Origin of the sequence: Comamonas sp. A7-5, from assembly GCF_039581385.1 — a bacterium.
GTDB classification, from domain to species: Bacteria; Pseudomonadota; Gammaproteobacteria; order Burkholderiales; family Burkholderiaceae_C; genus Comamonas; species Comamonas thiooxydans.
Map to the genome: position 1 here is coordinate 1 of NZ_JBCPWO010000020.1, position 55536 is coordinate 55536.

The 55536-nt window shown below is 62.3% G+C and carries 52 protein-coding genes (1 of these 52 only partly in view); 25 read left to right on the plus strand and 27 right to left on the minus strand.

Annotated features, from left to right (window positions below):
- The 8 genes from AAIL67_RS22440 to cydX all read left to right on the plus strand — a co-directional run.
- The coding region (locus tag AAIL67_RS22440) for an FAD-binding protein (protein WP_280008588.1) at window positions 1-247 on the plus strand (247 nt) is incomplete at its 5' end.
- A 140-nt stretch (window positions 248-387) separates the two neighbouring features.
- Window positions 388-1518: an ABC transporter substrate-binding protein gene (locus tag AAIL67_RS22445; protein WP_034356912.1), complete on the plus strand. Its 1131-nt coding sequence runs from the start codon at window positions 388-390 to the stop codon at window positions 1516-1518.
- Between the two features lie 283 nt (window positions 1519-1801).
- Entirely contained in the window at window positions 1802-2758 is a 957-nt protein-coding gene (locus tag AAIL67_RS22450) for a nitronate monooxygenase family protein (RefSeq protein ID WP_034356911.1), read from the plus strand.
- 240 nt (window positions 2759-2998) lie between these two features.
- Window positions 2999-4729 (plus strand): thiol reductant ABC exporter subunit CydD, encoded by a 1731-nt coding sequence (cydD, locus tag AAIL67_RS22455; RefSeq protein WP_343485160.1) that lies wholly within the window; start codon window positions 2999-3001, stop codon window positions 4727-4729.
- A complete protein-coding gene (locus tag AAIL67_RS22460; RefSeq protein WP_343485161.1) occupies window positions 4726-6450 on the plus strand; it encodes an ATP-binding cassette domain-containing protein in 1725 nt (574 codons plus the stop codon). Before cydD ends, AAIL67_RS22460 begins: the two co-directional genes overlap by 4 nt.
- Window positions 6451-6481: 31 nt before the next feature.
- Entirely contained in the window at window positions 6482-8071 is a 1590-nt protein-coding gene (locus tag AAIL67_RS22465; protein ID WP_034356909.1) for a cytochrome ubiquinol oxidase subunit I, read from the plus strand.
- 13 nt (window positions 8072-8084) lie between these two features.
- Entirely contained in the window at window positions 8085-9239 is a 1155-nt protein-coding gene (cydB, locus tag AAIL67_RS22470) for a cytochrome d ubiquinol oxidase subunit II (RefSeq protein ID WP_034380747.1), read from the plus strand.
- Window positions 9240-9344: 105 nt separating this feature from the next.
- Window positions 9345-9485, plus strand: coding sequence for a cytochrome bd-I oxidase subunit CydX (gene cydX / locus AAIL67_RS22475; protein ID WP_003053063.1), 141 nt, complete (start codon window positions 9345-9347; stop codon window positions 9483-9485).
- Window positions 9486-9560: 75 nt separating this feature from the next.
- On the opposite strand, the gene eda is transcribed toward cydX, so the two are convergent.
- The 6 genes from eda to AAIL67_RS22505 all read right to left on the minus strand — a co-directional run bounded on the left by eda (window position 9561) and on the right by AAIL67_RS22505 (window position 15622).
- Entirely contained in the window at window positions 9561-10208 is a 648-nt protein-coding gene (gene eda / locus AAIL67_RS22480) for a bifunctional 4-hydroxy-2-oxoglutarate aldolase/2-dehydro-3-deoxy-phosphogluconate aldolase (RefSeq protein WP_003065739.1), read from the minus strand.
- A complete protein-coding gene (gene edd, locus AAIL67_RS22485; protein ID WP_343485162.1) occupies window positions 10193-12040 on the minus strand; it encodes a phosphogluconate dehydratase in 1848 nt (615 codons plus the stop codon). Before edd ends, eda begins: the two co-directional genes overlap by 16 nt.
- A 99-nt stretch (window positions 12041-12139) precedes the next feature.
- A complete protein-coding gene (locus AAIL67_RS22490; RefSeq protein WP_003065736.1) occupies window positions 12140-13147 on the minus strand; it encodes a TRAP transporter substrate-binding protein in 1008 nt (335 codons plus the stop codon).
- Between the two features lie 121 nt (window positions 13148-13268).
- Window positions 13269-14549, minus strand: coding sequence for a TRAP transporter large permease subunit (locus tag AAIL67_RS22495; protein WP_034356902.1), 1281 nt, complete (start codon window positions 14547-14549; stop codon window positions 13269-13271).
- Between the two features lie 10 nt (window positions 14550-14559).
- Window positions 14560-15066 carry a TRAP transporter small permease gene (locus tag AAIL67_RS22500; RefSeq protein ID WP_034392301.1) on the minus strand — a complete coding sequence of 169 codons (507 nt, stop codon included), beginning with the start codon at window positions 15064-15066 and terminating at the stop codon, window positions 14560-14562.
- Window positions 15067-15085: 19 nt separating this feature from the next.
- Window positions 15086-15622 carry a gluconokinase gene (locus AAIL67_RS22505; protein ID WP_045840389.1) on the minus strand — a complete coding sequence of 179 codons (537 nt, stop codon included), beginning with the start codon at window positions 15620-15622 and terminating at the stop codon, window positions 15086-15088.
- 182 nt (window positions 15623-15804) lie between these two features.
- Here AAIL67_RS22505 and AAIL67_RS22510 point away from each other — a divergent pair, with 182 nt between their 5' ends.
- Window positions 15805-16878: a LacI family DNA-binding transcriptional regulator gene (locus AAIL67_RS22510; protein ID WP_034380738.1), complete on the plus strand. Its 1074-nt coding sequence runs from the start codon at window positions 15805-15807 to the stop codon at window positions 16876-16878.
- 10 nt (window positions 16879-16888) lie between these two features.
- On the opposite strand, the gene AAIL67_RS22515 is transcribed toward AAIL67_RS22510, so the two are convergent.
- On the minus strand, window positions 16889-17473 hold the full coding sequence (locus AAIL67_RS22515; protein WP_003053080.1) for a GbsR/MarR family transcriptional regulator: 585 nt from the start codon (window positions 17471-17473) through the stop codon (window positions 16889-16891).
- Window positions 17474-17724: 251 nt separating this feature from the next.
- On the opposite strand from AAIL67_RS22515, the gene AAIL67_RS22520 reads away from it, so the two are divergent.
- On the plus strand, window positions 17725-18897 hold the full coding sequence (locus AAIL67_RS22520) for an acyltransferase (RefSeq protein WP_343485164.1): 1173 nt from the start codon (window positions 17725-17727) through the stop codon (window positions 18895-18897).
- A gap of 62 nt (window positions 18898-18959) precedes the next feature.
- Here the strand turns inward: AAIL67_RS22520 and rnk are convergent, their stop codons facing one another.
- Complete coding sequence (gene rnk, locus AAIL67_RS22525; protein ID WP_003063629.1) at window positions 18960-19367, minus strand: nucleoside diphosphate kinase regulator; 408 nt, start codon at window positions 19365-19367, stop codon at window positions 18960-18962.
- A 354-nt stretch (window positions 19368-19721) separates the two neighbouring features.
- On the opposite strand from rnk, the gene AAIL67_RS22530 reads away from it, so the two are divergent.
- Window positions 19722-20879 (plus strand): PA0069 family radical SAM protein, encoded by a 1158-nt coding sequence (locus AAIL67_RS22530; RefSeq protein ID WP_051517687.1) that lies wholly within the window; start codon window positions 19722-19724, stop codon window positions 20877-20879.
- Between the two features lie 119 nt (window positions 20880-20998).
- Here the strand turns inward: AAIL67_RS22530 and AAIL67_RS22535 are convergent, their stop codons facing one another.
- Entirely contained in the window at window positions 20999-21979 is a 981-nt protein-coding gene (locus tag AAIL67_RS22535; protein ID WP_034380735.1) for a tripartite tricarboxylate transporter substrate binding protein, read from the minus strand.
- 152 nt (window positions 21980-22131) lie between these two features.
- A complete protein-coding gene (locus AAIL67_RS22540; RefSeq protein ID WP_034356896.1) occupies window positions 22132-23064 on the minus strand; it encodes a LysR substrate-binding domain-containing protein in 933 nt (310 codons plus the stop codon).
- A 169-nt stretch (window positions 23065-23233) separates the two neighbouring features.
- Between AAIL67_RS22540 and phnD the strand changes: the two genes are divergently transcribed.
- The 5 genes from phnD to phnX all read left to right on the plus strand — a co-directional run bounded on the left by phnD (window position 23234) and on the right by phnX (window position 27916).
- Window positions 23234-24109, plus strand: a complete 876-nt coding sequence (phnD, locus tag AAIL67_RS22545) for a phosphonate ABC transporter substrate-binding protein (RefSeq protein WP_034376630.1) — start codon at window positions 23234-23236, stop codon at window positions 24107-24109.
- On the plus strand, window positions 24106-24951 hold the full coding sequence (gene phnC / locus AAIL67_RS22550) for a phosphonate ABC transporter ATP-binding protein (RefSeq protein ID WP_343485165.1): 846 nt from the start codon (window positions 24106-24108) through the stop codon (window positions 24949-24951). The genes phnD and phnC overlap by 4 nt, the downstream gene beginning before the upstream one ends.
- Complete coding sequence (phnE, locus tag AAIL67_RS22555; protein WP_034380733.1) at window positions 24948-25784, plus strand: phosphonate ABC transporter, permease protein PhnE; 837 nt, start codon at window positions 24948-24950, stop codon at window positions 25782-25784. The genes phnC and phnE overlap by 4 nt, the downstream gene beginning before the upstream one ends.
- Window positions 25785-25903: 119 nt before the next feature.
- Window positions 25904-26992, plus strand: coding sequence for an iron-containing alcohol dehydrogenase PsrA (gene psrA / locus AAIL67_RS22560; protein WP_034380729.1), 1089 nt, complete (start codon window positions 25904-25906; stop codon window positions 26990-26992).
- 60 nt (window positions 26993-27052) lie between these two features.
- A complete protein-coding gene (phnX, locus tag AAIL67_RS22565) occupies window positions 27053-27916 on the plus strand; it encodes a phosphonoacetaldehyde hydrolase (protein ID WP_343485166.1) in 864 nt (287 codons plus the stop codon).
- 98 nt (window positions 27917-28014) lie between these two features.
- On the opposite strand, the gene AAIL67_RS22570 is transcribed toward phnX, so the two are convergent.
- On the minus strand, window positions 28015-28533 hold the full coding sequence (locus AAIL67_RS22570) for a MarR family winged helix-turn-helix transcriptional regulator (protein WP_034392282.1): 519 nt from the start codon (window positions 28531-28533) through the stop codon (window positions 28015-28017).
- A 136-nt stretch (window positions 28534-28669) separates the two neighbouring features.
- Here AAIL67_RS22570 and AAIL67_RS22575 point away from each other — a divergent pair, with 136 nt between their 5' ends.
- Together AAIL67_RS22575 and AAIL67_RS22580 are read left to right on the plus strand one after the other, a co-directional pair.
- Window positions 28670-30589 carry an FAD-binding monooxygenase gene (locus AAIL67_RS22575; RefSeq protein WP_034380723.1) on the plus strand — a complete coding sequence of 640 codons (1920 nt, stop codon included), beginning with the start codon at window positions 28670-28672 and terminating at the stop codon, window positions 30587-30589.
- Window positions 30590-30733: 144 nt separating this feature from the next.
- Window positions 30734-31033 carry a putative quinol monooxygenase gene (locus AAIL67_RS22580; protein WP_034356878.1) on the plus strand — a complete coding sequence of 100 codons (300 nt, stop codon included), beginning with the start codon at window positions 30734-30736 and terminating at the stop codon, window positions 31031-31033.
- Between the two features lie 49 nt (window positions 31034-31082).
- Here the strand turns inward: AAIL67_RS22580 and AAIL67_RS22585 are convergent, their stop codons facing one another.
- Window positions 31083-31439, minus strand: a complete 357-nt coding sequence (locus AAIL67_RS22585; RefSeq protein ID WP_034356876.1) for a cupin domain-containing protein — start codon at window positions 31437-31439, stop codon at window positions 31083-31085.
- 242 nt (window positions 31440-31681) lie between these two features.
- On the opposite strand from AAIL67_RS22585, the gene AAIL67_RS22590 reads away from it, so the two are divergent.
- The gene (locus tag AAIL67_RS22590; protein ID WP_034356873.1) at window positions 31682-31954 is read left to right on the plus strand and encodes a VF530 family protein; all 273 of its coding nucleotides are present in this window, start codon (window positions 31682-31684) and stop codon (window positions 31952-31954) included.
- A 108-nt stretch (window positions 31955-32062) separates the two neighbouring features.
- Here AAIL67_RS22590 and fghA read toward each other — a convergent pair whose 3' ends face one another.
- The 3 genes from fghA to AAIL67_RS22605 all read right to left on the minus strand — a co-directional run bounded on the left by fghA (window position 32063) and on the right by AAIL67_RS22605 (window position 35536).
- On the minus strand, window positions 32063-32914 hold the full coding sequence (gene fghA / locus AAIL67_RS22595; protein WP_256494312.1) for an S-formylglutathione hydrolase: 852 nt from the start codon (window positions 32912-32914) through the stop codon (window positions 32063-32065).
- Window positions 32915-33166: 252 nt separating this feature from the next.
- Window positions 33167-34288, minus strand: a complete 1122-nt coding sequence (locus AAIL67_RS22600) for an S-(hydroxymethyl)glutathione dehydrogenase/class III alcohol dehydrogenase (RefSeq protein ID WP_034380711.1) — start codon at window positions 34286-34288, stop codon at window positions 33167-33169.
- A gap of 429 nt (window positions 34289-34717) precedes the next feature.
- Entirely contained in the window at window positions 34718-35536 is an 819-nt protein-coding gene (locus AAIL67_RS22605) for a hypothetical protein (RefSeq protein WP_224648538.1), read from the minus strand.
- 148 nt (window positions 35537-35684) lie between these two features.
- On the opposite strand from AAIL67_RS22605, the gene AAIL67_RS22610 reads away from it, so the two are divergent.
- The gene (locus tag AAIL67_RS22610; protein ID WP_057092816.1) at window positions 35685-36707 is read left to right on the plus strand and encodes a helix-turn-helix domain-containing protein; all 1023 of its coding nucleotides are present in this window, start codon (window positions 35685-35687) and stop codon (window positions 36705-36707) included.
- Between the two features lie 48 nt (window positions 36708-36755).
- On the opposite strand, the gene AAIL67_RS22615 is transcribed toward AAIL67_RS22610, so the two are convergent.
- Window positions 36756-37223, minus strand: coding sequence for a helix-turn-helix transcriptional regulator (locus AAIL67_RS22615; RefSeq protein ID WP_343485167.1), 468 nt, complete (start codon window positions 37221-37223; stop codon window positions 36756-36758).
- 153 nt (window positions 37224-37376) lie between these two features.
- On the opposite strand from AAIL67_RS22615, the gene AAIL67_RS22620 reads away from it, so the two are divergent.
- Window positions 37377-37886 (plus strand): hypothetical protein, encoded by a 510-nt coding sequence (locus AAIL67_RS22620; protein ID WP_003063591.1) that lies wholly within the window; start codon window positions 37377-37379, stop codon window positions 37884-37886.
- 8 nt (window positions 37887-37894) lie between these two features.
- Here the strand turns inward: AAIL67_RS22620 and AAIL67_RS22625 are convergent, their stop codons facing one another.
- From AAIL67_RS22625 to AAIL67_RS22635, 3 genes are all read right to left on the minus strand, one after another.
- Entirely contained in the window at window positions 37895-42679 is a 4785-nt protein-coding gene (locus tag AAIL67_RS22625; protein ID WP_343485168.1) for a DUF3320 domain-containing protein, read from the minus strand.
- 107 nt (window positions 42680-42786) lie between these two features.
- Window positions 42787-43308, minus strand: a complete 522-nt coding sequence (locus AAIL67_RS22630; protein ID WP_034356860.1) for a hypothetical protein — start codon at window positions 43306-43308, stop codon at window positions 42787-42789.
- A 366-nt stretch (window positions 43309-43674) separates the two neighbouring features.
- Window positions 43675-44964 carry a DEAD/DEAH box helicase gene (locus AAIL67_RS22635; protein WP_343485169.1) on the minus strand — a complete coding sequence of 430 codons (1290 nt, stop codon included), beginning with the start codon at window positions 44962-44964 and terminating at the stop codon, window positions 43675-43677.
- 124 nt (window positions 44965-45088) lie between these two features.
- Between AAIL67_RS22635 and AAIL67_RS22640 the strand changes: the two genes are divergently transcribed.
- Window positions 45089-46084 carry a quinone oxidoreductase gene (locus AAIL67_RS22640; RefSeq protein WP_343485171.1) on the plus strand — a complete coding sequence of 332 codons (996 nt, stop codon included), beginning with the start codon at window positions 45089-45091 and terminating at the stop codon, window positions 46082-46084.
- Between the two features lie 26 nt (window positions 46085-46110).
- On the opposite strand, the gene AAIL67_RS22645 is transcribed toward AAIL67_RS22640, so the two are convergent.
- The 8 genes from AAIL67_RS22645 to AAIL67_RS22680 all read right to left on the minus strand — a co-directional run bounded on the left by AAIL67_RS22645 (window position 46111) and on the right by AAIL67_RS22680 (window position 52750).
- On the minus strand, window positions 46111-46515 hold the full coding sequence (locus AAIL67_RS22645; RefSeq protein ID WP_238585735.1) for a nuclear transport factor 2 family protein: 405 nt from the start codon (window positions 46513-46515) through the stop codon (window positions 46111-46113).
- A gap of 259 nt (window positions 46516-46774) precedes the next feature.
- Window positions 46775-48085 (minus strand): citrate synthase, encoded by a 1311-nt coding sequence (locus tag AAIL67_RS22650; protein ID WP_003063579.1) that lies wholly within the window; start codon window positions 48083-48085, stop codon window positions 46775-46777.
- 30 nt (window positions 48086-48115) lie between these two features.
- Entirely contained in the window at window positions 48116-48409 is a 294-nt protein-coding gene (locus AAIL67_RS22655; RefSeq protein WP_003053208.1) for a succinate dehydrogenase assembly factor 2, read from the minus strand.
- On the minus strand, window positions 48409-49113 hold the full coding sequence (locus AAIL67_RS22660; protein WP_003053210.1) for a succinate dehydrogenase iron-sulfur subunit: 705 nt from the start codon (window positions 49111-49113) through the stop codon (window positions 48409-48411). The genes AAIL67_RS22655 and AAIL67_RS22660 overlap by 1 nt, the downstream gene beginning before the upstream one ends.
- A 27-nt stretch (window positions 49114-49140) precedes the next feature.
- Window positions 49141-50946 (minus strand): succinate dehydrogenase flavoprotein subunit, encoded by a 1806-nt coding sequence (gene sdhA / locus AAIL67_RS22665; RefSeq protein WP_034356849.1) that lies wholly within the window; start codon window positions 50944-50946, stop codon window positions 49141-49143.
- Window positions 50947-50979: 33 nt separating this feature from the next.
- Window positions 50980-51345 carry a succinate dehydrogenase, hydrophobic membrane anchor protein gene (gene sdhD, locus AAIL67_RS22670; protein WP_003063575.1) on the minus strand — a complete coding sequence of 122 codons (366 nt, stop codon included), beginning with the start codon at window positions 51343-51345 and terminating at the stop codon, window positions 50980-50982.
- 41 nt (window positions 51346-51386) lie between these two features.
- Complete coding sequence (sdhC, locus tag AAIL67_RS22675) at window positions 51387-51812, minus strand: succinate dehydrogenase, cytochrome b556 subunit (protein ID WP_003063573.1); 426 nt, start codon at window positions 51810-51812, stop codon at window positions 51387-51389.
- A gap of 146 nt (window positions 51813-51958) precedes the next feature.
- Complete coding sequence (locus AAIL67_RS22680) at window positions 51959-52750, minus strand: GntR family transcriptional regulator (RefSeq protein ID WP_012839254.1); 792 nt, start codon at window positions 52748-52750, stop codon at window positions 51959-51961.
- Window positions 52751-52980: 230 nt separating this feature from the next.
- On the opposite strand from AAIL67_RS22680, the gene AAIL67_RS22685 reads away from it, so the two are divergent.
- The 3 genes in view from AAIL67_RS22685 to AAIL67_RS22695 are tightly spaced (at most 14 nt apart) and all read left to right on the plus strand, a layout consistent with a single transcriptional unit that may run on beyond the window.
- Entirely contained in the window at window positions 52981-53970 is a 990-nt protein-coding gene (locus tag AAIL67_RS22685; protein ID WP_003063568.1) for a malate dehydrogenase, read from the plus strand.
- A 14-nt stretch (window positions 53971-53984) separates the two neighbouring features.
- Window positions 53985-54809: a trans-aconitate 2-methyltransferase gene (gene tam, locus AAIL67_RS22690; protein ID WP_034392259.1), complete on the plus strand. Its 825-nt coding sequence runs from the start codon at window positions 53985-53987 to the stop codon at window positions 54807-54809.
- Window positions 54806-55536 carry the 5' portion of an aldolase/citrate lyase family protein gene (locus tag AAIL67_RS22695; protein WP_063665373.1) on the plus strand. The gene runs 274 nt beyond the window's last position, so 731 of the gene's 1005 nt are visible here — the first part of the coding sequence; its start codon is at window positions 54806-54808; its stop codon lies beyond the right edge, outside the window. The genes tam and AAIL67_RS22695 overlap by 4 nt, the downstream gene beginning before the upstream one ends.

Here is a 55536-nt window from a genome sequence, read left to right on the forward strand (position 1 = left end):
TGCGGCAGTCGATGCGGGCTATGCCCCCAACGACCTGCAGGTGGGTCAGACGGGCAAGATCGTGGCGCCGCAGCTGTACATTGCCTGCGGCATCTCGGGAGCGATCCAGCATCTGGCGGGCATGAAGGACTCCAAGGTGATCGTGGCGATCAACAAGGATCCAGAAGCACCGATCTTCTCGGTGGCTGATTACGGTCTGGAAGCCGATCTGTTCACGGCTGTGCCCGAACTGGTCAACGCGCTGTAATTTGGCGCACATCAAAAGAGGGGCTTCAAGCCCCTCTTTTTCCATGGGCGCCTGGCTCGTACAGGTCAGGTCATCAACAATAATTCGGCAGCTGCATGGGCGCTTCAGACCCACTGCATTGATGGAGAGGGAGACTCTGAATGAATCGCAAGCATTGGGTGTTGGCGCGAGCCGGTTTGGTCGCCATGTGTGCAGGTGCTGTTTTGGTGGCACAGGCCTGGACGGTAGGGCAGGTGGCCCCGATGTCGGGGGCCGAAGCCAGTCAGGGGCGGGCCTATGCGCAGGGCATGCGTCTGTACTTTGACCAGGTCAACAAGGCCGGTGGTGTGCAGGGCCAGCCTGTGGAGCTGGCCGTGCTCGATGATGTAGGCCATCCCGAAGAGACCGTGACCAAGACGCGCAAGCTGCTGAGCGAATCCAAGCCCGTGGTGCTGGCAGGCTATTTCGGCAATCGCAATCTCTTGGCCTTGCTGGAGAGCAAGGCTCTGGATGGCTCGCAGATTCCGCTGGTGGGTTATCAGAGCACGGATACCCGTGTGCTGGCATCACCCCAGATGTTCTCCACGCGTGCAGGGCTTGTCGAGCAGATCGCAAAGATTTCCACCCACCTGGCCACCGTAGGCATCACGCGGTTGGCGTTGGTGTTCGAGGAGCGTCCCGATGCACAGGAGCTGACGGCCTTGGTGACCAAGGCCGTGAACCCCAGCGGGGCCAAGCTGGTCGCATCGGCCATGCTCAAGAGCCGAGGTGGCTCGGACAAGGCTGTGCAGGAGCTGCAGGCTGCGAAGACTTCGCCTCAAGCCATCCTGTTGGTGGCTTCCAGCCCTGCCACGGCGGCATTTGTCGAGGCATATCGCATGGAGGGCGGTACCGCCCAGGTCTATGCCACGGCCGAGGCCGATATCGAGCAGTTGGCCAAGCGTCTTCCTGTGGAGTACATGAGCGGTCTGTCGATTGCCCAGGTGGTGCCCAGTCCCTATAAGGTCTCGGGCAAGCTCAACAAGGAGTTTCGCGACGCGACGATTGCTGCGGGCAAGTCCCTGGACGTTCCGGTGAGCTTTGCGATGATGGAAGGCTTTGTGAATGCCAAAGTCATCGTGGAGGCCATGCGTCGCAGCCAGCCGGTGACGCCGGAAAAAATGAGTGCCGCCTTGCGCGGACTGGAGTCTTATGACCTGGGCGGCTACTGGGTGAACTTCAAGCCCGGGCAAGTGGGATCCAAATATGTGGACCTGTCCATCGTCAATGCCGCCGGGCGTGTGACGCAGTAAGAAACCAAGGCCTGATGCAGCACCGCGCTCAGGCCTTTTTTGCGGCCGCTCCCATCACGATGATCCTCCGTGCACAGAGAAGGCAAAAACTGTTGCCCTGGGGACAGGGAGTGGCGCCATGGCAGGCGAAACTGGCCAAAGGCCAGTCGGACGGCTTCACCGTCGGCACAGGGGTGCAAACAGTGAGCCGTCCTTCGAACTGTTTCTGAAATAAGAGCTGCCTGCGTATCTGGAACAAACGCTACAGCCCTTTTTATTTATAAAACGAAGAAGGAGACAACACATGTCCAAGCTGCCACCCGCCCTCAAAAAGCTGGCTCTGCCTGTCATCGGCTCGCCGCTTTTCATCATCAGCAATCCCAAGCTTGTCATCGAGCAGTGCAAGGCCGGTATCGTCGGCTCCATGCCTTCTCTCAATGCCCGCCCGGCCGAGCAGCTGGAGGACTGGCTGGCAGAGATCACCGAGACTCTGGCGGCCTGGGACAAGGCACATCCCGATCGCCCTTCTGCACCATTCGCCATCAATCAGATCGTGCACAAGAGCAATGACCGTCTGGAGCACGACATGCAGGTCTGCGCCAAGTACAAGGTGCCCATCATCATCACCAGCCTGGGTGCGCGTGAAGATGTGAATCAGGCCGTGCATGGCTGGGGCGGTGTGGTGCTGCACGACATCATCAACAACAAGTTTGCTCGCAAGGCCATTGAAAAAGGTGCCGATGGCCTGATCGCCGTGGCAGCCGGTGCTGGCGGCCATGCGGGTGTGAAGAGTCCATTTGCCCTGGTGCAGGAAATTCGCCAATGGTTTGACGGCCCTTTGGCGCTGTCCGGCTCGATTGCCACGGGTGGCTCGATTCTGGCGGCCCAGGCCATGGGGGCGGACTTTGCCTATATCGGATCGGCCTTCATTGCCACCGACGAGGCGCGCGCCGTAGAAGCCTACAAGCAGGCGATCGTCGAGGGCAGCTCCGACGACGTGGTCTACAGCAATCTGTTCACAGGCGTGCATGGCAACTATCTGGCACCTTCGATTCGTGCGGCCGGTCTGGATCCGGAAAACCTGCCCGAATCAGACCCCAGCAAGATGAATTTTGGCGGTGGTGCGCAAAAGGCCTGGAAAGATATCTGGGGTTGTGGCCAGGGTATCGGTGCCATTGACAAGGTGCAGTCCACGGCGGAGCTGGTGGCTCGCCTCAAGCGTGAGTACGCCGAAGCCAAGGCAAGCCTGCTGGTTGCCTGAGGCAGTTCACTATCTTCTGTGCCAACGGCGTCTTCGGACGCCGTTTTTTATGGGCGGCTTGCTCGCTTGATGTTGCTCAAGCACGACTTGTGCAAGGGTTAACCCTTGTTAAATCGCTTCGGAGTTGATGCGTATCAATGTAGGCCTGGTCCTGCAATTGGCTTTTGCATATCAAGTCATGATGATTGTCAAAAGAAGAGTAGTATTCCGTTAATTTCAGTAAATACTGAAAATTGAGAAATGCAACACACCCCTTCTTCATCCACCGACAACCAGGTCGATACAGCACATGCTGAGTTGGCGAGCGTCATCCGTCGCCCTAGCGCGGGAGCTGTGTGGCAGGTGTTTGCCGGGCTGATATGGCTGCCGCAGGCAGCCTTGCTGGCCTGGGCTGTGCAACTCATGGCCAACGGTCAGGGCATGGCGGCCGTCTGGCCCATGGCTGCTGGCGTGTTGTTGCTGGGCTTGCTGCGAGCCTGGGCAGAAGGCCATGGAGGCATGCTGGCTAACCGTGCAGCGCGCGCGCAGCTCAGCAGCTTGCGCGCCCGGGTGGCGCAGTCGCTGGCTCAGACATCGCCGCTGGACAAGAGCCGCCCAGCTTCCGGCCAGGCGGCTAGCGCCATGGCCGAGCAGGCCGAGGCCATTGTTCCGTGGCTGGCGCGTTACCAGAGCGCGATGTGGCGTGTGCGTCTGCTGCCCTTGGTGATTTTGGCTGCCGTGGCCTTGCAGTCATGGGTCGCTGCTCTGATTTTGATGGTTGCCGCGCCGCTGATTCCGCTTTTCATGGCGATCGTGGGCTGGCGTGCCAAGGCGGGCAGCGAAGAGCAGATGCTGCAGCTCGGTCATATGAACGCTTTCTTGCTGGACCGCCTGCGTGGCCTGAGCACGCTACGTGCACTGCATGCCGTGGAGCTGACGGGCCAGCGGCTGCGTGACCATGCCGAAGACCTGCGCACCCGCACCATGCGCGTGCTGCGCATTGCCTTTCTGTCTTCTGCGGTGCTGGAGCTTTTCTCGGCACTGGGTGTGGCCATGGTGGCCGTCTATATAGGTTTTCACCTGCTGGGCACGCTGAATTTCGGCGCCTGGGGCGACAAGCTCGGTCTGGGCCAGGCCATGTTCGTGCTGCTGCTGGCGCCGGCATTTTTCGAGCCTTTGCGCGATCTCTCGGCCGTCTGGCATGACAGAGCCGCAGGCGAGGCCGCACTGCAGACCTTGCAGAGCATGCAGGCGCAGTCCATGCAGATTGTCGGTGCACAACATGCCGCTGAAGCATCTCCGGTCGATGAGCAGTCATGGCCTGGCCAGCCTGTGTCCGTAAGCGTTTCGGGACTCAAGGTTCAGGCGCCAGGCAGTGACTCCAGCCTCGCGCCGCTGTCTTTGCACATACAGGCCGGCGAGCATGTGGCGCTGTGGAGTCCCAGCGGCAGCGGCAAATCCGTGCTGCTGGCGCAGATTGCTGGCCTTTTGCCGGTACAGCAAGGCCGTATCGAAATCGACCGGCAAACGCTTGAGGCCGGCAGTGCTACCCAGCTGCGCCGGCGCATGGCCTGGCTGGGTCAGTTGCCCCATGTCTTTGCCGGCTCGGCCGCGCGCAATATTGCGCTGGGGCGCAGCTCGGTAGGACCCAAGCAGATTGCCGAAGCTACGCAGCTGGCGGCACTTGATGAGGCCCTGGAGCATCGCCCCGGCGCAAGCCTGGGTGAGGGCGGCGCAGGCCTTTCCGGTGGCGAGGTGGTACGTTTGGCTCTGGCACGTATGGCCGCGCAGACACGGGCCGGACTGCTGCTGGTCGATGAACCTACCGCTCATCTGGATCCCGAGACAGCAGCCCAGATTACGCAGTCTCTGCGCCATATGGCCAGGGGGCGCACCATGCTGGTCGCCACCCATGATGCACAGCTGGCCGCTGCCATGGATCGCGTGATCGAGCTGCCGCTGCTGCGACCGACGCGGGAGCCGCAGTCATGAAGATGCGAGCCATTTCAATGCGCGAGATGCTGAAGCTGCTGGGCCAGATGGCGCCGCACAAGCTCTGGCTGGGAGGTGCCGCCCTGGCAGCGCTTACGGTGCTGATGGGCATGGCATTGCTGGGTTTGTCGGGCTGGTTCATCACGGCCACGGCCCTGGCCGGGCTGGTGCCTGCCACGGCCCTGGTGTTCGATGTGTTCATGCCCTCGGCCGGCATTCGCCTGCTGGCCGTGGGCCGCACCGGTGCCCGCTATGCCGAGCGCCTGGTGACTCACGACGCCACACTGGCTGTGCTGGCCGCTTTGCGCCAGAGACTGTTCCTGAGCTGGGCTCGCCCGCAGGCTGCCCGTCTGCTGCTGCAGCGCCCGGCCAGGCTGTTGCAGCGTCTGACCTCCGATGTGGATGCCCTGGACAATCTTTATCTGCGCCTGCTGGTGCCCGCCGTGGCGGCGCTGGGCGCGGCCTTGCTGGCGGCTCTGGCCTACGGGTTCATGCGCTGGTGGCTGGGCCTGTTGACCCTGGCGTGGATGCTGCTGACTGGCTGGGGCATTGCCCTGTGGCATGGCTTGCGCAGCCGCAAGGCCGCTGTACGCCGTGCCATGGCACTGGAGGCCATGCGTGCCCAAACCGTGGATCTGGTTGCAGGCCAGACCGAGCTGCTAATGGCAGGCCAGTTGCCTGCCCAGGTGCAGCAAGTGCTGCACAGCGATGCGCGCTGCGCCCAGGCCGATGAGCGGCTTTATCAATCCGAAGCGGCTGCCGCCCAGGCTTATGGGGCGGTGTCTGCCATTACTTTGAGCGCATCCGTGCTGTTGATGGCCTGGTTGATGGAACAGGGCCGCATCAACGCGCCGGTTGCTGCGCTGGGTATTTTGCTGGCACTGTCGGCAATGGAGCCGTTTGCAGCTCTGCGCAGAGGGGCAGAACAGGCCGGGCGTACCTGGCTGGCGCTGCGCAGGTTGGCTCCACCGTTGGCGGCCAAGGCCGAAGCGGCAGAGAGTCCGCAGCAGCCTGTGCAGAAGCTGGCCGTCAGTCTGCAGTCTGTCCGACTTCGTCAATTGGGTCCTATAGACCTGAACGTGCGCCAGGGCGAGCGCGTGGCGCTGATCGGCAGCAGCGGTGCAGGCAAGACCAGCTTGCTGCATTTGATGGCGGGTGAGCTGCAGCCGGACGAAGGCGTGGTTCAGGCCCGCGGCTGCAGCTGGATGACACAGAGAACCGAGCTTTTTCAGGACAGCCTGCGCAACAACCTGAGGCTTGCCGATGCCAAGGCCGACGATGAGCAACTGTGGAGCGTCCTGCAGGCTGCAGGTCTCAGAAGCGACGTCATGGCCCTGCCACGGGGGCTGGACACCATGCTGGGTGAAGGCGGCCTGGGTCTGTCCGGAGGCCAGTCGCGCCGGCTGGCACTGGCCAGACTGCTGCTGAGCCCAGACCGCTGCTGGCTGCTTGATGAGGTGACCGAGGGACTGGATGCCGTCACTGCTGCCGATGTGCTGAAGCGGTTGGTGCAGGCGGCTGAGAGCGGCTCGCGAACGCTGATTTTTGCCACGCATTGGCAGCGTGAGGCGAGCCTCGCCGATCGCATTGTGTATCTGCAGGCAGGACAGGTAAGAGCGCAAGCCCTGCGCGGCACGCCAGAGTTTGGGCAGCTGATGGCAAGGCTGCGACCCGATGTGCTGGGTGCTGTTGCACCGCAGTCCATATGTTTTTCCGATTGATTTTTGAAGTACCGAGAGAAAGGACCTGACCATGGACCTCGACATCGTCGATTTATCGCGACTGCAGTTTGCGATAACGGCGCTCTACCACTTTCTGTTTGTGCCGCTGACACTGGGCCTGTCCATACTCGTTGCCATCATGGAGACGGTGTATGTAATGACCGGACGAGCCATCTGGCGCGACATGACCAAGTTCTGGGGCGTGCTGTTCGGCATCAACTTCGCCATGGGTGTGGCCACCGGCGTGGTGATGGAGTTCCAGTTCGGCATGAACTGGAGCTACTACAGCCACTATGTGGGCGACATCTTTGGTGCACCGCTGGCGATCGAGGGTTTGATGGCCTTCTTCATGGAGGCGACCTTTGTCGGCCTGTTCTTCTTTGGCTGGGATCGCCTTTCCAAGGTCAAGCACCTGATCGTCACCTGCCTGATGGCCATAGGCACCAACTTCTCGGCGCTATGGATTCTGGTCGCCAATGGCTGGATGCAGAACCCCGTGGGTGCTACTTTCAACCCCCAGACCATGCGCATGGAAGTGAATGACTTCTTTGCCGTGCTCACCAATCCCGTGGCGCAGGCCAAGTTTGTGCACACGGTGTCGGCGGGCTATGTCATGGCCTCGCTGTTCGTGCTGGGTATTTCGGCCTGGTATCTGCTCAAGGGCCGTCACATCCATCTGGCCAAGCGCTCGATGACGGTGGCCGCATCCTTTGGTCTGGCTGCTTCGCTGTCGGTTGTGGTGCTGGGTGACGAATCCGGCTACCTGTCATCCGAACACCAGAAGATGAAGCTGGCGTCGATCGAAGCCATGTGGGAGACCGAGCCCGCACCGGCCTCTTTCACGGCCTTTGGTTTCCCCGACCGCGAGGCGCGCGAGACCCACTTTGCCGTGCACATCCCATGGGTCATGGGCCTGATCGGTACGCGTTCGCTGGACACCCAAATTCCCGGCATCAACGAATTGGTCAAGAGCGCCGAGGGCAATATCCGCAACGGTATCGACGCCTATGACGCGCTGCAGACCATTCGCAAGGCCAGGACCGATGCCGAGATTCCCGCCGAGGCGCGTCTGCGCTTTGAGAACAATGGCGCCAATCTGGGCTACGCCCTGCTGCTGATGCGCTATGTGGATGACCCACGCAAGGCGACCGAAGCACAGATCCATCAGGCAGCAATGGATACCGTGCCGCCGGTCGGTCCGCTGTTCTGGACCTTCCGCATCATGGTGGCCCTGGGCATGTTCTTCATCGTGCTGACCGGCACCTTCTTCTGGCTGGCTGCCCGCCACAGGCTGGATGCCTACCCCTGGCTGCTCAAGGTTGCCGTGTTCTCGATTCCGCTGCCCTGGATCGCCGCCGAATGCGGCTGGGTGGTGGCCGAGCTGGGTCGTCAGCCCTGGATCATCGAAGGCGTGCTGCCCACGGCCATGGCGGTTTCCAATCTGGGCGCGAAGACGCTGTTGCTGACCATTGCCGGCTTTGTGCTGATCTACACCGTGCTGCTGGTTATCGAGCTCAAGCTGATGGTCAAGGCCATCAAGAAGGGCCCCGAGCATGAGAGCGAACCTCACCTCAGCCTCTACGAACCCATGATCAAGAAGCTGGCACGCGGCCAAAGCTGAGAGGAGCAACCAAATGATCTTGCATGAACTGATTTCATATGACGTGCTGCGCCTCATCTGGTGGCTGCTGCTCGGTGTGCTGCTGGTGGGCTTTGCCGTCACCGACGGCTTTGACCTCGGCGCCATGGGCCTGTTGCGCGCCACGGCCAAGACCGATGTCGAGCGCCGCACGGCCATCAACTCCGTCGGCCCCGTGTGGGAAGGCAATCAGGTGTGGCTGATTCTGGGTGGCGGTGCCATCTTTGCGGCCTGGCCCCAGCTTTACGCCGTGTCCTTCTCAGGCTTTTACCTGGCCATGTTTGCCGTGCTGGTGCCGCTGATCCTGCGTCCCGTGGCGTTCAAGTTCCGCAGCAAACATGAAGATGCAGCCTGGCGCAACCGCTGGGACTGGGTGCTGTGCATCACGGGTCTGGTGCCAGCGCTGCTGTTCGGCGTGGCAGTGGGCAATGTGATTCTCGGCGTGCCATTTCGTCTGGGTGACGATATGCGCATTTACTACGACGGCAGCTTCTTCGGCCTGCTCACGCCTTTCGCATTGCTGTGCGGTCTGGTCTCGCTGTCCATGCTGCTCATGCATGGTGCGGCCTGGCTGATGTTCAAGACCGATGGAGAAGTCGCCAACCGCGCCGCCAGGTATGGCACATGGTTTGCCGTGCTGACCACCGTGCTGTTTGCGGTTGCCGGCCTGTGGCTGGCTACAGGCATCAACGGCTATGTGATTACCAGCGAGATCAACCCCGTCGGTCCCTCCAACCCCTTGAACAAGACCGCAGCCGTGGCTGCCGGTGCATGGATGGCCAACTTCAAGTCCTATCCCTGGCTCTGGCTGGTGCCCGGTATCGGCCTGCTCATGCCGCTGATCGTGGCCATCGGCTTGCGCAGCCGTCGCGAGTGGCTGGCGCTGCTGGCAAGCGGCCTGGCGATTGCCGGAATCATCCTGACCGTGGGCGCTGCCATGTTCCCCATGATCCTGCCCTCCAGCATTGATCCGCGCTTCAGTCTGACGGTCTGGGACTCGTCTTCCAGCCATGTCGTGCTGTTCATCATGCTGGTTTGCGTGCTGATCTTCCTGCCCTTGATCCTGGCCTATACCAGCTGGGTGTACTCGGTGCTGCGAGGCAAGGTGGACGTGAAAGCCATCGTGACCGGCCAGGGCCACTCGTATTGAGATGGGACGCCCCTCAGACGCCATTCTGCGTTCTTCCTTCTGTGTGGGGGGGCGGTTCGAATATTGTTGGCCCATGCATTGGATGGGCCGAATGAAAGGAAACTTATGTGGTATTTCGCCTGGTTGCTGGGTCTGCCGCTGGCAGCAGCCTTTGCCGTGCTCAATGCGATCTGGTTCGAGTTGATGGATGACGAGGCAACGCGTCGCAAGCTTCTGGAGCGAACCAAGTCGCTGCCGGATGCCTGAGTCGCCAAGACATGGAAAAGCCCGGTCGGCTTGGAGCTGACCGGGCTTTTTTTTATGGATGAGGCCTTGTCTTGCTCAGGCCGTGCGAGAGCTTCTCAACGCCTGCGTGGCCTGAGCCAGCTCGGTGATGAGCGACCAGTTGCCACTCTCCACGGCACTGGCGGGGACCAGCCAGGAGCCGCCCACGCAGACCACATTGGACAGCGCCAGAAACTCCGCCGCGTTGCCGGGCGAGATGCCGCCCGTGGGGCAGAAACGCAGCTCTCCGAACGGACCTTGCCAGGCCTTCAGCATCTGGATGCCGCCCGACTGCACGGCGGGGAAGAACTTGAGCTCGGTAAAGCCATCTTCCTGAGCCATCATGATTTCGCTGCTGGTTGCAACACCGGGCAGCAGCGGCAGGTTCAGATCGCGGCAGGCCTGGCCCAGCTTGCTGGTATAGCCGGGACTGACGGCAAACCTTGCGCCGGCCCGAGCAGCCGCCGCGGCATCGGCTGCATTGCGCACGGTGCCCGCACCGACGATGGCTTCGGGCAGTTGCTTGGCGATGGCCTCTATGCAGGCCAGGCCCTGAGGCGTGCGCAGCGTGACCTCCAGAACCCTGATGCCGCCGGCCAGCAGTGCTTTGGCCATGGGTACCGCATGCTCTGCGTTGTGCAGCACGATGACCGGAATCACCGGTGCATCCTGCATGATGGACAAGGCGGTCATTTGAGCAGCCATGTGCAAGCTCCTTCTTCTGCGCTCAGCGCATTGCGCCGGAATCCGGCAAACAGTTCACGGCCCAGGCCGCGGTGATTGGCTTGCTGCAACGCTGTCGGCATGATGGCCAGCGGCCTGGCTTCCCATTCGGCATCCGTCAGCTCGGCTTGGAGCAGGCCGGTGGGGGCATCGAGCACGATGATGTCTCCGCTTTGTACCTTGGCCAGCGGGCCGCCTGCCAGTGCTTCGGGACTGACATGGATGGCCGCCGGGACCTTGCCCGATGCGCCGCTCATGCGGCCGTCGGTGACCAGGGCCACGACATAGCCCTTGCCTTGCAGAACGGCCAGCGGAGGGGTGAGCTTGTGCAGCTCGGGCATGCCATTGGCCTGCGGACCCTGCCAGCGCACCACACAGACGACGCCATTGAAGCCATTGGTCTGGCAGGCCTGCTCCAGCGCACCGGATTTGAAGGCCGCCTGCAATTCATCCTGCGAATCAAAGACCCATGCCGGTGCCCGCAGTGCGTGGCGATCTTCAGGTACGGCGCTGATCTTGATGACACTGCGGCCAAGATTGCCTTTGAGCAGTTTCAATCCACCCGCAGGGCTGAAGGGACGGGTGGCAGGGCGCAGCACGGTGTCATCGCCGGAGATGCCCGCATCCCGCCATTGCAGCTGATGGTTTTCGACATGGGGGATGCGCCCGAAAGCGGCCAGCCCCTCGGGCCTTACCGTAAGCACATCGCCATGCATGAGTCCGGCCTGAAGCAACTGGGCGATCACATAGCCGGGGCCGCCTGCGGCCTGGAACTGGTTCACATCGGCGCTGCCATTGGGGTAGACACGGGCCAGCAGAGGAACTACCGCAGACAGCTGCTCGAAGTCATCCCAGTCGATGACGATGCCGGCAGCTCGGGCCACGGCGACCCAGTGGATCAGGTGATTGGTGGAGCCGCCGGTGGCCAGCAGGGCCACCATGGCGTTGACGATGCAGCGCTCGTCCACGACATGCCCTATGGGGGCAAAGCGGCGGCCCCGGGTGATGGACAGCACGGTACGCATGGCTTCGCGCGTGAGCAGTTCACGCTCTGCGTCGGCGGGGTTGATGAAGGCTGTGCCGGGAACATGCAGGCCCATGGCTTCGAGCAGCATCTGATTGCTGTTGGCCGTGCCGTAGAAGGTGCAGGTGCCCTGATCATGGTAGGCCGCGTTTTCTGCCGCCAGCAGCTCCTGCCGGCCGACCAGGCCCTGCGCTGCCTGCTCGCGCACCTTGGCCTTGTCGCTGTTGGACAGGCCCGAAGTCATGGGACCGGCAGGCACGAACACCATGGGCAGATGGCCGAAATGCAGGGCGCCGATCAGCAGGCCGGGAACGATCTTGTCGCAGACGCCCAGCATCAGGGCCGCATCGAAAGTGTCGTGCGTGAGAGCCACGGCGGTGGACATGGCAATCGTGTCGCGGCTGAACAGGCTCAGCTCCATGCCGGGCATGCCCTGGGTCACGCCGTCGCACATGGCTGGCACACCGCCGGCCACCTGGGCCGTGGCGCCGTTGCGTCTGGCCTCGTCTTTCAGAATATCGGGGTAATGCGCAAACGGCGCATGGGCGGAGAGCACATCGTTATAGGCCGTGACGATGCCGACATTGGGGCCTTTTTCCTCAACGATGCGAATCTTGTCCGTGCCGGGCAGAGCCGCAAAGGCGTGGGCCACATTGGCGCAGCCCATGGTGCGTACTTGTGGAGGGCGCGCGGCCATGGCATCGACCTGTGCCAGATAGTCGGAGCGGCTGGCGCGGCTGCGCTCCTGGATGCGCCGCGTCACCTGGTCCAGAACGGGGTGAAGTGCCATGATGAAAGTCCTTGGGCAGCAAGGCCTGTGCTTGGGGCGCAGGCATTGTCTTGGAATGAGTCAGAGCCATGCCCGGGGCATGGCTCCATGGTTGGGCGCTTATTTGGCGCGAGCTTGCTTGACGGCTGCCTGCACAGAGTCCCAGGTACCTTGACCCACGGACTTGGCAATGCCGGCATTGACGGTGCCGAGCTTGTCGCGCATGCGGCCTGCTTCGGCGGCTGGCAGCTCGTTGACCTGCATGCCCTTGGTCTTGATCTCGGCCAGAGCCTTGGCGGCTTCTTCGCGCGTGTCCTTGCGCTCGAATTCACGGCTCTTGATCGCCGCATCCTGCAGCACCTTCTTCTCGGCGGGGCTCAGCGTGTCCCACCACTTCTTGCTGACCGTCACGATCCAGGGGCTGTAGACATGGTTGGAGACGGTCAGGTACTTCTGCACTTCATAGAACTTGCTCGAAAGCACCGTGTTGAAGGGGTTTTCCTGACCGTCCACGGCCTTGGTTTCCAGCGCCGTGAACAGCTCGGAGAAGGGCAGGGGAACGGCATTGGCGCCCAGGGTCTTGAAGCTGTCCAGGAAGACGTTGTTCTGCATCACGCGCAGCTTCACGTCCTGCAGATCTTCCAGCTTGGTGATGGGGCGCTTGTTGTTGGTCAGATTGCGAAATCCATTTTCCCAATAGACCAGACCCACCATGCCCTTGGGCTCCAGAGTGGCCTTGACCTTCTCTCCCACGGGGCCGTCCAGCACGGCATCGGCCTCCTTGGTGTTGGCAAACAGAAAAGGGGTGTCCCAGATCGCCATTTCGGGCGACAGGCCCACCAGCGTGGCGGTGGAGCCGACCATCATTTCCTGGGCGCCGCCGATCAGGGCCTGCTGCATCTGCGTGTCCGAGCCCAGGGATGCGTTGCCGATGGCGCGGACCTTCATCTTGCCACCGCTGGCCTTTTCCACTTCCTTGGCGAACATACGCACGGCACGACCCTGGTTGGAGTCTTCCACCAGGCCGTAGCCGAACCGCACTAGGCGGGGCTTGAAGTCCTGCGCCTGAACGGCACCTGCGGCCAGCAACATTGCCGTGAGGCCCGCGACTGCAAATTTGATACGCATACCCGTCTCCTTGCTTGATTGGGCCTGGGCCCTTTGATGAAATTGGAACTGTCGTGATGCGCTTGATTGCAGTGCGCACCATGCTATGAATCTAAGATCTTTCATGGATGGCATGCCGTTCTCAGTGCATCCATTTGAGCGGACCCGTGACCAGTTGAGGGAAGATCACGAAGAGCACGGCCAGCAGCACATAGACCATCAGGAAGGGATTGGTGCCCTTGATCACGGTTTCCATGCGCAGCCTGCCGACCCCGGCCACCACGTTCTGCACCGTGCCTACAGGGGGGGTGATCAGGCCGATACAGCCCACATAGATGAACATGAAGCCGAAGTACACGGGATCGATGCCGGCCTTGACGGCCAGCGGTGCGCAGACCGGACCGAAGATCAGAATGGTCGGGGTCAGATCCATGGCGGTGCCGACCACGAGCAGGAAGAGCATCATCACGGCCATGAAGAGCATGGGCTGATCCAGCAGGCCCGAGAAGCTGTCGGCCAGCATATTGGGCAGGTCGGCGAGCGTGATCATGTAGGCGGTCACAGTGGCCGCACCGCAGAGGAACATCACCACGGCGGTGGTCTTGGATGCGCCCAGAAAGACTTCGTAAAGCCTGCTCCAGCTCATCTCCCGATAGACCACCATGGACACGAACAGCGCGTAGACCGCGGCCACCACGGCGGCTTCGGTCGGCGTGAAGACGCCGCCCTTGAGGCCGCCCAGAATGATGACAGGCATCATCATGGCCCAGAAGCTCTTGGCCAGTGCCTTGAGGCGCAGGCCCCAGCTCACGCGTTCACCCGAGGTCAGCTGGTATTTGCGCGCGATGAACCACCAGGCAGCAATCAGAAAGCTGCCCATGAACAGGCCGGGAACGACGCCCGAGAGAAACAGCTTGCTGATGGAGGTGTTGGTGGTGACGCCGTAGATCACGAACGGCATCGAAGGCGGAATGATGGGGGCGATGATGCCGCCTGAAGCCAGCAGGCCGGCGCTGTAGCTGTCGGGATACTTCTGGTCGCGCATCATCGGCAGCAAGATGGTGGCCAGCGCGGCGGTGTCGGCAATGGCCGATCCGCTCATCGAGGCCAGCAGCACGGCAGCGCCGATGGCCACATAGCCCAGGCCACCCGGGATATGACCGACAAAGGCGCGGGCCAGATCGATGATGCGGCGTGACAGGCCGCCGGCATTCATCAGCTCACCTGCGAGGATGAAGAATGGCACGGCCAGCAGCGGGAAATTGTCGAACCCGGCTTGCAGGTTCTGCGCGAGCAGCTGGGTGTCGAAAAAGTCCAGGTGCCACATCAGTGCGACACCGGTGAGTATCAGTGCATGCGCAATCGGCATGCCGATCACCATGCCGCCGATCAGCACGGCGAGAAAAATCAGGGTAACGACCATGGCGCTCTCCTTACTCCACGCTGGTTTCAGAAGATTCGGACGGGGTGCCGCGCAGCATGTCGCGCACCACGACCAGCAGCATGCCTATGGCCAGCACCAGCGTCGCCGCTGCGCCCAGAGCCAGGGGATAGCCCAGCACGGTGCTGTAGCTGCTCCAGCCGGCAACGACCTGCTCCCAGGAGCCCCACAGCAGCAGGGCCATGCAGGTGCCGATCAGCAGTTGCGAGACCCAGAACAGGACTTTGCGGGTGATCGGGCCGACCCGCGATGTCACCATGTCAAAGCCCAGGTGGGCGCCTTCGAAAGCCGCCACGATGGCGCCGATGGCCACCAGCCACACAAACAGCAGGCGCGAGATCTCCTCATAGGAGACGATGCTGGTGTGGAAAACGTAGCGCAGCACCACGTTGACGAAAACGGCAACCACCATGCCGGCCAGGGCCAGCACCATCAGGCCTTCGGCCAGGCGCTTGAGCCATGGCTTGCGGCCCTGTGCCTCTTTGCGATCTTCAGACATTGGCTGTCTCCTGCTGTCTTTATGCTTGGGATTCGCGCCTTGCCCATTGCCGGGCCGCGAGCGCGATGTCGTTGAGATTCATGGTGGCGCTGACGGTCAGAACATCGGGCTCCTGACGCGGGTCTTCCAGCGTCGTGAACTGATTGGCCACCAGGTCGGGCGAGAAGAAATGCCCGGGTCGGGTCTGGACGCGTTCCAGGGCCGTGGCATAGTCGAGATCGAGAAACACAAAACCCAGCTGCTGGGCGCTGCGCAACTGGTCGCGGTACTTGCGCTTGAGCGCCGAGCAGGTCAGCACCAGGCCGTGTTCGGCATCTGCCTGAGCCAGTCGCTGCGCCAGGCGTTCCAGCCAGCCTTCGCGGTCGGCATCCGTCAGGGCAATGCCGGCCTGCATCTTGGCCACGCTCTGGGGGGAGTGGTAGCTGTCTCCTTCCACCAAGGTCCACCCCAGTTGACGGGCGATGGCTTCTCCTGCGCTCGATTTGCCGCAGCCGGAAACTCCCATGACGACGAGTGCCGACATGGTGCCATGAGGCTGGATCTTGCTTTGAGTCATTTTTGGATAGCGCTATCCGATGTGGTTAAAAAATGAGCAGCCTGCTGCTTTCTGCGATTGGCTTCAGACCTTGGTCGAAGGCAAGTCAGTGCTTTCATCAAGCTGCTTCTACAGACTTCATTTCAAGTCTGGATAGCGCTATCATACTCAAAAAACCTCAGGCATCTGACTAGGAGATTCCCTTGCCTCCCGAGACCCGTACCAAGAGTGAAACCCCGGCAGACAGCGCTTCTTCAAGGCGATCTCGTGCCAGCGGGCGTGTCACCCTCAGCGATGTGGCACAGGCTGCGGGCGTGAGTCCGATGACGGTCTCCAGAGCCTTGCGCGGAGAGCGCAGAGTGGCTGCTGCCCTGGTCGACAAAGTGCGCGAGGTTGCGGCTTCTCTGGGTTATGTGCCCGATCTGGCTGCGCGTGCACTGGCCTCGCAAAAAAGCACCCAGGTGCTGGTACTGGTGCCCATGCTCTCCAACACCTTGTTTGTGGAGGTCCTGGAGGCTGTGCACAAGGTGCTGTTTGCCCAGGGCTATCACATGCTGATCGGCGTGACCCACTACGACCCTGCGGAGGAAGAGCAGTTGCTGCGGGCCTATTTGCCCATGCGACCTGCCGGGCTGTTGCTGACCGGGTTCGACCACAGCGAAGAGTCGCGGAAATTATTGGCTGCCAATCCCGTGCCGCGCGTGCATCTCATGGAGTTGCGCGAGCCCGGCACGGGCCCCGATTGCTACAGCGTAGGTTTTTCTCAGATTGCAGCTGGCGCTGAAATGACCCGTCATCTGCTGGACAAGGGATACAGACGCATCGCATTTTGCGGAGCCCAGCTCGACGCGCGTGTCATGCAGCGTCTGGAAGGTTATCGGCAGGTGCTCAAACAGGCCGGCCTGTATGACCAGAGCCTGGAGATTCTCAATCCCGAGCGTTCATCGCTGGCGCTGGGTGCAAGGCAGTTTGAGACACTTCTCAAGGCGCAGACTACGGTGGATGCCATCTTTTTCTGCAATGACGACATTGCACAAGGCGCATTGCTGGAGGCCAATCGCATGGGGGTCAAGGTGCCGCAGCAGGTGGCGATCGCCGGGTTCAACGACCTTCCTGGCAGTGATCAGATGGTGCCGCCTCTGACCACTATCCATACACCCAGGGATGAAGTGGGCAGAAAAGCTGCCAGCATGCTACTGCAGTTGCTGGCAGGGGACACCGTCAGAGAGGCCAGCGTGGATCTGGGCTTCAGGCTGGTGCCCAGGGCCAGCACCTGAGTGGTCGGCGTCAGGCTTCCGAGCCTGACTTGCCTCGCCCGGTAATCTTGTCTTTCAGGTCCAGCAGTCGCGTCACGGCGGAGCCCATGCCCATGAGCTGCATGGCGGTCTCTGGCGACAGACGCTGAACATCGTCAAACCAGCTCATCAGTTTGTCGATGAGCTCGTGCATATCGCGCATGCGCTGCTGGGCGTAACGTTCTTCGTCGGTGCTGGCTTCCTCCATCATGGCGGCACGCAGCATGGACTGCGTGGGCTCGATCTCGCGGCGGCGGCGCTCTTCGGCCAGTCGCTTGAAGATTTCCCAGACATCCTCGGGTGCCTGGAAGTATTCGCGCCGGTCGCCGGGCTGGTGACGCAGCTGAACCAGCCGCCAGGCTTGCAACTCCTTGAGCCCCATGCTCACATTGGAGCGCGAGAATTCCAGCGTGTCGGCAATCTGGTCTGCGTTCAGCGGCTCGGGCGAAATGAACAGCAGGGCATAGATCTGCCCCACGGTGCGATTGATGCCCCAGCGGCTGCCCATCTCGCCGAAATGCGAAACAAATTGTCGGCTCAGCTCCGACAGTGGTTTGGCTTGCGTCATGGCCTCCATTGTGCCTTTGCCCGGGGTTCTCAGTGGGGGAGGGAGATCAAGCCGGAGTGCAAGCGCTCTGGTTTTGTTCATGCTTGGCGCATGAAGCCCGCGCAGATATGTTTCGTAAAACTTGCAATGCTGTCAGCAAATTGTTGGGAATCGGCGCAAAATCGCCATCCTGTTTTAAGTCGGCTTTTTTACGTTGCCTGTTGCCGGGCAAACTCACCCTGCCGCCGGGCGGCCCATGGGCTGCGGGCGGCCGTGATCTGATGGTTCAAAGTTCTATTTCCTCTCATTCCCGCAGTGCCCTGATCGACTGTACCAAGGGGCTGGCTTGTGCTGCCATCGTCTGGCATCACCTGGCTTTCTACGGCCCCATGTCCGATGTGGCTCACCCTGTCATGCCCGACCTGCTGGACTGGCTCTATGAGTACGCCCGTATGGCCGTGCAGATCTTTCTGGTGATCGGCGGTTTTCTGGCTGCAGCCAGCCTGGCTCCCATGGGTCTGGCGCAGTTTGATTCACCCTGGTCCAAGATCGGCAAGCGCTTTGTGCGTCTGGTCGTGCCTTATGCCGTGGCACTGGTGGTGACGATTGTGGTGTCTGCGGCGATTCGTCCCTGGTTCGATCACGAGTCCGTGTCCGCCGACCCCGATCTATGGCAGCTCATGGCCCATGCTCTGCTGCTGCAGGGCATTGTGGGCGAGGAGTCACTGTCGGCTGGTGTTTGGTATGTGTCCATAGACTTTCAGCTGTTCGCCGCGACCGTGCTGTTGCTGGCCGGAGTGCGCTGGCTGCAACAATGGGCGCTGAAGCGCTTGGGTGCTACGGCCATGAAGCGCTGGTGGCCCTGGGCTGTGACTGGCATGCAGGGGCTGGTGGTTGTGGGGACGGCAGCTTCGTTGCTGAGCTTCAATCTTGATGCAGACCTGGATGTCTGGGCGATTTATTTCATGGGTGCCTATGGCATCGGCATGATGGCCTTCTGGGCGGTGGCAGCAGACAAGCGCCTGACGGCCTGGAGCTGGGGCATGCTGATTGCTGCTCTGATCATCGGCGCGCTGGTCTATGAGTGGCGCGACCGCATTTTTCTCGCCGGCGTGACGGCGGTGCTGCTCATCGTCTGCATGCGTACCGAGGCCATTGCCCGCTGGCAGGGTTTTGCGCCGCTGCGTCGCCTGGGAGAGATCTCCTACTCGGTGTTCCTGATTCACTTTTCGATCTGCCTGCTGGTCAATGCGGTGGTCAACCATTTCTGGCACGGTTCGGTCACTGCCGCGGTGGTGGGCATCCCGTTTGCCTTTGTGCTTTCACTGACTGCCGGCTACGCGCTGTATCAATTGGTGGAGCGCCATGTTTCGTCATGGAGTCAGGCCCTGCGCTGGCAGGCAGGCCTGATCGGCGCGGGTCTGCTGACCACCATGCTGGCCGGCTTGCGCTGAGTCTGATCCAGGCAACAAAAAAGCAGCTCCGGTGAGCTGCTTTTTTTGTTGGGTGAGCCGGTTCAGCGATGGAGCTCGCCCGCGCTTTCGGGCTGGAACTCGATGGCATCCACGCGCACGGTTACCTGACCGGTAGGGCTGGGCATCTTGAACTCATCGCCCACTGACAGGCCCAGCAGGGCGATGCCTACCGGCGCAAAGATGGAGACCTTGTCGGCGCTGCCATCCATATCCTTGGGGTAGACCAGTGTCAGCGTATTGGTCTTGGCGATCTCGAGAATGGTGAAGCGCACGGTGGAGTTCATCGTCACCACGTTGGCGGGTATTTCTGCGGGGTCGAGTACATCCGCGCGGTCCAGCTCCGCCTCCAGTGCATCACGGCCGGGGAACTGGCTGTTGTTCTTTTCCAGCAGCGATTCAATGCGATCCAGGTCCAAGGAGGACAGAGTGATATTGGGCTTGCGCTCCATGTAGTAACTCCCTTGCGAGATGGTGTGGTTGGCGCTTTGGCGTTGCGCAAACGGACAAAAGCCCGGGCAACGGTGTTGTCCGGGCCAAGGCATTCAGTGAAAGGCACCAACTTGGTGCATTGAAGGGATTGTCGGTGCTGAATCGCAAACTGCCAAGCCATCTCGCACTCACTGAGTGCGGATTGACTTTGAACTTGCTCTAGTTAATGGAGCGTGCTAAGCCTATAGAACAATGGGCGCAGTCATTTTCTATCCAGATCTGACTCAATCAACCCTCACCGTATTGACCGGGATGCAGCCATGGTCAGTGCTCATTTCTTGCAATGAATAACTGTATTTATGTACAGTTGTTTTATGAAGAAACTTTCCTCATCCTCTGGGCTGGAATCCATTCGGACCGATGTGCCGGTGCGGCTCATCAAGGGGCGAGGGGCTGCCAGCCAGATCACGCACCGGTTTGCACGGGAGCTGCGCCAGGGTTTCGATGATGGCTGGGGCAAGTCCGAACAGGATGAAGGAAGCGAAGAGGGTGAGGAGGTCAAGACCTGGTGCACCCATCTGGAGTGGGAGCGGGCCAAATCAGCCCTGAGCCGCCACGAATCGCCCGATCTGCCTTTTCATCTGGGGCTCAATCCCTATAGAGGATGTGAGCACGGATGCATCTATTGCTATGCCCGGCCCACGCATGGCTATCTGGGCTATTCGCCGGGTCTGGATTTCGAAACCCGGCTGATTGCCAAACAGAACCTGCCCGAGGTGCTGCGCGCCGAGTTATCCCGGTCCAGTCATGTGGCGGCCCCCATCATGCTCGGCTCGGTCACGGACTGCTACCAGCCTGTGGAGCGCGAAGTCGGGTTGACGCGCCGCGTGATAGAGGTTCTGGCACAGGCCAGGCATCCGTTTTCCATCGTCACCAAGGGCAGCGGCATCGAGCGCGACCTTGATTTGCTGGTGCCGCTGGCACAGCAGCATCTGGTGGCCGTTTATGTGACGCTGACCACCTTGCAGCCCGAGCTGGCCCGGCAGCTGGAACCACGCGCCGCTGCGCCGCATCGACGGCTGCGCATGATTCGGACCCTGAGCGAGGCAGGCATACCCGTAGGCGTCAGCCTGGCACCGCAGATTCCGTTCCTGAACGACGATATGGAGCAGGTGCTGGCTGCAGCCAGCGAGGCCGGTGCAAGACAGGCTTTTTATGCAGTACTGCGTCTACCGTGGGAAGTGGCTCCGCTGTTCAATGAATGGCTGACGCTGCACTATCCCGAGCGCGCCCAGCGCGTGATGGAGCGGGTGCGAGATCTGCATGGGATCAGCGAAGCGGGCAGAGCCGACGGCAAGGTCTACAACAGCAGGTTTGGCCAGCGCATGAAGGGAACGGGCGCCTGGGCCGATATGCTGGCGCAACGCTTTGCACTGGCCTGCCGCAAGCTTGGGCTGAATCGTGAGCGTGTGCAACTGGACTGCGATCAGTACCATCATTCCTTGCTGTCGCCGCAGCAAAGTCTTTTCTGATGTTTCGGCTCATTTCGTTGCGTGTCGACTCGGAACGGGTCGAGGCAGCGAGCTGCAGCTGCCCGGTTGCAAAAGGCCGGAATCTGGCGTGACACCGGCCTTTTGGGCACCTGAACTGTTTACTGAGCTTGGTAATCAATGGACTTGAGCAAGGCCTGCTGGCGCTGATAGGCCTTCTGCAGTTCGCTCATCAGCGCTTCCGGGGTCGCGTCGGTGCCCGACTCCATGCCCATGTCCCTGAGCCTGGCCTGGACCTGGGGCTGCTTGAAATACTGCAGCGCGATCTCTCTGACCCTGGCCTGCACATCGGCAGGGATATCCGGGCGCGACCAGACGCCGAACCAGCTTACCTCGGACAGTTGCGGGTAGCCCAGTTCCTTGAAGGTGGGCACATCGGGCAACTGCACCATGCGCGTAGGGTAGTTCACGGCCAGCGGCTTGACCTTGCCGGCCTTGATCAGCGGCAGGGCCGTGGTGAGCCCGTCCATCATCAGCGGCACATGGCCGCCCATCAGGTCACTGAGCGCCGGAGGGGAGCCCTTGTAGCCCAGGTGCTTCATCTTGATATTGAGCAACTGCCCCAGCAGCATGCCCGAGGTATGGCCGCGCATGCCCGTGGCATACGAGGCAAAGTCCAGTCCGTCGGACTGCTTTTTGCCGTAGTCGCCGAGTTGCTGCAGATTGCTGGCCGGGAAGTCCTTGTTGGCAATCAGCACCAGACCGTTGCGGCTGAGCTGGGCCAGAGGTTTCAGATCCTTGAAGGGCTGATAGCTGACCTTGTAGGCCAGCGGCGTCTCGCTGACGATGCCGCCCTGGATCAGCAAGAACGTGTGGGCGTCCTTGCCGTTGGCGAGCAGGTCGTTGACGGCCAGCACGCCGGCCGCGCCGGGCTTGGATTCGACAATCACCGGCTTGCCCAGCTGTTTTTGCATGCCGTCGGCCAGCAGGCGTGCCAGCGAGTCGGCATTGCCGCCGGCCGGGCCGCCGACCACCAGGCGTATGGGCTTGACGGGCCAGGGCGCTTGCTGCGCCATGGCCGCTGCACTCAGGCTCATGCCGGTTGCCAGAGCAACGGCCTTCCAGAGCATGGTTTGTTTCATCATTGTCTCCTCTGTTTTTTGACTGCCCGGCAGCTGGTTCCGCACACCGCCGTACTTGGCCGCCGCACCGTCCCGGCGAGAGTCCTGACCGAGGCGCCCGGACAGCACTGTCAAAAAATTCTCGGCGCAAGGGGGGCAGAGGGTTTGACGAATTACGCCAGCTTCTTGGCCGTTGGAGCGACCAAGGGTTTTGGAGCGGTCCGCAGTACGGGCAGATCAGGGGCCGTACTGCCTTCAATGGCCTTGAGGAAGGAGCGCACCAGCAGACTTTCGCTGCGCTCCCTCATGCAATAGACATAGGTGGTGGTGCTGGCCGGATCGCCGGCAATGCGCACCGGCCGAAAGCGCGGGTCGGCAATGAATTCGGCCTCGGACACGGCGCCGATGCCCAGGCCGCGCGCCACGGCCTCGCGTATGGCTTCGCGGCTGCCAATTTCGAGCTGGGTGCGGGGCTTCACGCCGGCTGCCTGCAGTGCTTTCTCGATGGCGGTGCGCGTGGTCGAGCCTTGCTCGCGCAGCAAGAGCGGCAGGCCATGTAGCTCGCCCAGCTCGACCTGTTCGCGCCTTGCCAGCGGGTGATCGACATGGGCAAACAGGATGATGGCGTGGCGCGCATATTCGCGCGCCAGCAGCTCGGGCCTGTCATAGAGACCGGCCAGCACCGCCACATCGGTGGTGTAGTTCTCCAGATCGTGCAGCACCTGCTGCGAGTTGCCCATGCGAATCGACAGCTTCATGCCGGGGTGGCGGGCGCTGTAGGCCGCCACCATCTCGATCACATGAAACGGCCCCACGGCGCCGATCTTGAGCTCGCCCTGGTTGAGCTGGCCCGAGTCGCGCAGAAAGAACTCGGTTTCGGCCTCCAGCGCGAGCAGCTTCTGTGCCAGCGTCATGAGCTTGTGGCCGGCGCCGGTGAGCGTCATGCGATAGCCCTGGCGATGGAAGAGCTCGATCTGGCTTTGCCGCTCCAGCGTGGCGATCTGGCTGGAAACCGTGGGCTGGCTCAGGCCCAAAGCGCGGGCGGCGGCGCTCAGGCTGCCTTGCTGGGCCACGGCGATAAAGGCTCGGTAGCGGGCGGTGCTCATGCAGGTTTAATCTCAAGGTTTTATCTATGGAAGCTGTCAAAACTGATTCTGAAACCTTCATATGACAGTCATATGTCGTCCCTACTATTTGCGTCAACGCACTGCAATGACGGTGCGATGGCGGAAGCCCAGCCGCACTCTACAGACGCACTTGCAAAGGATGAAATCCATGACGATGACCCGTAAAACCTGGCTCAAGGCAGCAGCCGCCAGCCTGACGCTTGCCGCCACCACCGGCGTCATGGCGCAGCAGCCCACCGAGCTGCGCGTGGGCCTGATCCCTTCCGAGGACGCCCAGGCCATGATGCGCGCCAGCCAGCAGGTCATGGACCAGCTGGCCGCCAAGACCGGCCTGAAGATCAAGCCCTTTGTGGCCAATGACTACAACGGCGTGATCGAGGCCATGCGCTCGGGCAAGATCGACGTGGCCTATTTCGGCCCCTTCTCCTATGTGCTGGCCAGCCAGCTGGCCAATGCCGAGGCCTTCGCCATTCCCGTGGCCAAGAAGTCGGGCAAGAGCTCGTACAACAGCATCATCATCAGCAAAAAGGACAAGGGCCTGGGCACCGTGCCCCAGCTGCAGGGCAAGACCTTTGCCTTTGTCGATCCCAGCTCGGCATCGGGCCATCTGTTTCCCAAGGCCGGCCTCAAGGGCGAGGGCATCGATACCGACAAGTATTTCTCCCGCGTGATCTTCTCGGGCTCGCATGACGCCAGCATCATGGCCGTGGCCAACGGCAAGGTGGACGCAGCGGCCGTGGCCGATCCCATCTTCCAGACAGCCGTCGCCAAGGGTCATGTGAAGGCCGAGGACTTCCAGGTCATCTGGCGCTCCAAGGACATCCCCGAGTCACCCATGGCCTGGCGCAAGAATCTGGACGAAGCCACCAAGAAGAAGGTGGCTGCAGCACTGGCCGAGATCAAGGGCCTGCCCTGGGGTGATCGTGGCGAGCTCAACGGTTTTGCGCCCACCAACGATCAGGCCTACGACGTGGTGCGCCAAACCGCCAAGGCGCTGAATCTGGACCTCGGGAAGATGAAATGATCAGCATCCGCAATCTGCGCAAAAGCTATGGCAGCAACCATGTGTTGCACGGCATCGACATGGATGTGAAGGCCGGCGAGTTCGTGGTCATGCTGGGCCTGTCGGGTGCGGGAAAGTCCACCTTGCTGCGCTGCATGAACGGGCTGAACCAGCCCGACAGCGGCCAGTTGCAGGTGGGCGGCATCGATCTGATGCGCAGGCACTCGCGCCGCGAGCTGGCCCGCCATGTGGCCATGGTCTTTCAGCACCACAACCTGGTGCAGCGCCTGTCGGTGCGCAAGAACGTGCTCACGGGGCGGCTGGGCCAGGTCGGCACGCTGGCTTCGGTGCTGCAGCTGTTCAGGCAAAGCGATATCGCACTGGCCGATGCCTGCCTGCAGCGCGTGGGCCTGGCCCACAAGGCCGATGAGCGCACCGAGGCGCTCTCGGGCGGGCAGATGCAGCGCGTGGGCATCGCCCGTGCCCTGGCGCAGCAGCCGAAGCTGATTCTGGCCGACGAGCCCGTGGCCAGCCTGGATCCCAAGACCGCGCGCAGCGTGCTGCAGTATCTGCGCGATGCCACGCGCGAGCTGGGCATTGCCGTGGTCTGCAATCTGCACCAGGTTGATTACGCCCGGGAGTTTGGCGATCGCATCGTCGGCCTGTCGCAAGGGCGCATGGTGTTTGACGGCGTACCGGCGATGTTGGACGAGGCTGCGCTCAACGCCATCTACAGCGGCGAGCCTCAGCCCGCCGGACATACCCCAGAGCAGGGCGCTGCGCTGCATCTCAGCAGCACCGCAGTCGGCAACTGGCTGCCCGGGGCGATGTCGCCAGCCACTGCCGCAGGAGGTCTGCAATGAACAGCCAGAGCTTGAAACAGACCGATCGTTGGCAATGGACGGCGGGGCGCCCCGAAAGCACTGGCGGCTGGCTGGGCTATGCCGCAATGGCCTTGGCCATCGGCTGGGTGCTGCACTGGAGTGCTGCAGGCGCGCAGATGAGCTGGAGCGAGCTGGCGGGCGGCATGCCGCAGATTGGCGACTTCCTCTCGCGCTCGGTGCCGCCCGACTGGAGCATGCTGCCGCGCCTGTGGGCACCGGCGCTGGAGACGATACAGATCGCCATCTGGGGGACTTTGCTCAGCGTGATTCTGGCGCTGCCGCTGTCCTTTGTCGCGGCCGGCAATCTGCACGGCGGGCACTGGCTGCGTCGCATCACGCGCCAGTTTCTCAATGTGATTCGCAGCATCAACGAGCTGATTCTGGCGCTGGTATTTGTCTCGGCCGTGGGCCTGGGCCCCTTCCCTGGCGTGCTGGCACTGGCCCTGCACGGCATGGGCATGCTGGCCAAGTTCTTTGCCGAAGCGATCGAGGAGATCGACGACGGCCCGCTGCAGGCCTTGCGCAGCGCCGGTTCCAGCCAGCTGCAGATCATCGCCTTTGGCGTGGTGCCCCAGGTCATCACCGCCTGGATCGCCGTGGTGCTCTACCGCTTCGAAGTCAATCTGCGCTCTGCCACCGTGCTGGGCATGGTCGGTGCGGGCGGTCTGGGCTTCGAGCTGGTCAGCAGCCTCAAGCTGTTCCGCTACCAGGAGACCGCGACCTGCATCATCGTCATCACGGTGATGGTGATTGCCGCCGACATGGCATCGAACTGGCTGCGCAGCCGCATACAGCAAGGCACTCGCCACTGATTCCGCTGCGGTACCGGTGTGCGCCGCAGTGCTTGAACCATCAAAAATATGAGCTATTAGCGCTTGGTACATAAGCGTCAAGGGCCGATTTCCCTCAAAAAACGTCAAAAGGCTTTCTCGTGTGGACCTATCACAACCCCGTGCATATCAGCGTGGGTCGCAACAGTCTCGATCAGCTGCCAGCCCTGCTGGCCGGGCGCAGCTGCCTGCTGGTCACTTTTCCCGAGGCCGAAAGTCTGGGCCTGGTGCAGCGCATGCGCCAGCTGCTGGGAGCGCAACTGCGAGGCGTGATCGACAGCATTGCCCCCAATCCCGATGTGCAGTGGCTGGCGCCGTTGTACGAGCAGGTGCAGCGTGACCATGCCGAGGTGCCCGTGATCGTGGCTCTGGGGGGCGGCAGCGCCATCGACTCGGCCAAGGCCTTGATCTGTCATACGCCCGGCGGCCGTTTTGCCGATCTGCTGGCGCTGCTCAAGCAGGGCGGCCAGTTGGGGGCGGGAGGGCATAAGGCCTTGATCGCCATCCCCACCACGGCCGGCACGGGCAGCGAAGTCACGCCCTGGGCCACGATCTGGGATCAGGCCGCCGGCCAGAAGTATTCGCTGCACCAGTCCTGCACCTGGCCCGAGGCCGCGGTCATCGATGCCGAGCTGATGACCAGCCTGCCGGCCGGCGCCACGCTGGCCTCGGGACTGGATGCGTTGTCGCATGCGCTGGAATCCATCTGGAATGTGAACCGCAACCCGGTCTCCATGGCGCTGTCCGTGCAGTCGGCGCGCCGCACCCTGGCCACGCTGCCCGCGCTGATGCAGGATCTGAATAACCCACAGCTGCGCAGCGAGATGGCCGAAGCCGCGCTGATGGCCGGCCTGGCTTTTTCCAACACCAAGACCGCGCTGGCGCATTCGCTGTCCTACGACATCACGCTGCAGCATGGCGTGCCGCACGGCCTGGCCTGCTCGTTCAGCCTGCCCCTGGTGCTGGAGATGGCGCTGGGCGCGGATGCGGTGGCCGATGCCGCCTTGCTCTCCATCTTCGATGCCAGCACGCCTGCTGTGGCCGTTGAGCGCCTGCGCTGCGTTCTGCAAGGGCTGGGCGTTGCCACCGATCCGGCCCACTATGGCGTGCAGCCAGACGCCTGGAGCGCCATGGTGCAAAAAGCCGCCAGCGGCCCGCGAGGTCGCAACTTCATTCGCTCTCTGAGCTGAGTCGCGCAAGGTCGACACCTTTGTGCTTTCCATTCTGTTGAAGTCACCACTGAAAAAATCATGAACTCCATCGCTCAAGCCGAAACCCTGGTCCTGTCCCAGCCCTGTGCCGACCTGTCACCGCTGCAAGCCGTCATCTTTGACTGGGCCGGCACGCTGGTGGACTTTGGTTCGCTCGCACCCACGCAAATCTTTGTCGAAGCCTTTGCCAGCTTCGGCATCAGCATCAGCCTGGCCCAGGCGCGCGGCCCCATGGGCCTGTCCAAATGGGACCATATCCACCAGTTGCTGCAGGATGAAAGCATTGCTGCGCAGTGGCAGACCGTTTTTGGCCGGACGCCGACCAACGAGGATGTGGATGCCATCTACGCGCGCTTCATGCCGCTGCAGATTGCCAAGGTGGGCGAGTTCTCGGCCCCCATAGCAGGCGCTGTGCAGACGCTGCAATGGCTGCGCGACCATGGTCTCAAGGTCGGCTCCTGCTCGGGCTACCCGCGCGAGGTGCTCAACCAGTTGCTGCCGCAGGCCGAGGGCGCAGGCCTCAAGCCCGACTATGTGGTGGCCGGCGACGAGCTCGAAGCCGGCGGCCGCCCCGGCCCCTTCATGGCACTGGCCAATGTGCTGGCCCTGGGCATTGGCGATGTGCGTGCCTGCGTGAAGGTGGACGACACCGTACCCGGCATCGAGGAAGGTCTGCGCGCAGGCATGTGGACCGTGGGCCTGAGCCTGTCGGGCAACGAGGTCGGCTATAGCGTGGAGGAGTTTGCCAGGGCGCCCGAGCAAGAGGTCGAGGCCCGTGTCGCCGTGGCCGAAGCCAAGCTCAAAAAGGCCGGAGCCCATTACGTGGTGCGCAGCGTGGCCGATCTGCCGGCCGTGCTGGCGCAGATCGCGGCCCAGATGCGTGCCGGAAAAATGCCGTTCTAGGACTCGGTTCTGGAGCTTGCAGACCCGGTCGCAAGCCCGGCCCTGAAAAGCCAAGCCCCAGGCCTGACGGCTCGGGGCTTTTTTTCTGCGGTTTGGGCTCAGCCTGCGGGCGTCTGCGCCTCGGGGTCGAGCTGCTCGTGATGCTCGATGACCTTGCGCATCAGCTGTGTGAAGAGCTCGCGTTCGGTCTCGCTCAGCGGGTCCAGCATCTGCTGCTGGGCTTGCAGCACGGAGGGGCCGGCGTCGGCAAGCAGGGCTTCGCCCTCGGGCGTCAGGGACAGCAGACGCACGCGGCGATCCTTGGCCGTGTGCTGGCGCAACAACAGACCACGTGCTTCCAGCCGGTCGATCACGCCGCCGATGGTGGATTTGTCAAAGCCCACTTCCATGCTCAGCGTGCGCTGGTCTATGCCCGGCAGATGCACCAGTTTTTGTAGCACGGCAAATTGCAGCGGCGTCACGCCCCAGGCTTCGGTGGCCTGGCTGAACACGGCCACGGCCACCTGTTGCAGGCGGCGTATGCCGTGGCCGGGAAAGGTTTCCACCTCCAGGCGTGGAAAGACAGGGTGGCTGCTGGCGCTGTCTGAGGCAACGTTTGGCAGTGCAGAGTTAATCATGGTTTTCCCTAGGTGGGGTTGGCATTTCAAGTTTCGAATAATACGATGCATGCATTTGGTATGCATACATACTATTTGTGTGCGGACTGATTGGGCAGACACTGGCGTCTGCGCACTTGAAGAACTTGAGGCCTCCATGCAGTTTCATTTGAACGGTTTTCGTCCTGGCAACCCCTTGATCGCTCCAGCTTCGCCGCTGGCCCCTGCCCATACCGAGACCGTGCCCTCGCAGGTCGATGTGCTGATCGTGGGCTGCGGCCCTGCCGGCTTGACGCTGGCCGCGCAGCTGGCGGCCTTCCCCGATATCCGCACCTGCATCGTGGAACAAAAGGAAGGCCCGATGGAGCTGGGCCAGGCCGACGGCATTGCCTGCCGCACCATGGAAATGTTCGAGGCCTTCGAGTTTGCCGACTCCATCCTCAAGGAGGCCTGCTGGATCAACGACGTCACCTTCTGGAAGCCCGATCCTGCCCAGCCTGGCCGGATCGCCCGCCATGGCCGCGTGCAGGATACGGAAGACGGTCTGTCCGAGTTTCCTCACGTCATCCTGAACCAGGCGCGCGTGCACGACCACTATCTGGAGCGCATGCGCAACTCGCCCAGCCGCCTGGAGCCGCACTACGCACGCCGCGTGCTCGATGTGAAGGTCGACCACGGCGCTGCCGACTATCCGGTCACCGTGACGCTGGAGCGCTGCGACGCGGCCCATGCCGGTCAGATCGAAACCGTGCAGGCCCGCTATGTGGTGGGCTGCGACGGCGCGCGCAGCAATGTGCGCCGGGCCATCGGCCGCCAGCTGGTCGGCGACTCGGCCAACCAGGCCTGGGGCGTGATGGATGTGCTGGCCGTGACGGACTTCCCCGATGTGCGTTACAAGGTGGCCATTCAGTCCGAGCAGGGCAATGTGCTCATCATCCCGCGCGAAGGCGGTCATCTGGTGCGCTTTTATGTGGAGATGGACAAGCTCGATGCCGACGAGCGCGTTGCCAGCCGCAACATCACGGTGGAGCAACTGATAGCAACTGCCCAGCGCGTGCTCCATCCCTACAAGCTTGACGTCAAGAATGTGCCCTGGTGGTCGGTGTACGAGATCGGCCAGCGCATCTGCGCCAAATATGATGATGTGACCGATGCCGTGGCCACACCGGACTCGCCCCTGCCGCACGTCTTCATCGCCGGCGATGCCTGCCACACCCACAGTCCCAAGGCCGGCCAGGGCATGAATTTCTCCATGCAGGACAGCTTCAACCTCGGCTGGAAGCTGGCCGCCGTGCTGCGCAAGCAATGTGCGCCCGAGCTGCTGCACACCTATTCGTCCGAGCGCCAGGTCGTGGCCCAGCAACTGATCGACTTCGACCGCGAATGGGCCAAGATGTTCAGCGACCCGGCCAAGGAAGGCGGTGAGGGCGGTGTGGATCCCAAGGAATTCCAGAAGTACTTCGAGCAGCACGGCCGCTTCACGGCCGGCGTGGGCACGCACTATGCGCCCTCGCTGCTGACCGGGCAGGCCACGCATCAGGCACTGGCCAGCGGCTTCACCGTGGGCATGCGCTTCCATTCCGCGCCGGTGGTGCGCGTCTCCGATGCCAAGCCCGTGCAGCTGGGTCACTGCGGCAAGGCCGATGGCCGCTGGCGCCTGTATGCGTTTGCAGGGCAGAACGACCTGGCGCAGCCCGAATCCGGCCTGCTGGCGCTGTGCCGCTTCCTGGAGAGCGATGCGGCATCGCCGCTGCGCCGCTTCACGCCGGCCGACCAGGATATCGACAGCATCTTCGATCTGCGTGCCATCTTCCCGCAGGCCTATACCGAGGTGGCGCTGGAGACGCTGCCTGCCTTGCTGCTGCCCCCCAAGGGCCAGCTGGGAATGATCGACTATGAAAAAGTGTTCAGCCCCGATCTGAAGAATGCCGGTCAGGACATCTTCGAGTTGCGAGGCATCGACCGCGAGCAGGGCGCTCTGGTGGTGGTGCGTCCCGACCAGTATGTGGCCCAGGTTCTGCCTCTGGGCGACCACGCTGCACTGAGCGCCTATTTCGAGTCTTTCATGCGGGCCTGAGAGCCCGTGACCTAAGGACTGCTGATCAGCATCAACACCTGGAAGGTGTTTCAGGGAGGGCATGGCCCTCCCTTTTTTGCGTCCGGGGCAGAGAGAGCGGGCGCTGCTTGCTACGATGTTTGCTTGTGCTCAAGAGGAGAAGACATGCTGTTGATCGTCGGTACCGTGCGTTTGCCATCCGAAAACCTGGCGCTTGCCCGGCCCGCCATGCGTGCCATGGTCGATGCATCCCGCGCCGAGCCCGGCTGTCTCGAGTACGGCTATGCCGAGGATGTGCTGGTGCCGGGGCTGATCCATGTGAAGGAGCTGTGGGTGGATCAGGCAGCGCTGGATGCACATTTCGCCTCCGCGCATATCCAGGCCTGGCGTGCCGCCTGGCCGACTCTGGGAATCGGGCAGCGGGATCTGCGGCTCTACGAGGTCCAGGCGTCACGCGCCACCTGAGCTGCGGCAGAGGCAGAGGCTTGCATGAAGATGCTTGGCGTGAGAGCGCCTAGTTTGAAGCCTGCTGCAGCCTGATGATGTCCACCGATATTTCCACTGCCGTCACGGCGCAACGGTTTTCAAGCCAGTGCGTGGTGTTCCTGTCTTCGGGCCAGCCCACGCCCGGGCCGTAGTCGGTGGCCACGCCATCTCTGTGGTCGGTGATGCAACCTTCGAGGATGTAGACCATGCCGGGTCGGTCCCTGTGGTCGTGAAGCGGGCCGAACACGCCACCCGGCGCCATGGTCACTAGGCGCATGCGAAGCTGGCGCCCCGACATGCCTTCGATCTCGGGGCCCAGGTCGAGCGTGGCCAGCATTTGCACGGCCACCCCCCTGGTCTGGGGGACTTGCTGTTGCTTGGACATTCTTTGCTCCTTCGCGCCTCGTCATGGCCGTTGAAGCGAACCTGTCTTCGCTCAGGCCGGTTGCCAAAAGTGTGATCTCTTGCTGGCGCACAGGAAAGCCAAACCCATGTCATTGGCGTGGCGCCCGGCTGCACAAGCAGGCCCGGACAGGCTGTCCCGGACAGGCTGTCCCGGACAGGCCGGGCAGAGCGGATCTTGTCCCCGGGGCTGTCTCTGCCGGGCGATTCCCCGACAATGCGCGAATGACTTCCCAAGAACAACCGCGCAACCCGCTGCATGGGCTGACGCTTGAGCGCATCGTTACCGATCTGGTTGATTACTACGGCTGGCGCGAGCTGGGACGCCGGGTGCCCGTGCGCTGCTTCAATCTGGATCCCAGCATCTCTTCGAGCCTGAAATTTCTGCGCAAGACGCCCTGGGCGCGCGAACAGGTGGAGCAGCTGTATGTACAGACCCAGCGTGCCGATGAGCGTGAGCAGCGGCGAGCGAGAAGAGCGGAGCGCTCCGAGGACTGATCCGGCGCCGGACCGCATCAAGAAGACACCGCCGTCAGGCGGCTTTTGCCCGTGTGGGGTGACAGCTATGGCTGGGTAGTCTCGGCCGCGCGAACCCGTTCCAAAGAATCAGGCGCCCAGTTGCTGCGCATGGTGGCGCAGATGGTCGTCGACAAAGCTCTGGATGAAATAGTAGCCATGGTCGTAGCCCGCATGCCGGCGCAGCGTGAGCGGCTGGTCGGCCTTGGCGCAGGCGGCTTCGAAGGCTTCGGGCAGCAATTGCTTTTCGATCAGGAACTTGTCGGCCAGGCCCTGGTCGATGAGGATGCCTGCGGGATAGGGGGCAGAGGCTTGCGCGCCCATCAGCTCGCTGGCGTCATGCCTGGCCCATTCGGCCTTGTCTTCGCCCAGATAGCCGCTGAAAGCCTTGTGGCCCCAGGGGCAGTTGAGCGGGTTGGCAATCGGTGCAAAGGCCGAGACCGACTTGAACCGGCCGGGGTGGCGCAGCGCCAGGGTCAGCGCGCCGTGGCCGCCCATGCTGTGGCCGAAGATGCCCAGACGCTGCAGGTCCACGGGCAGCTTGCTGCCGACCAGGGGCAGCAGGTCATTGAGGATGTAGCTCTCCATGCGCCAGTGCAGCGCCCAGGGCCGGGTGGTCGCATCCAGGTAAAAACCGGCGCCCACGCCAAAGTCCCAGCTGTCGGCCTCGCCCGCCAGACCCGCGCCGCGCGGGCTGGTATCGGGGCAGATCAGGGCGATATTGAGTTCGGAGGCCAGGCGCTGGGCGCCGGCCTTGATCATGAAGGTTTCCTCGGTACAGGTCAGGCCGGCCAGATAGAGCAGGGCCGGCACCTTCTCGCCCATCACGGCCTTGGGCGGCAGATAGACCGAGAACTTCATGGCGAGACCGATCTCGGAACTATGGTGTTCGTAATAGCGCTGGGCGCCGCCAAAGCAGGCATGGGCGTTCTTGAGTTCCATGGCAGTCACTCCTAAAAGAAAAGCTGCTTGCGCTCGTAAATCAAGCGTTTGCAGCTGTTTTATATCTAAATATGAATCAAAGCATGCGCAAGCAGCTATGAAATTCAAAGCACTGGGTGGTTCTTCAAAACTGGCGCGGCCCATCGATGAGACACCGAGGAAGCGCCGCCGCGCACCGAGGGTGTCGTCCCCCTTCCGCGAAGCGAGAAAGGGGGAAGGCGCGGGGCCGCCCAGGCGAAGCGCCTCAGGGGGTTACGAAGCGTCAGCGTAGTTCACCACCGAGCGGATCGACTTGCCTTCGTGCATCAGCTCGAAGGCTTCGTTGATCTTGGCCAGGCCCATGGTGTGGGTGACGAAGGGTTCGAGCTGAATCTTGCCGGCCATGGCGTCTTCCACCATGCCGGGCAGCTCGCTGCGGCCCTTGACGCCGCCAAAGGCCGTACCCAGCCACTTGCGGCCGGTCACCAGCTGGAAGGGGCGGGTCTTGATCTCCTGACCGGCACCGGCCACGCCGATGATGACCGACTGGCCCCAGCCGCGGTGGGCGCATTCCAGCGCTGCGCGCATCACGTCCACATTGCCGATGCATTCAAAGCTGTGGTCCACGCCCCAGCCCGTCATCTCGACGATCACTTGCTGGATGGGCTTGTCGAAGTCCTTGGGGTTCACGCAGTCGGTGGCGCCAAAGGTTCTGGCCAGGTCGAACTTGCCGGGGTTGGTGTCGACGGCGATGATGCGGCCGGCCTTGGCCAGCTTGGCGCCCTGGATCACGGCAAGGCCGATGCCGCCCAGGCCGAACACGGCCACGGTGTCGCCTTCCTGCACCTTGGCAGTGTTCTTGACCGCGCCCAGACCGGTGGTCACGCCGCAGCCCAAGAGGCAGACCTGCTCGGGGTTGGCATCAGGGTTGACCTTGGCCAGCGAGACGGCAGCAACCACGGTGTATTCGCTGAAGGTCGAGCAGCCCATGTAGTGATAGATGGGCTCGCCCTTGTAGCTGAAGCGCGTCGTGCCGTCGGGCATCACGCCCTTGCCCTGGGTGGCGCGCACGGCCACGCACAGATTGGTCTTGCCGCTCTTGCAGAACAGACATTCGCCGCATTCGGCGGTGTACAGCGGAATCACATGATCGCCGGGCTGGACGCTGGTCACGCCTTCGCCCACTTCCACCACGATGCCCGCGCCTTCGTGACCCAGCACGGCGGGGAAGATGCCTTCGGGGTCGTCACCGCTCAGGGTGAAGGCGTCGGTGTGACAGACGCCGGTATGGGTGATCTTGACCAGCACCTCGCCGGCCTTGGGCGGCGCGACGTCGATTTCGACGATTTGCAGGGGTTCTCCGGCTTTGAAGGCTACGGCGGCGCGGGATTTCATGGGCAGGTCTTTCTTGGAAGGCTGAGGATGCGGTGGCTGCCTGGGGCAGGGCCAAGGCCTGACTGGGCGCACCGGTTGTGAAGTGTGAATGTAGGCGATCCCGTCGCCCTATGGAAATTCGTGGCCGCAGATGGCGGCTCTTTGGCCGAATGTCACACGGTTCGCGGGATCGTCTTCCGTCGGCTGGCGATGCCATGAATCCTGATCGGCCGCTTTGCACTCCGGCTGAGGCCGCCATCTTAGGGACGGCATGGCCAGCGTCCATCCTGCCGCTGCAGGGCTCTTGAACATCATCAGCAACTTGACCGCGTTCTTGTTGGCGGTTCGGGCTGCATGCGTCGCAGCATTGATCGGGGAGGATCTGGTCGTTACATCCGAGTCGGATCATCGCGGGCAGCACAGAGTATTGGCGCGCCTAGCGTCTCCAGCTCAATCCTCATTCGGTATCAGCGTCCCCCATACCGGCAGGTGTGCGCCTGGTGGTGCCGGGCCGTCATAGGCCGGCTGCACCTCAATGGCGGGCTTTCCCTCCTGGCAATCGATGAAGCCCCATTGACTGGGACGGTAGCGCGCCTCGGGGCCGTCGGGGGCGCCGACCAGAAACTCGGCCTGAATGTCATAGTCGATCAAGGGTACATGCAGGCTGGCGATATCGCCCTTGCGGCATTCCAGATAGGAGCGCTTCGGGTCGACCACCCAGGCGCCATAACCCGGGTTGACGTCGGGATCGAAGTGGAACACCGGACCGAGGCGCTGGTCGCGGGCAAGCTCCAATGCGCCGTTGTCGATGGCGCTGACCCAGGCACCTGCGATTTGCACCGGTTGCGTAAAGCGCGCCGCACTCAGTCCTCGCAGGCCAAGCGGTCGCTGGCGCTCGCCGTTGTCAAAGGCGTCGTAGCGGTTGATCAAGGTGCCTTTGGGGAATAGCTGCTCGCCATAGCGGAAGTCCTCGGGCAGCACAAAGCGCTGTCGGCTTTCGCGATAGTGGGCCCGCAGCGTCACGGCCTCTTCAATCTGTACCAGCTTGCGCGCCAGCACCAGGCCCCAGAGATCGCCGGCCAGGGCCAATATCGCCACCACCACGACGGGCCAGTGCCAGAACGGCGGGCGCTCGGAGGCGGGCGTGTGCCTATGGCGCAGCCACCAGAACAGCCCGCGCAGCAGCAGCCACAGGCTCAGGCCGGCTGCCACCAGGGGGGCGAGCAGCAGCAACAGCATGGGCAGGGTAAAAAGAGGTCCGGGAATCATGGGTGGAAAAAGGGCAGAAGCCCCGGACTTTAGCAGTGGATGCGACTGCCTGCACTAGCTGCCGAGAGGGCTTGCGTATAGTCGAGGCTCGTGCGCTGCAAGTGCCTGCAGCGCTGGTTGTATATGCTTGAACTGCTCTGATTTTTGTATGGAACACCATCACGCTGGCGCCCACCGCGTCGATCTGGTTGTCTACCCCGGCTTCAAGGCGCTGGAGGCCATAGGCCCCATGTCCGTGTTTGACTATGCCAATGTGCATTTGCGGCACAAAGGCCTGCCTGACGGATATGTGGTGCGGGTGGTGGCGTCACAGGCCGGTCTGGTGCCTTCGGACACCTTGATGGGCTTGCAGGCCAGCCATACCCTGGCGCAGGTCGAGGCCGAGGGCACGGGGTGCACGGTGCTGCTGGTAGGCGCGCGCCATATCGAGCAGGTGCTGGCGGCTTCGCCAGAGCTGGTGGACTGGGTGGCGCGAGTGGCTCCCGGGGTCGGGCGCATGATCGCGCTGTGCAGCGGCAGTTTTTTTCTGGCAGCAGCCGGTTTGCTCAATGATCGCCGCGCGGCCACGCACTGGAGTGTGGCCGGGGCGCTTGCCCAGCGTTATCCGCGGGTGCAGGTGGATGCCGATGCGATCTATGTGTGCGACGAAATCAAGGACAGCGACGGCATGCGTCAGCTCTGGACTTCGGCCGGTGTCACTGCCGGCATTGATCTGGCGCTGGCGGTGGTGGAGCATGATTTCGGCCATGCGCTGGCACTGCAGGTGGCGCGCGATCTGGTCATGTATCTCAAACGCCCCGGCGGCCAGTCGCAGTTCAGCGTGTCCCTGGCCGCGCAGGCCACGCAGCACAGCGCAGTGCAGGCTGCCCAGCAGTGGGTGCTGGAGCATCTGGACCAACCCATGCCGCTGGCGCTGCTGGCGGACAAGGCGGCGATGAGCGAGCGCAACTTTCGTCGCGTCTTTCAGCAGGAGACCGGCTGCAGTCCCAGCAGCTTTGTGGAAAACGCTCGCCTGGAGCGGGCCAAGCAGCTGCTGGAGAATCTGGGCTCTGTGCCCCTCAAGACCGTGGCCGCGAAGGTCGGGTTGGGTTCGGAGCAGGCGCTGCGACATCTGTTCGTGCGCAAGCTGGGTATCACACCTGTCGCTTACCGGGAGCGGTTCGGAGACTGATGCGCTTGAGGCATTCGGTCGGAAGCAACCGGTTTTTCGGCAAGCCGATCAGAACAGAGGGCTCTTGAAGAAATCCAGAGCGGCCTTGGCTGCCGCAAAATTGCGCTCGATCTGCGCCTGTTGCTCATCGTGGTTCGCGGTCTCGACGGCAGGTTCGACGGCAGGTTCGGCGGCGGACTTCGCCCTCTTTGGCGCTGCAGTTTTTTTCCTGTCCAGGCAGGGGGCATCCGAGCGGGATGCGGGGGCCAGGGCTGGAGCCTTGGGGGCGAGCAGCCGGGTCAGATCCAGCTCGGGATTGAGCTGCCACAGGCAGGACACATAGGTCGCCATGGCCACGGCCGGGTCACCGCGCTCTATGCGTGCCATGGTGGGCTGGGAAATACCCAGCCGCTCTGCCCATTGCGTCTGTGTTTCGCCCCGACTCTTGCGCTGGGCCACGATGTGCTGGGCCAGCTGCGTTATCTGCAAAAGAATGGCGGGCGGAAACTCTGCGGGACTGGTGTTCTGGCGAGGCATATGCCAATGGTAGGCAGATTTGGGGAATGCTCAGGGCAAACAGGGCGCTCTTTGTATTGAGCCAGCAGTTTTCTTGACTGTCCTACGAAGCGGCCAGGTCAAGTCTGCAAGCATGGACGGCGATGGATCGTCAACACGGTCTTGGAGTTGCTCATGAAGTTTGTTCACTGGCTCTACACCCTGACCCATTCGCTGATTGCCCTGCTGTTCGGCCTGGCGGCGTTGTGCCTGATCTGGATGGCCGTCACCAAGGCCTGGGCCGTGATTGCTGCCGGCCTGGAGCCGGAGGCCACGCTGCATGTGGTGGAGGCGCTGGGCATTCTGGCCTCAGGCGTGGTGGCTCTGCAGATTTCCCAGACCGTGATTGAAGAAGAGGTGGTGCGCGATGCCCATATCAGCGGCCCGACAAGAGTGCGTCGCTTTCTCTCACGCTTTATGGTGGTGCTGGTGGTCGCCCTGGCCGTCGAGGGATTGGTTGCCACCTTCAAGGCCCAGGAGCAGCCCGAGAAGCTGCTGTATTCCGCCGCCTTGGTCATTGCCGTCGGCATGCTCATGGTCGGCTGGGGGGTGTTTGTTCACCTGAATCGTTCGGCGGAGGAACTGGAGCCCGAGGCCATGGAGGAGGCCAAGAGCGAGGACCGCAAGGTCAGCAACGACCACTGACTCAGGACTCAGGTCGGCAGTCGATACAGCGTCCCGTTGAATGCCACGGCGCCGCTGCCATGCAGCGCATCGAGCTGCGTCAGCACCAGCTCGCGTACCGGCGCGGTGACAGCGCTCAGGCCCAGCAGCCGGGCCACAGCAGCGGGCAGTTCCTCGCGCTGGCCGCCCAGGCTGCTCCTGAGGGCCAGGGCAATCGCTGCACGGATCTCGGCTGGCGGCAGGCAATCGATGCGGCGCAGATTGGCCGAGCCGACCTCTGCGCGATTGCGTACCCGCACCGCTCGTCCCGGCAGGTCGAGAAACTCCCCTTCTGCGGCCAGTGCCTCATCGGCCAGCAGCGATTGGCGTGCCTGCTCCAGCGCATCGCGCACGCGGCTGCCGGCGCGTTGCAGGCCCCAAAGCGTACGCATGCGGGTGACCAGTTCGTCGAAATGAATCGGTCCTTCCAGCTCCACTGCCTGGTGCATCAGCTGGGCCAGCTTTGCGGTGGATTGGTTGTGCAGTTCTCCGGCGGGAACGGCAAAGCGGGCTTCCTGATAGAGGCTGTCGTCAGGGCCGGTGGCCGATTCCGTCTCGGCGCTTTCGGCATCGGACCGTGCTGCGCGTTCTATGACTTCTGTGGCAGTCTGTGACTGATGGGTGGGCATTAGCGGCTGAACTGGTTCGGCCTGCTTGCGCTGCCTGGCAGCTTCGACGGCGGCCAGGACACGCTCGGTCTGGGCACGCGGCTGGCGGAACCAGTCGCAGCCCCAGATGCGCAGCAGCGTCCAGCCCTGGCTCTCCAGCACGGACTGGCGCAGGCGGTCACGGTCGCGCGCAGAGCGGCTGTGGTGATAGCTCATGCCGTCGCACTCAATGCCCAGCAGATAGCGCCCCGGCTGTTCTGGATCGACCACGGCCAGATCGATGAAGAAGCCCGCAATGCCGATCTGAGTCTGCACCTGCAGACCCTGGGCCGTCAGCGCTTCGTACACATCTTCTTCGAGCGGCGACTCCAGATCGCGTCCGCTGATGCCGGCCAGGGCCAACTGACCGGTGGCCGCGTATTGCAGGAATACCTTGAGCGCGGCCACGCCCTTGCCCTTGCCGCGTTCCAGGTCGATATCGTCGGCGGTGATGGATGAAAACACCTCACAGCGCTGCTTGGCGCGCGAGATCAGCACGTTCAGGCGGCGCTCGCCTCCATCGGCACTCACAGGGCCGAAGCGCATGGGCAGATAGCCCTGCGCGTTGCGCGCATAGGCCACCGAGATGAAGATCACATCGCGCTCGTCGCCCTGCACGTTTTCCAGGTTCTTGATGAAGAAGGGTTCGTTGGGATGGGCCACAAAAAAGGACTCTGCCTCGGGCTGCTGGCGACGCAGCAGTTCCAGCTCGTCCTGGATGGCGACTTTTTGCTGCAGCGAGAAAGCGGCCACGCCCAGGCTGAGCTGCGGCGACTGCTGGGCGTGTTGCATGATGGCGCGTGCAATGGTCTGGGCCTCGATGCGGTTGATGCGGCTGGCGCCGCTGTCAAAGCGGCCTTCGGGCAGATGGTGAAAGCGCAGCCCCATGCCCGAGCGGGCCGTGTAGGGGCTGGGCACGACGTAAAGGCTGCTGTTGTAGAACTGCTGGTTGGACACCGCAATCAGCGACTGGTGGCGGCTGCGGTAATGCCAGCGCAGCATGAGCTGGGGCATGCCCTTGGCTAGGCACAGGCTCAGAATGCTCTCCACATCGGCAGCTCCGGCGATGAGCTGGTCTTCGTCCTCGTCGTCGAACTCGTCCTGTTCGCTGGTCATGCGCGAGAAAAAACGCGTGGGCGGCAGCTGGCGGTCGTCGCCCACCACCACCAGCTGCTTGCAGCGGGCGATGGCGCCCAGCGCATCCACGGGCTCGATCTGGCTGGCTTCGTCAATCACCAGCAGATCGAACTCGACCGCACCAGGCTCCAGAAACTGGGCCACGGACAGGGGGCTCATCATGAACACGGGCTTGATGGCCTGGACGGCTTCGCCTGCGAGCTTGAACAGCTTGCGCAGCGGCATATGGCCGCGCTTGCGCGCAATTTCGCCATTGAGCACGCCAAGCGGGCCCATGCCGGATGCGCTGCGTGGCACCTGCTCGTAATGCGAGAGTGCCGACTGGGCGCGCGCGAGTTCGATGCGCTCCAGATCCAGCGCCCGGAACTGGCGCACCTTCTGGCTGTGCTGATCGCCGTTGAAAGCGACCAGCTCGGGGTGAGCCTGAGTGGCCTGACGCAGCAGCGCTTCGTAATAAGCGCGTTCGAGGATGGCGGGCAGGGCTCCTTGTGCAATGGATTCATTCTCGAGCTGCTGCACCAGGACGGCCATGCCGGCCGCACGCGCCTGCTCACGGGTGGCGTGGTACGAGGTCCAGTCCAGCAAGGCGTTGGGCTCGGCGACCCATTGCGCAAGGCGCTCGCCAAAGTCGGCCAGCGGGATGTGGGCCAGATCGGCAGCGCCAAAGGCTTCCTGTGTCTCGAGTCGGTAGCCGTCCAGCAAGCTTTGCGCAGCATCCTCGAATGCCTGCAGCGATGCACTGGACTGGGCGGCCAGGTCCGCACAATGTGCGGGCGATGGCAGCTGGGCATACAGCTGGCGAAAGGCGGCACTGCGGCCCTGTCCGTCGGGGCCGGCCATCCAGCCCAGCACGGCCTGCAGTTGCGCCCAGTCGCTTTGCTCGCCCTGCCACAGGCTGCCAAAGGCATCTGCCCCCAGGATCTGCTGCTGGCCCAGGTTCTGGCGCAGTTGCTGGGCTTCGATCAGGCTGTCGAGCAGGTTCAGACGCTCTGCCCGTGAACTCGGCAATGTCGTTTTCAACTGGCCCTTGAGGTTGGCAATCGCCGCGCGGTAGCCGCTGTTGAAAATGCGAAACAGCGAGTCGCCATGTGCTGCAATGCTCTGGCGTGGGGCATTCCAGTCCGCCGTCCAGGCGGATTCGGCAAAGCTGCCGCGCAGGCTCTGCGCTTGCCGGCTGAACTGGGCGCCGCATTCGACCAGCTTGTGCAGCTGGCCCAGGCCCTGATCCCAGATGCTGTTGGCGACGGCCTGCCGGTCTATGGACGGGGCACTGGCGAGCTGCTGCGCCAGCGTGATCTGCTCATGCAGAGACTGCAGAGTCTGTGCCGCCGGCGCGCTCAGGGATTGCGCCAGCAGCTCAGCATCCTGCTGCAACCGGGCCAGCATTGCTTGCAGCGTCGGCAGCTGCTGGGCGAAGCGTTGCGCATCCAGCTTGAGCAGCGCCGGATGGCATACGCCGCGCCACGGGTGCCCGGCCACCGGGCTCACCTTGGATGCCGCCTGGCGCAGTGCTTCGACAATCTGCTGGCGTGAATGAAAGTCCTCGGGTGACCAGTTCTGTGCGCCTTGCAGCAGATCGGGCAGATGCGCGATCTGCACCGTATCCAGCCGCGCCAGCCGCCCCAGGATCTGGTAGGGCGTGAGTGTGCAGGGCGCCAGCGCCTGATGCATGGTCTGGCTGTGCGCGTTGAGCTGCTGCTGCACGTTGCTCAGCTCATGGATGATTTGCTCGCGGTGCTCCACACGCGGCTTGCCCAGATCGCGCGTGGCCTTGAGTTCCTCCAGCACCTTGCGCTTGTTGGCATGGTGGCTGTGCAGTTCCAGACAGGCAGGCCCAAGGCCCACGGATTTGAGGCGGCGGTTGACCACCTCAAGCGCCGCCATCTTCTCTGAGATGAACAGCACTTTCTTGCCGTCGGCAATCGCCGCTGCAATCACGTTGGTGATGGTCTGGGACTTGCCCGTGCCCGGCGGGCCTTGAATGACCAGGTTCTCGCCGCGGCGCACGGCTTCGATGGCCAGTGACTGCGAGCTGTCCGCATCGACCACATGGCGCTGGCTGTCGACGGGGATCAGTTGGTCCACATTGGCGTCTTCGGGGAACAGATGTTCGCGTGCCTCGAAGCCGTCCTGCAGCGCGGCAGCAATCAGCGTCTGCTGGTCCAGCCGCTTTTCCGGCGGCCAGGTCGCAGTGTCCAGATCGCGGTACATCAGGAACTTGGCAAAGCTGAAGAAGCCCAGCGTCATGGCGTCGGGCAACACTTGCCAGCCGGGCTGGGCTGCAGCCATGGCGGCGACCGCGCCCAGATAGGCGCGAGGGTCGAAGTCGTCGCCGGCATTGAATTCGGGCAGCTCCAGGCCAAAGTCGGCCTTGAGCTTGGCCGCCAGCGACAGGTTCTCCGCCGCGTCTTCCTGCAACCAGGACAGGGTGAAGCGCTCGGCCGCGCTTTTGCGCTCCAGTGCCACGGGCAGCAGAATCAGCGGCGCAAAACGCGGCTTGTCGGGAGCATTGCGGTCGAACCATTGCAGCTGACCCAGCGCCAGAAACAAGATGTTGACGCCCTGTTCCTCGATGAAGGTGCGGGCATCGGAATACATGTCCAGCAGCCGGCGCTGCAGCTTCTCGCTGGACAGGCGCGTCTGCAATTTCAGGTCACGATGGCGCTGGGCCACACCGCGCGCATCGAGCTGTTCGTCGACGCTTTCTTCGGGCTGGGGCAGGGCGAGGGTAGCCTGTGTCTCTAGGGCCTCTGGAGGGTCTGCGGCCGCTTGCTCCTCCTCGGCCTTTGCCGGCGCAAAGCTCATGGCTTTGCTTTCGCCCGCCAGCAGGCGATAGACCTCGTCCGTGCGTTCATCCGCAAAATGCAGCACGCGTGCCGTGGCGGCCTGAGGCAGGCTCAGCAGCCGGTTGCGTGTGGAGAGGTCCAGCAGCGCCTGGCGGCTTTTTTCGAGCTGGCGGGTGATGAGGGCGGAATTCGAGTCTGCGTGCATGGGGCATCAAAAAGCACAGTGAGCTGGCACTTTAGCGTGCTCTCTGGTGCTGCCAACGCTGATTGGCAATGTATGCACTGCGGTTCCGTACCCGTTTTACAAATTGATCACAGTTTCCAGCCGAACTCGAGCGCAATGAAAGCTGAGCATTGGCCGCAGGTCTTTGGTGCAGCGCGGACCGTAACGCTGTAGCGCTCACCCTGCCAGCGCACCAGGGCTCCGGCGGCTGCCATGACGGGGCGTGTGTAGTTGGTGCGCAAGCCGGCATAAACGCCAGAGTGCAGATTGCCAAAAGTCAGCGGCGTGTACTCGCCTATGGCGTAGGTGCTCCAGCGGTCGATGCTGTTGCGATAGAAGCCGGCCTGCACGGAGAAATTGCTGGAAAACTCTCGTCTGATACCCAGGCCCAGGTTTTCCTCGTTCCATGTTTTGCCACGTTTCCGTTCGCTGAAATGGTGGCTGACCGTGTGCAGATTGATATGCCATGCGCCCGCAGCCTGGCTGACCTGGGCAGACTGATTGACCTCGACGGGCTGAGTGGTCTCGGCAGACTGATTGGCTTCGTCGGCTTGGACTGCGGAGCAGGCAATGACGATGGTCAACCCTGCCAGTGTTTTCAACGATTTCATTGCCGTTCCCCCCTGCATCGCTTCACAGGCGCATGCAGACAGGTCAGTGACATCCTTGGCTCGCGTTCGCAGTGCTGCCAAGGGACCTGGCTTACCAATTTTTATTTAAAAAATTCATGTAAACCATGTTTCCTAATGTCTATGACTATCGAAGTGGCGGATGTAAGAATAGTTCTTATCTATTGGTGATTGAATTTCAATTGGGTTTATGGAAATTTGGAGACTTCGCTGTCGAAAAAGCGGCAGGAAGAGGGAGCGGCTGCGTCCGGCCAGGTTGAAGGCGGTCTCTGTCAGACGCAAAAAAGGCCGCAAGGGCGGCCTTTTTGATGAGGTGAGGCGAGGGAGTCCCCGGCCTTGCGCGGCAGCTCAATCGGCAGGCTGCTGTTTTGCAGCTGCAGCGCGCAGCTTGTCCTTCTTGCTGGGTCTGCGACCTTTGATACCTCCGTTGCCATCTTGCGCAACCGGTGGTGGTGGCACGGCTTCGGTGGGCTCAAAGCCCTGAATTTGCTCCAGAGCGATTTCGAGCTGGTTGCGCTTGCAGATCAGTTTCCAGTGTGCAGTTTCTGCGGGGGGGACAAAAGTAATAGCGGAACCTGCGTGTCCTGCGCGACCGGTGCGGCCAATTCTATGAATATAGTCGGCGGGCGAGCGAGGCAGGTCGTAGTTGATGACCGTGGGCAACTGTGCGATATCGATGCCGCGCGCGGCCAGGTCGGTGGTGATGAGCAGCTGCCAGCGCTTGGACTTGAACTGATCGAGCACATCCTTGCGCGCACCCTGGCTCATATCGCCGTGGAAGGTGGTGGCGTAGATGCCCGCCTTGTAGAGCTTGTCGGCCAGCATTTCGGCGGTGTGGCGCTTGGCGACAAAGACCAGGGCTCGTTCCCATTCGGGCTGGTTCTCGCCTTGCTTGACGAGCTGGCGCAGCAACTGGGTGCGGCGGGTACCGTCCACGGCAATGGCGCGCTGGCTGATGTTCTCGGGGCAGGTCGAATGCTCGGCGGCCTGGTCGGCATCGACCTGCACCCGAACGGGGTCGTGCAGCAGGCGGGTGGCCAGCGCCTCCACGTTCTGCGGGAAGGTGGCCGAAAACAGCAGGGTTTGGCGTTTGGCGGGCAGCAGCGCCAGCACGCGGTTGAGTTCTTCGGCAAAGCCCTGGTCCAGCAGGCGATCCGCCTCGTCCAGAACCAGATGCTGCACTGCGTTCAGGCGTACGGCATTGTGCTCCACCAGATCCAGCAGGCGGCCCGGCGTGGCGACCAGAAAGTCGGCGCTGCCACGCAGCTGCATCATCTGCGGGTTGATGGAGACACCTCCATAGACCACGCGGCTGCGTGGTTGCTCACGCAACTGGCGCGTGATGTCGCTCAGGCTTTCATGAACCTGCAGGGCCAGCTCGCGCGTGGGCACCAGAATCAAGGTGGCCAGCGGCCGCACAAAGCCGGTGTGGCCGCGCTTTTGCGCCAGCCAGGCCTGCAGCAGGGGCAGCAGATAGGCCATGGTCTTGCCCGAGCCCGTGGGCGCGCAGGCCCAGAGATCGCGCCCGGCCAGCACGGCGGGGATGGCCTCGGTCTGAATCGGCGTCGCGTCGCGCAGACCCAGATCGAGTGTGGCATCCAGAAGCTCGGCGCGCAGGCCTAGGGGGGCAAAAGACATAGAAGAATCAATAGCGGTGTGCAGGAGGCGCATTGTGCGGGAATTGCCGCGTCGCAGCGAGGCGCAGGGACAAGCGCGGTGCAGGCTACATTCGCAGGATTACAACCCGCAAGGAGCATCAGCCATGAGTCAGATCACGCATCAAGCCATTGTCATGACGGAATACGGAGGCCCTGAGGTTCTGCAGATCGCCTCGGTCGCTTCGCTGCCGCTGACGGCTGGACAGGTGCGCGTGCGACACACGCGCATTGGCGTGAACTTTCACGATATCTATGTGCGCTCCGGGCTTTACAAGACGCTGGCGCTGCCGGGCACGCCCGGCATCGAAGCCGTGGGGGTGGTGGCAGAAGTGGGGGAAGGCGTGACTCGCTTCAGGCCCGGCGACCGGGTCTGCTATGTCTCTGGCGCCTATGCCATCTACGCCGCCGAGCGCGTGATTGCGGGCGACGAGCTGATTGCCGTGCCCGATGACCTCAGCGATGCGCTGGTCGCATCCAGCCTGCTGCGCGGGCTGACGGCCGATGTGCTGCTGCACCGGGTGGCTCGGGTAAGCCAGGGATCGCGGATTCTGGTGCAGGCCGCCGGTGGCGGCATGGGGCAGATTCTGAGCCAGTGGGCCACGCAGTTGGGGGCCATGGTGATCGGCACGGCAGGCAGCGATGCCACGGCAAAAAAGGCCGACCAGGCCGGCTGCGTGGAGGTGATCCGCTATCGCGGCGTGGGCGCCCAGGATGTGGCTGTGCGTGTGCAGCAGTTGACCGGCGGCGAAGGCGTGGATGTGGCTTATGACGGCGTGGGCAAGGACAGCTTTGATGGTTCGCTGGCCAGTCTGGGCATCGGCGGCCAGCTGGTGATGTACGGACAGTCTTCCGGTCCGGTGCCGCCGCTGGAGATTGCGCGTCTGGCCGCCAAGTCGAACAGCGTGTGCCGGCCCATGGTGTTTCACTTCGTCAAAAAGCCCAGAGAGCGCGATGCCATGGCCGCGCGCCTGTTCGAGGCGCTGCGCAAAAAGCATTTCCGCATGGGCGAGCCGCAGGAGTTTGCGCTGGCCGATGCAGCGCAGGCACACAGGCAGCTGGAGGCGCATGGCGCCGTGCAGCCCATTTTGCTCGTGCCCTGAAGCGCGGGCTGTCTGCGGTAGAGGTCTTATTGTGCGCCGGCTTGGGGGCGTGGCAGATAGACCTCGTGCCACAGGCTGACTTTTTCGTGCTCGTCAAAACGCATGAGCAGCATGGCGACAAAGTGCTGGGCGCCGCCATCTGCCTTGGTGATGCAGACATCCATGGAAAAGACCACGGAGTCCTCGTCGGCCGTGGTGTGCCGGATGTCGTAGCGAATGCCTTCCATGTCCTGCTTCATGCCTTCGAGAAACTCGCGATAGCTCTCAAGGTCCGCTGCATAGTGGCGGCCGTTGGGCTCGACCACGAATTGCTCGGCAAAGCATTCGGCCACCTGCTCGCGGCTCAGCGTGGTGTGACGACTCAGGTGGCGCTGGTTCCAGTCGAGCACGGCATGGGCCAGCTCCAGATTGCGTTGTCGTTTTGCGTGCATGAAGACCAGTATAGAAGAGCCGATTCCGGGTTCGCTCCGCATTTCTGACATGGACCGATTCATAAATTTCTATAGCGGCTAGCGCTTTGTATCAATGGATACTGAGATGATTCACACTTGAAATCGACCTGTGTCTTGCGTAACCAGCTATGGTTTTACCAAAGCTGAGATCGGGGGCACGTAAAAAAGCCCGCGGACTTTGCAGTCTGCGGGCTTTTTGCCACCCTGAGACCCGGAAATCCGGGCCTGGGTGTGCCGATCAACGCTGAGCGATAGGCTTGACGTCGCGCGACACGGAGCCGGTGAACAACTGGCGGGGACGGCCGATCTTGTACTCGGGGTCGGCCATTTGTTCGTTGAGCTGAGCGATCCAGCCCACGGTACGGGCCAGCGCGAAGATGCCGGTGAACAGGTTGACGGGGATGCCGATGGCGCGCTGCACGATGCCGGAGTAGAAGTCCACGTTGGGGTAGAGCTTGCGCTGGACGAAGTAGTCGTCTTCCAGAGCAATCTTTTCCAGCTTCTTGGCCAGGGCGAACAGGGGATCGTTTTCCAGACCCAGCTCGGCCAGGATTTCGTTGCAGGTTTCCTGCATCAGCTTGGCGCGGGGGTCGTAGTTCTTGTAGACGCGGTGGCCAAAGCCCATCAGCTTCACGCCGCTGGTCTTGTCCTTGACCTGTTCCATGAACTCGCCGACCTTTTCGATGCCGCCATTGGCCTGGATGCCTTCCAGCATGTTCAGGCAGGCTTCGTTGGCGCCGCCGTGGGCAGGGCCCCACAGACAGGCCACGCCAGCGGAGATGGCGGCGAAGGGGTTGGTGCCCGAAGAACCGCACAGACGCACGGTGGAGGTCGAAGCGTTCTGCTCGTGGTCGGCGTGCAGGATGAAGATGCGGTCCAGAGCGCGCTCAACCACGGGGTTGACCTTGTACTCTTCGCAGGGGTTGCCGAACATCATGCGCATGAAGTTGCCGGCATACGACAGGTCGTTCTTGGGGTACATGTAGGGCTGGCCCATACCGTACTTGTATGCCATGGCGACCAGCGTAGGCATCTTGGCGATCAGGCGGATCGCAGCGATGTTGCGGTGCTCTGGGTTGGTGATGTCGGTGCTGTCGTGGTAGAAGGCCGACATGCCGCCCACCAGGCCGGTCAGCACGGCCATGGGGTGAGCGTCACGACGGAAGCCGCGCAGGAAGAACTGCATCTGCTCGTTGACCATGGTGTGCTTGGTCACCAGCTCTTCGAAGTTGGCCTTTTCCTTCTCGTTGGGCAGTTCCCCGTACAGCAGCAGGTAGCAGGTTTCCAGGAAGTTGCAGTTCTTGGCCAGTTGTTCGATGGGGTAGCCGCGGTACAGCAGCTCGCCCTTGTCGCCGTCGATGTAGGTGATGGCGGATTGGCAGGCGGCGGTAGAGAGGAAGCCCGGGTCATACGTGAACATGCCAGTCTGGGCATAGAGCTTGCGGATGTCGATCACATCCGGGCCGATATTGCCCTGGTACACCGGCATTTCCACACTGGGAGCGCCATTGCTGAAAGACAGCGTTGCTTTGTTGTCAGCGAGTTTCATTTCCAAACTTCCTTCTCTAGTTTGCCTAGCCTACTGGGGACAGTTACCGGGCTGGCGCTTGCGCACCATCTCCAGCACTTCCCTGACTTCTTGGGTATCGAGTTGTCCTTCAGGTTCCTTGCGACGCAAGAAAAGATCCATCAGGTCGTTGTCTGCCAGATCCATCAAGGCAGACAGGCCAGTCGCGTGTCTCCGCGTGAGCTGGCTTCCGTAGGTGGCGAAGAACTGCTCGATGAACAGATCGTTCTCAACCAGACCACGGCGGCTGCGCCACCTCAGCAGGTCGCGCTCACGTTCGTCGAGCAGAGTATTCGTCATCAGCATCAGACGGTTCGACGAACCATCAGCTCCTTGATCTTGCCAATGGCTGCGGTGGGGTTCAGGTGCTTGGGGCACACGTCCACGCAGTTCATGATGGTGTGGCAGCGGAAGAGGCGGTAAGGATCTTCCAGGTTGTCAAGGCGCTCGCCCGTGGCTGTGTCGCGGCTGTCCGCGATGAAGCGGTAAGCCTGCAGCAGACCGGCCGGGCCCACGAACTTGTCGGGGTTCCACCAGAACGAGGGGCAGCTGGTGGAGCAGCTGGCGCACAGAATGCACTCGTACAGGCCGTTGAGCTCTTCGCGCTCTTCGGGCGACTGCAGGCGCTCCTTGCTGGGCGATGCGTAGACATCGCTTTGCAGGTAGGGCTTGATCGAGTGGTACTGCTTGAAGAACTGGGTCATGTCCACGATCAGATCGCGGATGACGGGCAGGCCGGGCAGGGGCTTGAGAACGATGTCGCCCTTGAGGGTGTTCATGTTCGTCAGGCAGGCCAGACCGTTCTTGCCGTTGATGTTCATGGCGTCGGAGCCGCACACGCCTTCACGGCAGGAGCGACGGAAGGCGATGGAGGGGTCCATGGCCTTGAGCTTGACCAGGGCGTCCAGCAGCATGCGCTCGTGACCGTCCAGCTCCACTTGCACTGTTTGCATGTAGGGCTTGGCGTCTTTGTCCGGATCGTAGCGGTAGATTTTGAATGTGCGCTTCATTTTGATCTTCTCTCGTGGGCTGCTGAATTAGAACGTGCGGACCTTGGGAGGAACGCTGGCAACGGTCAGGGGCTTGAGGTTCACAGGCTTGTAGGTCAGGCTGTTGGTCGCGCTGTCCCACAGGGTGTGCTTGAGCCATTCCTTGTCGTTGCGGCCCAGGGGGAATTCGGCGTGGTCGGCAGGGTGCTCGTAGTCGTACACGGTGTGTGCACCACGGCATTCCTTGCGGGCTGCGGCCGAGGTCATGGTGGCTTGTGCCACTTCGATCAGGTTGTCCACTTCCAGGGCTTCCATGCGAGCGGTGTTCCACACCATGGACTTGTCCTTCAGGGTCACGGAGCCAACCTTGTCGCGGATCGCGTTGATCTTGGCGACGCCTTCGTCCATGCTCTTTTGCGTGCGGAACACGCCAGCATGAGTCTGCATGGATTGACGGATCTCGCCAGCGACGTCCTGGGCGTACGTGCCGTCCTTGGAGTCCTGCAGCTGGTTGAGGCGGGCCAGGGTGCGGTCGGCGCCATCGGCGGGCACTTCGTGGTGAGCACCGAAGCCGTTGACGAATTCCACGATGTGCTTGCCGGCAGACTTGCCGAAGACCAGCAAATCCAGCAGCGAGTTGGTGCCCAGGCGGTTGGCGCCGTGCACGGACACGCACGAGCATTCGCCCACGGCGTAGAGACCGTTGACCACATTGTTCTGCTGACCGTCCCAGACCACGACCTGACCGTTGATGTTGGTCGGGATGCCGCCCATCTGGTAGTGGATGGTGGGAACCACGGGAATGGGTTCCTTGGTGATGTCCACGTTGGCGAAGTTGTGGCCGATTTCTTCCACGGAAGGCAGACGCTTGCGGATGGTTTCGGCACCCAGGTGGTCCAGCTTCATCAGGATGTAGTCCTTGTTGGGACCGCAGCCGCGACCTTCCTTGATTTCCTGGTCCATCGAACGCGACACGAAGTCACGCGGTGCCAGATCCTTCAGTGTGGGAGCGTAACGCTCCATGAAGCGCTCGCCTTCGCTATTCAAAAGAATAGCGCCTTCGCCGCGGCAGCCTTCGGTCAGCAGCACGCCGGCACCGGCCACGCCGGTGGGGTGGAACTGCCAGAACTCCATGTCCTGCAGCGGGATGCCGGCGCGAGCAGCCATGCCCAGGCCGTCACCGGTGTTGATGAAGGCGTTGGTCGAAGCCTGGAAGATGCGACCGGCACCGCCGGTGGCCAGCAGCACGGCCTTGGCGTGCAGCTCGTACAGATCGCCGGTTTCCAGTTCCAGTGCGGTCACGCCGACCACATCGCCCTGGGTGTTGCGGATCAGGTCCAGCGCCATCCACTCCACGAAGAAGTTGGTCTTGGACTTGACGTTCTGCTGGTACAGCGTGTGCAGCATGGCGTGACCGGTACGGTCAGCGGCAGCGCAGGCGCGTTGCACGGGCTTTTCGCCGTAGTTGGCTGTGTGGCCGCCGAAGGGGCGCTGGTAGATGGTGCCGTCGGCATTGCGGTCGAAAGGCATGCCGAAGTGCTCGAGCTCGATCACGACGTTCGGCGCTTCACGGCACATGAACTCGATGGCGTCCTGGTCGCCCAGCCAGTCGGAGCCCTTGATGGTGTCGTAGAAGTGATAGTGCCAGTTGTCTTCGCTCATATTGCCCAGCGAAGCGGACACGCCGCCCTGGGCGGCCACAGTGTGCGAGCGAGTGGGGAAAACCTTGGACAGCGAGGCGACGGACAGACCGGCGCGCGACAGTTCCAGCGCAGCGCGCAGGCCGGAGCCGCCGGCACCGACGATCACGACGTCAAACTTGCGCTTGGTGATATTTGCTTTGGAGTAGCTCATTCTTAACCTTCAATCGTGGAGACTGTGTCTCAATCAGAGACGCCACAGAACCTGGATGCCCCAGCCGATGCAGCCGACCAGCCAGACAATGGTGACCACTTGCAGTGCAAGGCGCAGGCCCACGGGCTTGACGTAGTCCATCCAGATGTCACGCACGCCGATCCAGGCATGCCAGCCCAGAGCCACGAAGAGGGCCAGGGTCAGAAACTTCATCCACTGGGGAGCAAAAATGCCGGCCCACTGCTCGTAGCCCACGGGGCCGCCGACCGTCAGAAAGCGCACCAGCAGCACAACGGTGTACAGCGCCATCAGGACGGCGGTAGAGCGTTGAGCCAGAAAGTCGCGGGTGCCATAGTGCGCACCGACAACGGTGCGCTTGGAGCCGTAATTCACGGACATGGTTGTTTCCTTATCGTGAGGTGTTATTGACTGGGCGCTGATCAGTACAGGCCGAACAGCTTGGCGCCAAGCACCACGGTCAGGGCAACGCTGATGCACAGAACGACGGCGGCGGTGGACTTGCCGGTCTGCTTGTTCACGGCGTGGTGGTTCACGTCCATCACCAGGTGGCGGACACCTGCGCAGAAGTGGTGCAGATAGGCCCAGATCAGTGCCAGGCAGACGAGCTTGGCAAACCAGCCAAAGGGACCTGCGAATACCGACGTGAAGGAATCAAACGAAATTTCCGACGAGATCGAGTTGTCGAACATCCAGATGATGAACGGCAGCAGGATCGCCATCAGCAGGCCGCTGACGCGGTGCAAGATGGACACAATGCCTGCCAGGGGCAGGCGATAGGTCGGTAGGTCCGAGAAGAAGTTGATATTGCGGAACTCTGGCCGCTGTTTTGCTTTTTGCTCTGTCATGGCAGGGTACTTTCGTGGATGTAACTGCGTTGTAATCGCTAGTGCGAAGCGACACAAAATTCTATTGCAATGCAGCAGAATCCGTTAGCCGAATTTGCATAGCAGATGATTGGGCTCTGTTGCAATCAACGCTTTTACGGGGGGATTCAGTTCAATGCATTGCGGTAATGATGGGTGTCGGTGCGGTACAGGCCGCGTCGTAACTCCATGGGAACATCGTTGTATGTGTAAGCAGTTCGCTCCACGCTGAGCAGCGGCGTGGTGCTGGGAATGTTCAGCAACTGGGCTTGCTCGGCATCCGGCAGAACGGCGCGAATTTTCTCGTCGGCCCGCACCATGCGCACGCCATAGTCGAGTTCGAACATTGCGTAAGTGGGGCCCTGGTAGTTGGACATCTGTTCGGCCGTCAGCCCCTTGAAGGCGTTGCCAGGCAGCCAGATGTCCTCCAAAATAGTCGGGATTGCAGCAAAGGACAGGGTGCGGCGCACATGCATCACGGCGTCGCCGGTGCGCAGGGCCAGGGCGCGGGCCACTTCGGCAGGCGCGCGCAGGCGGCGGCACTCGAGGATGTGGCGCTCTGCGCGGCCTTCGCCCTGCAGGTCGCCAGCATCGGGGCGCAGATTCAGAAAGCGGTACTGCACCTGTTGGGCGGCGTGAGTGGCCACAAACGTGCCTTTGCCCTGGCGGCGCATGACCAGATTTTCGGCAGCCAGCTCATCGATTGCCTTGCGCACCGTGCCCTGGCTGACCTTGAAGCGTGCTGCCAGCTCCATTTCACTGGGGATCAGTTCTCCGGGGCGCCATTCGCCAGCTTCCAGACTTTGCAGGATCAGGCCCTTGATCTGCTGGTACAGAGGGCTGAAGGCTGGGGTGGAGACGCCGGCACCACCGCTATGGCTGGCGTTGTTGTCCGGGGCTGTGTTGTGGGGGCTGGGCATAGTTGGTTTTGAAGGTATCGCCTCCGCGATGCGATGCACAAAAAACAGTCGATTTGACTCTGGTCGCTAAGTGAAGATCATATCTTATATAAGACATAAGACAAATTGACCGGGCTTTGATTTCAGCAGTACACTTGCCGCATGTTTGCGGAGCTTGCGCTACTGGTGGTTACGCTGGTGCAACCTGGCGCCCATAACATCTCAATTTTTTCCAATCTTGGAGTTTCACCATGAGCAAGAAGCCCGTCCGTGTCGCCGTTACCGGCGCAGCTGGCCAAATCGGTTACGCCCTGTTGTTCCGCATCGCCTCTGGCGAAATGCTGGGTAAAGATCAGCCCGTTATTCTGCAACTGCTGGAAATCCCCGACGAAAAGGCTCAAAACGCTCTGAAGGGCGTGATCATGGAGCTGGAAGACTGCGCCTTCCCCCTGCTGGCCGGCATCGAAGCCCACGCCGACCCCATGACCGCCTTCAAGGACACCGACTACGCTCTGCTGGTGGGTGCCCGTCCTCGTGGCCCCGGCATGGAACGTGCTGACCTGCTGGCTGCCAACGCCCAGATCTTCACCGCCCAGGGCAAGGCTCTGAACGCCGTGGCTTCGCGCAATGTCAAGGTTCTGGTGGTCGGCAACCCCGCCAACACCAATGCCTACATCGCCATGAAGTCGGCTCCCGATCTGCCCGCCAAGAACTTCACCGCCATGCTGCGCCTGGACCACAACCGCGCTGCTTCCCAACTGGCTGCCAAGGGCGGCTTCAAGGTTGGCGACATCAAGAAGCTGACCGTGTGGGGCAACCACTCGCCCACTATGTACGCCGACTACCGCTTCGCCACCGTGGACGGCAAGTCCGTGAAGGAAGCCATCAACGACCAGGAATGGAATGCCAACGTGTTCCTGCCCACCGTGGGCAAGCGCGGCGCCGCCATCATCGCTGCTCGCGGTCTGTCGTCGGCTGCTTCGGCTGCCAACGCTGCCATCGATCACATGCGTGACTGGGCCCTGGGCTCCAACGGCGAATGGGTCACCATGGGCGTGCCTTCCAACGGCGAGTACGGCATCCCCGCCGGTATCGTGTTCGGTTTCCCCGTGACCACCACAGCTGACGGCGAATACAAGATCGTCGAAGGTCTGGAAATCGACGCCTTCTCGCAAGAGTGCATCAACAAGACTCTGGCTGAGCTGCAAGGCGAGCAGGACGGCGTCAAGCACCTGCTGTAATCAGCGCAAAACCTATGCAAGACTGGAACCCTGCGCTATATCTGCGCTTTGCCAATGAGCGCACGCGCCCTGCGGCAGAACTGCTGGCAAGAGTACCTTCCAGCTTGCATTCACCCGCTCGCAGCCTCCGCATCGTGGATCTGGGCTGCGGGCCGGGCAACTCCACCGAACTTCTGGTGGAACGTTTTCCCGGCGCCGATGTGCTCGGTGTCGACAATTCCGAAGCCATGCTGGAGACTGCGCGTAGGCAGTTGCCGCAGGCCAGGTTCGAGGCCGGTGATATTGCCTCCTGGGCACCTGCTGAAGGTGAGCCAGCACCTGATTTGATTTATGCGAATGCCTCCATCCAGTGGGTGGGCGAGCATGAGAGCCTGATTCCCCGTCTGTTTTCGTTGCTGGCGCCCGGTGGCGTGCTGGCCGTGCAGATGCCTGACAACCGTCAGGAACCCTCGCACCGAAACATGCGCGAAGTCGCCCAACTGCCCCGGTTTGTGGCGCACATCGGGGACGCGAGCAAGGTGCGTACCGAAATTTTGCCCATAGGGGTGTATTACGACCTGCTGGCAGCGCCCCAGCCGGCGGCTCCCGCCAATGAGGCTGCGAGCGTGGATGTGTGGCACACCGTCTACCAGCATCCCATGGACTCGGCCGCAGCGATTGTGCAGTGGCTCAGCAGCACGGGCCTCAAGCCTTTCGTGGAAGGTTTGCCCCGGGAGCTGCAAGCCGAGTATCTGACCGAGTATCAAAGCCGCATCGATGCGGCGTATACGGAGCGAGCCGACGGCAAGCGTCTGCTGGCTTTTCCCCGACTTTTCATGGTGGCTCAGCGCAAGTCATGACGAAAGAACTGGTTCATCCCGCCACCGTGCTGCTCGATGCTCAGGGTGGCGCTCAGCGTCTGCCCGTCTGCGATCACTACAGCGGCGTGGAAGCGCGCATGCGCAAAAGCCTGCAGTTGCAGGCAGAGATGATGCAGGAGTTCGGCACCTGTGTGTTCGACGTGACGCTGGACTGCGAGGATGGCGCTCCTGTCGGCCAGGAGGCCGAGCACGCTCGCCTGGTGGTCGAGCTGGCGAATGGAGCGGCTCAAGGCACGCGCGTGGCGGCCCGGGTGCATGCGGTGGAGCATGCTCATTTCCAGGCAGACATGGACATCATTGCCGGCGGCGCGGCGGACAAGCTCTGCCACATCATGATTCCCAAGGTGGAGTCGGTGGATGACGTCATCAAGGCCGAAGCAGCCCTGCAGCGCGCGACAGACAAGCGTGTGCCGCTACATGTCTTGATTGAGTCTCCTGCTGCCGTGCAGCAGGCCTTCGACATTGCCGCGCACCCGGCCGTGCAAAGCATCTCCTTCGGGCTGATGGATTTTGTTTCGGCTCACGGCGGCGCCATCCCGGCCTCCGCCATGACGGCACAGGGCCAGTTCGAGCATCCCTTGGTCGTTCGTGCCAAGCTCGAGATCGCGGCAGCCTGCCATGCCCACGGCAAGGTGCCCTCGCACTGCGTGGTCACGGAATTCAAGAATCCTGAGGCTTTGCAGGCTTGCGCGCAAAAAGCCTCGCG

What these genes read in the sequence shown, in the direction of transcription:
- AAIL67_RS22625 (WP_343485168.1), bottom strand. Translation starts at nt 42,679, where the DNA reads ATGCACGCAGACTCGAATTCCGCCCTCATCACCCGCCAGCTCGAAAAA.
- AAIL67_RS22645 (WP_238585735.1), bottom strand. Translation starts at nt 46,515, where the DNA reads ATGCACGCAAAACGACAACGCAATCTGGAGCTGGCCCATGCCGTGCTC.
- phnE (WP_034380733.1), top strand. Translation starts at nt 24,948, where the DNA reads ATGAACAGCCAGAGCTTGAAACAGACCGATCGTTGGCAATGGACGGCG.
- AAIL67_RS22635 (WP_343485169.1), bottom strand. Translation starts at nt 44,964, where the DNA reads ATGTCTTTTGCCCCCCTAGGCCTGCGCGCCGAGCTTCTGGATGCCACA.
- AAIL67_RS22650 (WP_003063579.1), bottom strand. Translation starts at nt 48,085, where the DNA reads ATGAAACTCGCTGACAACAAAGCAACGCTGTCTTTCAGCAATGGCGCT.
- rnk (WP_003063629.1), bottom strand. Translation starts at nt 19,367, where the DNA reads ATGGAGCGCAAGCCCAATATCACTCTGTCCTCCTTGGACCTGGATCGC.
- AAIL67_RS22640 (WP_343485171.1), top strand. Translation starts at nt 45,089, where the DNA reads ATGAGTCAGATCACGCATCAAGCCATTGTCATGACGGAATACGGAGGC.
- AAIL67_RS22620 (WP_003063591.1), top strand. Translation starts at nt 37,377, where the DNA reads ATGAAGTTTGTTCACTGGCTCTACACCCTGACCCATTCGCTGATTGCC.
- AAIL67_RS22680 (WP_012839254.1), bottom strand. Translation starts at nt 52,750, where the DNA reads ATGCCCAGCCCCCACAACACAGCCCCGGACAACAACGCCAGCCATAGC.
- AAIL67_RS22600 (WP_034380711.1), bottom strand. Translation starts at nt 34,288, where the DNA reads ATGAAATCCCGCGCCGCCGTAGCCTTCAAAGCCGGAGAACCCCTGCAA.
- phnC (WP_343485165.1), top strand. Translation starts at nt 24,106, where the DNA reads ATGATCAGCATCCGCAATCTGCGCAAAAGCTATGGCAGCAACCATGTG.
- AAIL67_RS22515 (WP_003053080.1), bottom strand. Translation starts at nt 17,473, where the DNA reads ATGGAGGCCATGACGCAAGCCAAACCACTGTCGGAGCTGAGCCGACAA.
- AAIL67_RS22520 (WP_343485164.1), top strand. Translation starts at nt 17,725, where the DNA reads ATGGTTCAAAGTTCTATTTCCTCTCATTCCCGCAGTGCCCTGATCGAC.
- sdhC (WP_003063573.1), bottom strand. Translation starts at nt 51,812, where the DNA reads ATGACAGAGCAAAAAGCAAAACAGCGGCCAGAGTTCCGCAATATCAAC.
- AAIL67_RS22610 (WP_057092816.1), top strand. Translation starts at nt 35,685, where the DNA reads ATGGAACACCATCACGCTGGCGCCCACCGCGTCGATCTGGTTGTCTAC.
- AAIL67_RS22450 (WP_034356911.1), top strand. Translation starts at nt 1,802, where the DNA reads ATGTCCAAGCTGCCACCCGCCCTCAAAAAGCTGGCTCTGCCTGTCATC.
- fghA (WP_256494312.1), bottom strand. Translation starts at nt 32,914, where the DNA reads ATGGAACTCAAGAACGCCCATGCCTGCTTTGGCGGCGCCCAGCGCTAT.
- phnX (WP_343485166.1), top strand. Translation starts at nt 27,053, where the DNA reads ATGAACTCCATCGCTCAAGCCGAAACCCTGGTCCTGTCCCAGCCCTGT.
- AAIL67_RS22500 (WP_034392301.1), bottom strand. Translation starts at nt 15,066, where the DNA reads ATGTCTGAAGATCGCAAAGAGGCACAGGGCCGCAAGCCATGGCTCAAG.
- AAIL67_RS22590 (WP_034356873.1), top strand. Translation starts at nt 31,682, where the DNA reads ATGACTTCCCAAGAACAACCGCGCAACCCGCTGCATGGGCTGACGCTT.
- AAIL67_RS22490 (WP_003065736.1), bottom strand. Translation starts at nt 13,147, where the DNA reads ATGCGTATCAAATTTGCAGTCGCGGGCCTCACGGCAATGTTGCTGGCC.
- sdhA (WP_034356849.1), bottom strand. Translation starts at nt 50,946, where the DNA reads ATGAGCTACTCCAAAGCAAATATCACCAAGCGCAAGTTTGACGTCGTG.
- AAIL67_RS22460 (WP_343485161.1), top strand. Translation starts at nt 4,726, where the DNA reads ATGAAGATGCGAGCCATTTCAATGCGCGAGATGCTGAAGCTGCTGGGC.
- AAIL67_RS22685 (WP_003063568.1), top strand. Translation starts at nt 52,981, where the DNA reads ATGAGCAAGAAGCCCGTCCGTGTCGCCGTTACCGGCGCAGCTGGCCAA.
- AAIL67_RS22575 (WP_034380723.1), top strand. Translation starts at nt 28,670, where the DNA reads ATGCAGTTTCATTTGAACGGTTTTCGTCCTGGCAACCCCTTGATCGCT.
- AAIL67_RS22615 (WP_343485167.1), bottom strand. Translation starts at nt 37,223, where the DNA reads ATGCCTCGCCAGAACACCAGTCCCGCAGAGTTTCCGCCCGCCATTCTT.
- tam (WP_034392259.1), top strand. Translation starts at nt 53,985, where the DNA reads ATGCAAGACTGGAACCCTGCGCTATATCTGCGCTTTGCCAATGAGCGC.
- AAIL67_RS22540 (WP_034356896.1), bottom strand. Translation starts at nt 23,064, where the DNA reads ATGAGCACCGCCCGCTACCGAGCCTTTATCGCCGTGGCCCAGCAAGGC.
- sdhD (WP_003063575.1), bottom strand. Translation starts at nt 51,345, where the DNA reads ATGTCCGTGAATTACGGCTCCAAGCGCACCGTTGTCGGTGCGCACTAT.
- AAIL67_RS22580 (WP_034356878.1), top strand. Translation starts at nt 30,734, where the DNA reads ATGCTGTTGATCGTCGGTACCGTGCGTTTGCCATCCGAAAACCTGGCG.
- AAIL67_RS22530 (WP_051517687.1), top strand. Translation starts at nt 19,722, where the DNA reads ATGAAGAAACTTTCCTCATCCTCTGGGCTGGAATCCATTCGGACCGAT.
- cydD (WP_343485160.1), top strand. Translation starts at nt 2,999, where the DNA reads ATGCAACACACCCCTTCTTCATCCACCGACAACCAGGTCGATACAGCA.
- AAIL67_RS22585 (WP_034356876.1), bottom strand. Translation starts at nt 31,439, where the DNA reads ATGTCCAAGCAACAGCAAGTCCCCCAGACCAGGGGGGTGGCCGTGCAA.
- AAIL67_RS22630 (WP_034356860.1), bottom strand. Translation starts at nt 43,308, where the DNA reads ATGAAATCGTTGAAAACACTGGCAGGGTTGACCATCGTCATTGCCTGC.
- edd (WP_343485162.1), bottom strand. Translation starts at nt 12,040, where the DNA reads ATGGCACTTCACCCCGTTCTGGACCAGGTGACGCGGCGCATCCAGGAG.
- AAIL67_RS22505 (WP_045840389.1), bottom strand. Translation starts at nt 15,622, where the DNA reads ATGACTCAAAGCAAGATCCAGCCTCATGGCACCATGTCGGCACTCGTC.
- cydB (WP_034380747.1), top strand. Translation starts at nt 8,085, where the DNA reads ATGATCTTGCATGAACTGATTTCATATGACGTGCTGCGCCTCATCTGG.
- AAIL67_RS22535 (WP_034380735.1), bottom strand. Translation starts at nt 21,979, where the DNA reads ATGAAACAAACCATGCTCTGGAAGGCCGTTGCTCTGGCAACCGGCATG.
- eda (WP_003065739.1), bottom strand. Translation starts at nt 10,208, where the DNA reads ATGGCTGCTCAAATGACCGCCTTGTCCATCATGCAGGATGCACCGGTG.
- AAIL67_RS22660 (WP_003053210.1), bottom strand. Translation starts at nt 49,113, where the DNA reads ATGAAGCGCACATTCAAAATCTACCGCTACGATCCGGACAAAGACGCC.
- AAIL67_RS22495 (WP_034356902.1), bottom strand. Translation starts at nt 14,549, where the DNA reads ATGGTCGTTACCCTGATTTTTCTCGCCGTGCTGATCGGCGGCATGGTG.
- AAIL67_RS22570 (WP_034392282.1), bottom strand. Translation starts at nt 28,533, where the DNA reads ATGATTAACTCTGCACTGCCAAACGTTGCCTCAGACAGCGCCAGCAGC.
- phnD (WP_034376630.1), top strand. Translation starts at nt 23,234, where the DNA reads ATGACGATGACCCGTAAAACCTGGCTCAAGGCAGCAGCCGCCAGCCTG.
- AAIL67_RS22465 (WP_034356909.1), top strand. Translation starts at nt 6,482, where the DNA reads ATGGACCTCGACATCGTCGATTTATCGCGACTGCAGTTTGCGATAACG.
- cydX (WP_003053063.1), top strand. Translation starts at nt 9,345, where the DNA reads ATGTGGTATTTCGCCTGGTTGCTGGGTCTGCCGCTGGCAGCAGCCTTT.
- AAIL67_RS22445 (WP_034356912.1), top strand. Translation starts at nt 388, where the DNA reads ATGAATCGCAAGCATTGGGTGTTGGCGCGAGCCGGTTTGGTCGCCATG.
- AAIL67_RS22605 (WP_224648538.1), bottom strand. Translation starts at nt 35,536, where the DNA reads ATGATTCCCGGACCTCTTTTTACCCTGCCCATGCTGTTGCTGCTGCTC.
- AAIL67_RS22655 (WP_003053208.1), bottom strand. Translation starts at nt 48,409, where the DNA reads ATGCTGATGACGAATACTCTGCTCGACGAACGTGAGCGCGACCTGCTG.